Annotated in this window: 57 protein-coding genes (1 of these 57 running past the window's edge); 18 read left to right on the forward strand and 39 right to left on the reverse strand. The window is 42.7% G+C overall.

The annotated features are described in order from the left end of the window. The first annotated feature begins 8 nt into the window (after positions 1-8). Entirely contained in the window at positions 9-554 is a 546-nt protein-coding gene (locus AX677_RS00100) for a biotin transporter BioY (protein ID WP_049547906.1), read from the forward strand. A gap of 24 nt (positions 555-578) precedes the next feature. Here AX677_RS00100 and AX677_RS00105 read toward each other — a convergent pair whose 3' ends face one another. Next, complete coding sequence (locus AX677_RS00105) at positions 579-791, reverse strand: YdbC family protein (protein ID WP_002897227.1); 213 nt, start codon at positions 789-791, stop codon at positions 579-581. Positions 792-881: 90 nt separating this feature from the next. On the opposite strand from AX677_RS00105, the gene AX677_RS00110 reads away from it, so the two are divergent. Next, positions 882-1,238: a hypothetical protein gene (locus AX677_RS00110; protein ID WP_002897226.1), complete on the forward strand. Its 357-nt coding sequence runs from the start codon at positions 882-884 to the stop codon at positions 1,236-1,238. 26 nt (positions 1,239-1,264) lie between these two features. On the opposite strand, the gene AX677_RS00115 is transcribed toward AX677_RS00110, so the two are convergent. From AX677_RS00115 to AX677_RS00125, 3 genes are all read right to left on the reverse strand, one after another. Continuing rightward, the gene (locus tag AX677_RS00115; protein WP_060975740.1) at positions 1,265-1,588 is read right to left on the reverse strand and encodes a CHY zinc finger protein; all 324 of its coding nucleotides are present in this window, start codon (positions 1,586-1,588) and stop codon (positions 1,265-1,267) included. Between the two features lie 74 nt (positions 1,589-1,662). Next, on the reverse strand, positions 1,663-2,949 hold the full coding sequence (locus AX677_RS00120; protein ID WP_060975741.1) for a U32 family peptidase: 1,287 nt from the start codon (positions 2,947-2,949) through the stop codon (positions 1,663-1,665). 228 nt (positions 2,950-3,177) lie between these two features. Then, positions 3,178-4,107 (reverse strand): peptidase U32 family protein, encoded by a 930-nt coding sequence (locus tag AX677_RS00125; RefSeq protein ID WP_060975742.1) that lies wholly within the window; start codon positions 4,105-4,107, stop codon positions 3,178-3,180. 130 nt (positions 4,108-4,237) lie between these two features. Between AX677_RS00125 and AX677_RS00130 the strand changes: the two genes are divergently transcribed. Continuing rightward, positions 4,238-4,540, forward strand: coding sequence for a DUF3270 domain-containing protein (locus AX677_RS00130; RefSeq protein ID WP_004192830.1), 303 nt, complete (start codon positions 4,238-4,240; stop codon positions 4,538-4,540). 113 nt (positions 4,541-4,653) lie between these two features. On the opposite strand, the gene AX677_RS00135 is transcribed toward AX677_RS00130, so the two are convergent. From AX677_RS00135 to AX677_RS00180, 10 genes are all read right to left on the reverse strand, one after another. Continuing rightward, a complete protein-coding gene (locus AX677_RS00135; RefSeq protein WP_004192831.1) occupies positions 4,654-5,136 on the reverse strand; it encodes a YtxH domain-containing protein in 483 nt (160 codons plus the stop codon). A gap of 15 nt (positions 5,137-5,151) precedes the next feature. Next, a complete protein-coding gene (locus AX677_RS00140; protein WP_049553294.1) occupies positions 5,152-5,550 on the reverse strand; it encodes a DUF948 domain-containing protein in 399 nt (132 codons plus the stop codon). Between the two features lie 58 nt (positions 5,551-5,608). Then, positions 5,609-6,394, reverse strand: a complete 786-nt coding sequence (gene lgt, locus AX677_RS00145; RefSeq protein WP_002909314.1) for a prolipoprotein diacylglyceryl transferase — start codon at positions 6,392-6,394, stop codon at positions 5,609-5,611. Beyond that, complete coding sequence (hprK, locus tag AX677_RS00150; RefSeq protein ID WP_060975743.1) at positions 6,387-7,322, reverse strand: HPr(Ser) kinase/phosphatase; 936 nt, start codon at positions 7,320-7,322, stop codon at positions 6,387-6,389. Before hprK ends, lgt begins: the two co-directional genes overlap by 8 nt. A gap of 137 nt (positions 7,323-7,459) precedes the next feature. Beyond that, positions 7,460-7,951 (reverse strand): NUDIX domain-containing protein, encoded by a 492-nt coding sequence (locus AX677_RS00155; protein WP_060975744.1) that lies wholly within the window; start codon positions 7,949-7,951, stop codon positions 7,460-7,462. A gap of 47 nt (positions 7,952-7,998) precedes the next feature. Beyond that, the gene (locus AX677_RS00160; protein WP_060975745.1) at positions 7,999-8,433 is read right to left on the reverse strand and encodes a hypothetical protein; all 435 of its coding nucleotides are present in this window, start codon (positions 8,431-8,433) and stop codon (positions 7,999-8,001) included. Between the two features lie 12 nt (positions 8,434-8,445). Then, on the reverse strand, positions 8,446-8,934 hold the full coding sequence (locus AX677_RS00165) for a hypothetical protein (protein WP_060975746.1): 489 nt from the start codon (positions 8,932-8,934) through the stop codon (positions 8,446-8,448). A gap of 71 nt (positions 8,935-9,005) precedes the next feature. Next, a complete protein-coding gene (locus tag AX677_RS00170; RefSeq protein WP_032907817.1) occupies positions 9,006-9,281 on the reverse strand; it encodes a PspC domain-containing protein in 276 nt (91 codons plus the stop codon). 139 nt (positions 9,282-9,420) lie between these two features. Beyond that, the gene (locus AX677_RS00175; protein WP_004192856.1) at positions 9,421-9,858 is read right to left on the reverse strand and encodes a SprT family protein; all 438 of its coding nucleotides are present in this window, start codon (positions 9,856-9,858) and stop codon (positions 9,421-9,423) included. Continuing rightward, the gene (locus AX677_RS00180; protein WP_060975747.1) at positions 9,845-11,977 is read right to left on the reverse strand and encodes a Tex family protein; all 2,133 of its coding nucleotides are present in this window, start codon (positions 11,975-11,977) and stop codon (positions 9,845-9,847) included. Before AX677_RS00180 ends, AX677_RS00175 begins: the two co-directional genes overlap by 14 nt. A gap of 178 nt (positions 11,978-12,155) precedes the next feature. Here AX677_RS00180 and AX677_RS08860 point away from each other — a divergent pair, with 178 nt between their 5' ends. From AX677_RS08860 to zwf, 4 genes are all read left to right on the forward strand, one after another. Continuing rightward, positions 12,156-12,293 (forward strand): SPJ_0845 family protein, encoded by a 138-nt coding sequence (locus tag AX677_RS08860; RefSeq protein ID WP_002897213.1) that lies wholly within the window; start codon positions 12,156-12,158, stop codon positions 12,291-12,293. Next, positions 12,290-13,195, forward strand: coding sequence for a permease (locus tag AX677_RS00185; protein WP_002903147.1), 906 nt, complete (start codon positions 12,290-12,292; stop codon positions 13,193-13,195). The genes AX677_RS08860 and AX677_RS00185 overlap by 4 nt, the downstream gene beginning before the upstream one ends. Beyond that, positions 13,192-14,010 carry a TIGR03943 family protein gene (locus tag AX677_RS00190; protein WP_060975748.1) on the forward strand — a complete coding sequence of 273 codons (819 nt, stop codon included), beginning with the start codon at positions 13,192-13,194 and terminating at the stop codon, positions 14,008-14,010. Before AX677_RS00185 ends, AX677_RS00190 begins: the two co-directional genes overlap by 4 nt. Before the next feature lie 174 nt (positions 14,011-14,184). Continuing rightward, entirely contained in the window at positions 14,185-15,645 is a 1,461-nt protein-coding gene (zwf, locus tag AX677_RS00195; protein ID WP_060975749.1) for a glucose-6-phosphate dehydrogenase, read from the forward strand. A 49-nt stretch (positions 15,646-15,694) separates the two neighbouring features. Here zwf and ftsY read toward each other — a convergent pair whose 3' ends face one another. From ftsY to yycF, 9 genes are all read right to left on the reverse strand, one after another. Continuing rightward, positions 15,695-17,215 (reverse strand): signal recognition particle-docking protein FtsY, encoded by a 1,521-nt coding sequence (gene ftsY / locus AX677_RS00200; protein ID WP_060975750.1) that lies wholly within the window; start codon positions 17,213-17,215, stop codon positions 15,695-15,697. Positions 17,216-17,218: 3 nt separating this feature from the next. Further along, on the reverse strand, positions 17,219-18,037 hold the full coding sequence (locus AX677_RS00205) for a Cof-type HAD-IIB family hydrolase (protein ID WP_060975751.1): 819 nt from the start codon (positions 18,035-18,037) through the stop codon (positions 17,219-17,221). After that, entirely contained in the window at positions 18,037-18,831 is a 795-nt protein-coding gene (locus tag AX677_RS00210) for a Cof-type HAD-IIB family hydrolase (protein WP_060975752.1), read from the reverse strand. Before AX677_RS00210 ends, AX677_RS00205 begins: the two co-directional genes overlap by 1 nt. A 1-nt stretch (position 18,832) precedes the next feature. Beyond that, entirely contained in the window at positions 18,833-22,369 is a 3,537-nt protein-coding gene (gene smc / locus AX677_RS00215; RefSeq protein WP_060975753.1) for a chromosome segregation protein SMC, read from the reverse strand. Continuing rightward, entirely contained in the window at positions 22,360-23,058 is a 699-nt protein-coding gene (gene rnc / locus AX677_RS00220; protein ID WP_002913383.1) for a ribonuclease III, read from the reverse strand. The genes smc and rnc overlap by 10 nt, the downstream gene beginning before the upstream one ends. Positions 23,059-23,179: 121 nt before the next feature. Then, positions 23,180-23,539 (reverse strand): DUF454 family protein, encoded by a 360-nt coding sequence (locus AX677_RS00225; RefSeq protein WP_004192874.1) that lies wholly within the window; start codon positions 23,537-23,539, stop codon positions 23,180-23,182. A gap of 91 nt (positions 23,540-23,630) precedes the next feature. Beyond that, a complete protein-coding gene (locus AX677_RS00230) occupies positions 23,631-24,431 on the reverse strand; it encodes an MBL fold metallo-hydrolase (protein ID WP_060975754.1) in 801 nt (266 codons plus the stop codon). Positions 24,432-24,440: 9 nt separating this feature from the next. Further along, positions 24,441-25,790: a cell wall metabolism sensor histidine kinase VicK gene (gene vicK / locus AX677_RS00235; protein WP_002899938.1), complete on the reverse strand. Its 1,350-nt coding sequence runs from the start codon at positions 25,788-25,790 to the stop codon at positions 24,441-24,443. After that, the gene (gene yycF, locus AX677_RS00240; RefSeq protein WP_002894937.1) at positions 25,783-26,484 is read right to left on the reverse strand and encodes a response regulator YycF; all 702 of its coding nucleotides are present in this window, start codon (positions 26,482-26,484) and stop codon (positions 25,783-25,785) included. The genes vicK and yycF overlap by 8 nt, the downstream gene beginning before the upstream one ends. Positions 26,485-26,823: 339 nt before the next feature. On the opposite strand from yycF, the gene AX677_RS00245 reads away from it, so the two are divergent. The 5 genes from AX677_RS00245 to AX677_RS00265 all read left to right on the forward strand — a co-directional run bounded on the left by AX677_RS00245 (position 26,824) and on the right by AX677_RS00265 (position 30,282). Next, positions 26,824-27,585, forward strand: a complete 762-nt coding sequence (locus AX677_RS00245) for an amino acid ABC transporter ATP-binding protein (RefSeq protein WP_002920730.1) — start codon at positions 26,824-26,826, stop codon at positions 27,583-27,585. A gap of 14 nt (positions 27,586-27,599) precedes the next feature. Further along, positions 27,600-28,412 carry a transporter substrate-binding domain-containing protein gene (locus AX677_RS00250; protein WP_060975755.1) on the forward strand — a complete coding sequence of 271 codons (813 nt, stop codon included), beginning with the start codon at positions 27,600-27,602 and terminating at the stop codon, positions 28,410-28,412. Between the two features lie 12 nt (positions 28,413-28,424). Continuing rightward, complete coding sequence (locus AX677_RS00255) at positions 28,425-29,105, forward strand: amino acid ABC transporter permease (RefSeq protein ID WP_060975756.1); 681 nt, start codon at positions 28,425-28,427, stop codon at positions 29,103-29,105. Positions 29,106-29,115: 10 nt separating this feature from the next. Further along, complete coding sequence (locus AX677_RS00260; protein WP_002912899.1) at positions 29,116-29,775, forward strand: amino acid ABC transporter permease; 660 nt, start codon at positions 29,116-29,118, stop codon at positions 29,773-29,775. 108 nt (positions 29,776-29,883) lie between these two features. Further along, a complete protein-coding gene (locus AX677_RS00265; RefSeq protein ID WP_002918684.1) occupies positions 29,884-30,282 on the forward strand; it encodes a hypothetical protein in 399 nt (132 codons plus the stop codon). Between the two features lie 57 nt (positions 30,283-30,339). Here AX677_RS00265 and AX677_RS00270 read toward each other — a convergent pair whose 3' ends face one another. From AX677_RS00270 to ccpA, 7 genes are all read right to left on the reverse strand, one after another. Next, positions 30,340-32,346 carry a retron Ec67 family RNA-directed DNA polymerase/endonuclease gene (locus AX677_RS00270; RefSeq protein WP_060975757.1) on the reverse strand — a complete coding sequence of 669 codons (2,007 nt, stop codon included), beginning with the start codon at positions 32,344-32,346 and terminating at the stop codon, positions 30,340-30,342. 234 nt (positions 32,347-32,580) lie between these two features. Next, entirely contained in the window at positions 32,581-34,518 is a 1,938-nt protein-coding gene (thrS, locus tag AX677_RS00275) for a threonine--tRNA ligase (protein ID WP_060975758.1), read from the reverse strand. 31 nt (positions 34,519-34,549) lie between these two features. Further along, positions 34,550-34,948 carry a hypothetical protein gene (locus tag AX677_RS00280; RefSeq protein ID WP_060975759.1) on the reverse strand — a complete coding sequence of 133 codons (399 nt, stop codon included), beginning with the start codon at positions 34,946-34,948 and terminating at the stop codon, positions 34,550-34,552. A 336-nt stretch (positions 34,949-35,284) separates the two neighbouring features. Continuing rightward, entirely contained in the window at positions 35,285-35,767 is a 483-nt protein-coding gene (locus AX677_RS00285) for a hypothetical protein (RefSeq protein ID WP_060975760.1), read from the reverse strand. A gap of 70 nt (positions 35,768-35,837) precedes the next feature. Next, on the reverse strand, positions 35,838-37,160 hold the full coding sequence (locus AX677_RS00290; protein ID WP_060975761.1) for a glycosyltransferase family 4 protein: 1,323 nt from the start codon (positions 37,158-37,160) through the stop codon (positions 35,838-35,840). Between the two features lies 1 nt (position 37,161). Then, positions 37,162-38,160, reverse strand: coding sequence for a glycosyltransferase family 4 protein (locus AX677_RS00295; RefSeq protein ID WP_060975762.1), 999 nt, complete (start codon positions 38,158-38,160; stop codon positions 37,162-37,164). Between the two features lie 245 nt (positions 38,161-38,405). Then, on the reverse strand, positions 38,406-39,410 hold the full coding sequence (gene ccpA, locus AX677_RS00300; protein WP_002894913.1) for a catabolite control protein A: 1,005 nt from the start codon (positions 39,408-39,410) through the stop codon (positions 38,406-38,408). Between the two features lie 162 nt (positions 39,411-39,572). On the opposite strand from ccpA, the gene AX677_RS00305 reads away from it, so the two are divergent. From AX677_RS00305 to AX677_RS00325, 5 genes are all read left to right on the forward strand, one after another. Further along, positions 39,573-40,655, forward strand: coding sequence for a Xaa-Pro peptidase family protein (locus AX677_RS00305; RefSeq protein ID WP_060975763.1), 1,083 nt, complete (start codon positions 39,573-39,575; stop codon positions 40,653-40,655). Positions 40,656-41,083: 428 nt separating this feature from the next. Next, positions 41,084-42,130, forward strand: coding sequence for an iron ABC transporter permease (locus AX677_RS00310; protein WP_060975764.1), 1,047 nt, complete (start codon positions 41,084-41,086; stop codon positions 42,128-42,130). A gap of 1 nt (position 42,131) precedes the next feature. Further along, positions 42,132-42,887, forward strand: coding sequence for an ABC transporter ATP-binding protein (locus tag AX677_RS00315; protein ID WP_060975765.1), 756 nt, complete (start codon positions 42,132-42,134; stop codon positions 42,885-42,887). 55 nt (positions 42,888-42,942) lie between these two features. Then, positions 42,943-43,971 carry an ABC transporter substrate-binding protein gene (locus tag AX677_RS00320; RefSeq protein ID WP_060975766.1) on the forward strand — a complete coding sequence of 343 codons (1,029 nt, stop codon included), beginning with the start codon at positions 42,943-42,945 and terminating at the stop codon, positions 43,969-43,971. After that, entirely contained in the window at positions 43,952-44,644 is a 693-nt protein-coding gene (locus tag AX677_RS00325; protein WP_004192906.1) for an alpha/beta hydrolase-fold protein, read from the forward strand. Before AX677_RS00320 ends, AX677_RS00325 begins: the two co-directional genes overlap by 20 nt. A gap of 111 nt (positions 44,645-44,755) precedes the next feature. Here AX677_RS00325 and AX677_RS00330 read toward each other — a convergent pair whose 3' ends face one another. The 6 genes from AX677_RS00330 to AX677_RS00355 all read right to left on the reverse strand — a co-directional run bounded on the left by AX677_RS00330 (position 44,756) and on the right by AX677_RS00355 (position 51,267). Then, complete coding sequence (locus AX677_RS00330; protein WP_004192907.1) at positions 44,756-45,259, reverse strand: methylated-DNA--[protein]-cysteine S-methyltransferase; 504 nt, start codon at positions 45,257-45,259, stop codon at positions 44,756-44,758. 36 nt (positions 45,260-45,295) lie between these two features. Further along, complete coding sequence (locus tag AX677_RS00335; RefSeq protein WP_060975767.1) at positions 45,296-46,153, reverse strand: VOC family protein; 858 nt, start codon at positions 46,151-46,153, stop codon at positions 45,296-45,298. A gap of 236 nt (positions 46,154-46,389) precedes the next feature. Continuing rightward, entirely contained in the window at positions 46,390-46,839 is a 450-nt protein-coding gene (locus AX677_RS00340; protein WP_048778474.1) for an Rrf2 family transcriptional regulator, read from the reverse strand. Positions 46,840-46,898: 59 nt separating this feature from the next. Continuing rightward, the gene (locus AX677_RS00345; protein ID WP_060975768.1) at positions 46,899-47,747 is read right to left on the reverse strand and encodes a metallophosphoesterase; all 849 of its coding nucleotides are present in this window, start codon (positions 47,745-47,747) and stop codon (positions 46,899-46,901) included. Positions 47,748-47,840: 93 nt separating this feature from the next. Continuing rightward, positions 47,841-50,564 carry an ABC transporter permease gene (locus AX677_RS00350; protein WP_060975769.1) on the reverse strand — a complete coding sequence of 908 codons (2,724 nt, stop codon included), beginning with the start codon at positions 50,562-50,564 and terminating at the stop codon, positions 47,841-47,843. A 1-nt stretch (position 50,565) separates the two neighbouring features. Further along, the gene (locus AX677_RS00355) at positions 50,566-51,267 is read right to left on the reverse strand and encodes an ABC transporter ATP-binding protein (RefSeq protein WP_060975770.1); all 702 of its coding nucleotides are present in this window, start codon (positions 51,265-51,267) and stop codon (positions 50,566-50,568) included. A gap of 140 nt (positions 51,268-51,407) precedes the next feature. On the opposite strand from AX677_RS00355, the gene AX677_RS00360 reads away from it, so the two are divergent. Beyond that, complete coding sequence (locus tag AX677_RS00360) at positions 51,408-51,968, forward strand: TetR/AcrR family transcriptional regulator (protein WP_060975771.1); 561 nt, start codon at positions 51,408-51,410, stop codon at positions 51,966-51,968. 89 nt (positions 51,969-52,057) lie between these two features. Here the strand turns inward: AX677_RS00360 and AX677_RS00365 are convergent, their stop codons facing one another. The 3 genes from AX677_RS00365 to tehB form a co-directional block, all read right to left on the reverse strand. Further along, the gene (locus AX677_RS00365; RefSeq protein ID WP_060975772.1) at positions 52,058-54,109 is read right to left on the reverse strand and encodes a C69 family dipeptidase; all 2,052 of its coding nucleotides are present in this window, start codon (positions 54,107-54,109) and stop codon (positions 52,058-52,060) included. Between the two features lie 319 nt (positions 54,110-54,428). Further along, complete coding sequence (locus AX677_RS00370; protein ID WP_060975773.1) at positions 54,429-56,444, reverse strand: M13-type metalloendopeptidase; 2,016 nt, start codon at positions 56,442-56,444, stop codon at positions 54,429-54,431. A gap of 481 nt (positions 56,445-56,925) precedes the next feature. Then, positions 56,926-57,671 carry the 3' portion of an SAM-dependent methyltransferase TehB gene (tehB, locus tag AX677_RS00375; RefSeq protein ID WP_060975774.1) on the reverse strand. Its footprint extends 115 nt past the window's final position, so 746 of the gene's 861 nt are visible here — the last part of the coding sequence; the start codon falls outside the window, past its right edge — the gene reads right to left on this strand; its stop codon occupies positions 56,926-56,928.

Here is a 57,671-nt window from a genome sequence, read left to right on the forward strand (position 1 = left end):
TACTATTTATGAACAAGAACAAAGCATTTCTTCTTGCCCTCCCAGCTATCGGAGCTGCCTTCCTAGCTGTCCTATCCCAATTAACTATTTCCATTGGCCCCGTTCCCATCACGCTGCAGACTTTTGCTGTCGGTTTGATTGCAACGATTTTCAAACCTCGCGAAGCAGTTTTGTCAGTCTTTATTTATCTGCTGCTGGGAGCTATCGGCCTACCGGTCTTTGCTGGAGGAAGTGGTGGTTTCCAGGCTCTCTTTGGCCCTAGCGCCGGCTATCTCTGGTTCTACTTACTCTTTGCCTTTGTGACATCCAGTCTGACCCATAAGGACAGTCCTTTCTATATGGTTTTTATAGCCAATGTATTGGGTGATGCTCTCGTCTTTGTCGGTGGTATCTTAGGACTGCATTTCTTGGGAGGATTTGATTTCTCTAAGTCGGTCGCGGTTGGACTAACTCCTTTTATCCTGCCTGATTTGCTAAAAATGGTTGTCATCACCATCATCAGCATTCCTATTTTTAAGAGTCTGAAATTTCATCCCTACTTTTCAGAGAAATAGAAAAAACTGATAGAGCTTTCTCTATCAGTTTTTAAATGCATCCACGAGAACTTGGAATTCTTCATTAGAAAGTGTAATTCCCTTGCCCATTTTGCTGTGGTCTGGACTCCAAGTCCGAATATCATACTTAGCTGGTGCTCCATTAAAGCTAACGCGATTAAGCTCCTTAGTCCAGCCCTTGTCATTTTCAGATAGGACCAGAAGTTTTTCTTCGATTTCGAATGTAAATTCAGCCATATTTCACCTCTTGTTTTATTTTCCAACTAATAATTCGTAAAAGAATTTTCAATTTAGGGAATTTTGTTATATAATATATTGTAACAAGTTATGGAGATTTTAGCTATGAAAAAATATCTCGAAATGATTTTACAAAGAGCCAACGAATTTATCAGTGGCAAAAAGAATGAACAAGGACCAGAGGACAGCGGCCGCATTCTGCGTACCATCGAGCTAGCTCTGCGAAAACAATCTGGTGTCCACGTTATCTTTCTGGATAAAAGCTTCACTGGCGATATTGTTAAATACGATCGCGAGCGCCAGCAGCTGATTATCAAAAATTTCAAGAAAAGTATGACCACTATTATCCGCGTGCAGGACATCAAGCGAATCAGCCTCGTCCCCAATAATATCCGTGAAGCCCAAAAGAAAGACATTCGCATCACTAACCGTCGTTTCAAAAGATAACTCTTCTATCCAGCTGGATGGAAGAGTTATTTGTTTATCTGAAAATAAATTGAACGATGCTTCTTGCATTCTGGATTAAAAGGATGAGCACAGAAAGGGCAGGCATCCTCACAGCCAAGGTACTGAGAAATAGTCAGCTCCGTCCTGCAATGACCACAGAGAACTACTCGATCTTTTGACCGACTCATAGGATAGGCCAGAAAAGCATGGTCTTCGTAGCGGTCATGACAGAGAAAACAAGGATAGTATTTCTGACAAGCAAAGCACTTAAGAGCTATGACATCTCTCTCACTGTGATAATGCTGGCAGCGAGTCTCCTCATCAAGAATATCTCCGTAAACCTGAATCATGCTATTTCCTCTCTGATAACCTCTATTCATAAAAATGGCTTTTAGATTTTAAAAAGCCACCTATGAATATAAGATTAAGCTCGGACGGTCACGCTAGTGCCATCTTCCTTGTATAGATTAATCAAGCCTTCCTTTCGAGCCCGCACCATATCGCCAGCCTCTACAGGCTGCTCCAAGTGAATGGTCAGAAGCTCCATCGGATTAGGAGCTCGATCAATTTTGTTACCATCAGCATCACGAAGATCTGTTACAAAGGTTTCAAAATGACGAAAGCCCGGTCCATAAAACTCAACCTGATCTCCTTCATGGATAACATTTCGCTGACGGATAGTCGCTGTCTGACTATCTGCGTCATAAGCTACTACTTCTGCTACAAATTTGTATTCCGGAATCTTGCGTCGCGCTCCGAAAAGCTGCTCATTCTCAGTTGGAGTATGATAGTAGAATCCCGTTGCCAATTCGCGTTGAGCAACCTTCCACATCTCATCAACCAAGTCCTGCTTGATAGCTTCAAACTTTTCAGGACTTTCTAGATAAGCGTTCACTGCTGCTTTATAGCAGTTAGTCACAGTGGAAACATAATGAATGGACTTCATCCGTCCCTCAATCTTCAAGCTATCCACTCCATTTTCAATCATGTCTGGTATGCGGTCAATCATGGACATATCAACTGCGGACATAGAAAATTCTTCTGGAACTTCACCCTTCAAGCTCTTACGTTCTTGACCAAAAGGCATGTCGTAGAGGTCGTATTTCCAACGGCAGGATTGCGAGCAGCCTCCACGATTGGCATCGCGCATACTCATATGGTTGGATAATGTACAGCGTCCAGAGTAGGAAATACACATCGCTCCATGAACAAAGGCTTCTATTTCAACGTCAGTCCGTCGGCGAATTTCAGCCAGCTCAGCCATAGAAACTTCGCGAGCTAGGACAACACGAGTCAGTCCTAGATTTTTCCAGAACTCCAGCGTTTCATAGTTGGTCGCACTAGCCTGAGTTGACAGGTGGATTTCCAGACCAGATGCTTCTGATGCTGCAATAGCAATCAAAGCCGGATCTGAAACAATGACAGCCGCAATCCCAATGTCCCGCAAACGGCGGAACCACTCACCAGCTCCCTCTTCATTCCCCTCGTGCATGACCATATTGGCCGCGACATAGACCTTGGCACCATAACTAGCCGCAAACTGAACCCCTTCTTCCATCTGTTCAAAGGTAAAGTTCCCAGCCCGGCTGCGCAGACCATAGGCTTGTCCGCCAATAAAAACAGCATCTGCTCCATATCGAACAGCTACTTTTAGCTTTTCCAAAGTACCAGCAGGTGACAACACCTCTGGTCGTTTTAACTTTCTTGCCATCATTTTCTCCTATTTGCAATATAAAAGTGTTGATGTCTAATCCTTATTATTTTATAGTAATTTACCCCTAAAAGCAAGGTTCTTTGAATTATTTTCACAATTCTAATTTTTAGATTATTCGAATTAATTCAAAAAAATAGTTTGAAGCATTTATTTTTTACTCATGTTTTATAAATCTCATTTTTGTTCACAAAAAAGAACTCCTAAAAAGAGTTCTCGTTTCTAAATTTATTTTACCATATCAGGGTCATAGTCATAAAATCCTGTATCAAGAAAACGATTTTTCGGATGCAGTTTATGAATCGCCTCATCCAGCACAAAGGCATGGTCTGAGCTAAACTTGCCTGCTTCAATCAAATCTCTCGCCTCTACAAAAATCTTTGCAATCTCGACAAAGTTGTGACCAGGTGTGTAGAGACCTTCCAACTTCCAGTTGCAGAAGCCATGGTCAACCAATTCTATCAGCTTGGTCATCAAATCCAAGTCATTATTGGCAAAAATATGAGTACCATGATTGTCCTCAAAAATCGAGTAATGGCTCTGCGGATCGCTTGGTTCTGCCAGAAAAAGATCTCGTTCCCGTGTCTTTTCATCATCGATATGAGTGAAATTATAGTAATTCTGCAAAAGAGGACGCTTGGAGTGATGGATGACACTAGCTCCGTAAACCAAGACTTCAGCAGGAATTTCCAGAATTTCTGGCATCTTAAAAAGCTCAGCAGAAGGAATCTCACGCGCTAGGACAGCTTCTGAAACTCCAGCGTTCTTAGCCCAAAAGTTAATCTGACGGCTGCTTGTAACCATGGTCGAGGCATCGTAAATAGTCTTTAATTTATAGCTATCTCGCTGCAGCACATAAAAAACACCAGCATCCCCAACGGTAATATAATCTGCCCCAATCTCCTGCAAAAAATCAAGGTAGGGCTTAATATTATCCATCATTTCCTGATGCATGAGCGCGTTTACTGCAACGGTCAACTCTTTTCCTGCTTGGTGAACTAAGTCAGAAATTCGATTTAATTCGTCTAAACTAAAATTATGAGGCAAACGAAGGCCATAATTTTTCTCACCGACATAAATTCGATCGACATTTGCTTCTAAAAGTTCCTCAACTTGTTCTATACTTTCAGCTGTTGCTGTAATAATTATCTTTTTCATACAACCATTATAGCAAAAAAATATAAAGGAGAAGTTCTTAATTCGAATTTATTCGTTTTGTAACACTTTTGTAACATTTTGAATAAGCAAAAAATGGTAGAATTAAGGGGTACTGTAAGGAGAGAGAATTATGCCCGTAAGAAAATATCAACAATATGACGATCCAACTGACTACTACTATCAAGAAATTGAATCTGAACAAACTCCACTTTATCAGGATTACCTCCCTGAAGCGGATTACTCACCAAAATTAAGTGAACTCTTTTTCTTCGTGAATATTGCTGTTTTTTGTGTCTTGACAGTTTTGTTTAGCTTCTTATTCTTGAGTTTAAAAATGAATACATTTATGTCCTTCACTTTAGCCATTGCTTCTAGCCTGATTAGCATTCAATCTTATCGCCTATTCGCAAAAAAACGCCAAACTAGCAAATAAACCAACCTTGTGATTCTACGATTTTAAAATATTAAAATGAAACCGAAGAAGTTTTACCTCTTCGGTTTAGTTTTCATTCTAACAAAGAAGACTAGCAAAATTGCTAGTCTTCTTTATTTTTCTTCTTGACTATCTTTTTCAACAGCCTTTTCTTCTTGTCCTTCTGTCACTTCTGCTCCGAAGTCAATGATGATTTCTTCTGAAGGTTCCTCTTCTTCCTCTTCGAAGATCACAGGTTCTTCCTCAGCAAAGCTGCTTTCTTCTTTATCAAATTTTTCTTTGATTTCGTTAAACCTATCTTGCGAATAGTCCACGACTGACTTGGTCGTTTCTTTGACAGATTCGATGACTGTTTCAGCTGTAATCTCGCCTTTCTCAACTTTTTCTTTGGTTTGTTGAATTGCGCTGACAGCTTGATTTGAAAAATCTTTAGCGGACTGAACAACAGCTTCGTGGATATCATCAGGATTTTCTTGGTATTCCTTAACAAAATCCCGAACCTTATCTGTAGTTTCCTTTCCTTTCTTACTGGTTAGAAAATAGGCAGCTGCTGCACCTGTAATGGCACCCAATAATAGTGATGAAAATTTTCCCATGGTAGACCTTCTTTCTTATTTTTTAAACAATTTTGAAGCAAAACGCAAAGCAGACAAACCAGCTGTAGTTTTGACGGTTCCTTTACCAGCTGACACCGCTTTTTTACTCAGCGTACGCGCCTGAACGTTTAAATCTGAAACAGACTCAGACAGGTCCGCCACAGCTGTAAACAAAGGATCAATAGTTGCAACTTTTTGATTGATGTCGTCAGTCAAGACATTGACCTTGGCCAGCAGATCATTGGTTTGGTGAAGTGTCACGTTGACATCAGAAGTCAAGACCTTGATGGTGTTTTCTGTTTCATCTAGCATCTTACCAGCTTTTTCGCCCAGATTTTTGACTGTTATCGTCAAGTAAATCACGAAGATAATAAGGGCAACCGCCAGTAAAGAATAAGCAATTTCAATTATCATATTTCTCTCCTTTCATCGCTGACATCTCTTATGAATGAGTCAACGGATCTATTATTTCTTATTCTTGGTAATAAGGGGCTTGCTTTTTTCTTTGGTAAATGATGATGCCTATTCCAACAAAAATAAGAATCAGCGACAGCCATTGGGAAACACGCAGACCAGCAAACATGAGACTGTCCGTCCGCATCCCCTCAATAATCATCCGACCAAATCCATACCAAATTAGATAGAAGGCAGCGATTTCTCCCTGTCTCAGCAACTTAGGTCGACGGCGAAGAACAATAATCAAGATAAAGCCAATTAGGTTCCATACAGATTCATAGAGGAAAGTTGGCTGTCTGTAGCTACCCTCTATATACATATTTTCCCGAATAAAGCTAGGCAGATAGTCCAAACTCTTAACTGCCGCACCATAGGCCTCATGGTTGGCAAAATTTCCCCAGCGCCCAATACTTTGAGCAATCATCACACTTGGTGCTGCGATATCTAGAAAATCAACTGGGTGAATCAGCCTTCTCCGACAGAAGAAATAGAGAACGATAGCACCAGCTATCAGCCCACCGTAAATCGCAATACCTGCTATTCCACCATTCCAAAAATCAATGATTTTTATCAGATTCTTACCGTAATAATCCCATTCAAAGGCCACGTAATAAAGCCGGGCCCCCACGATGGCTACGGGAAAAGCTACTAGGATAAAATCCAAAATATCATCAGGAATAATCTTCCGACGTGGAGCTTCTTTCATGGCAAGATAAACGGCTAAAACTAAGCCTGTGACAATACAAATAGCATACCAGCGAATACTGATAGGTCCTAGTTGGATAGCTACTGGATCAATCATGTTTCACCTCATTCCGGCTAATTAAATCGGTGAGGCGCTCTTCAAATATCTTTGTAGCATCATAGCCCATTTGCTTAGCTCGATAGTTCATCGCTGCAGCCTCAATCACGACAGAGATATTGCGACCAGTCTTTACAGGAATCCGAATACGTGGAATTCTGACACCGGCAACCTCCAGCTCTTCAGCATTATTTCCCAGCCGATCAAATGTTTTGAGAGTATCGTAATTCTCCAAATAAACAGCTATCTGAACTTGAGAAGAATCTTTAACTGCACTGGCTCCGTATAAGCTCATAACATCTATGATACCAACACCACGAATTTCCAATAGATGTCGCAGGATTTCAGCTGGCTCTCCCCAAAGTGTCATTTCATCCTTAGCATAGATATCCACTCGGTCGTCCGCAACCAAACGATGGCCACGCTTAACCAATTCAAGCCCTGTTTCACTTTTACCAATTCCGCTGTCCCCTTGGATGAGAACCCCCATGCCATAGATATCCATCAAGACACCATGAACACTGGTTCTCTCAGCCAGTCGGGAATCAAGGTAGCTGGAAATTTCTCCAGACAAGCGACTAGTAGAGGTTTTACTTCTGAGAATTGCAATCTGCTTCTCATCAGCTGCCTTAACCATTTCTTCAGGAATCTCTAAGTTTCGAGCAATGATAACCACCGGTGTTTCAGGTTGAAACATTTTCAATAACACTTGATGGCGGTTATGCGAGGTCATTTTCATTAGGTAAGACCATTCCTTCATTCCAATCAGCTGTATTCTCTCGGGTGTATAAAAATCAAAATATCCAGTCATTTCAAGTCCTGGGCGGGAAATATCAGAGGTTGCTATTTCTTTTTCTAGTAAACTTTCGTCTCCACATACCTGAGACAGACGGGATATTTTTAAGAGGTCTTTAACCTTTACCGACATTGTCTTCTCCCTTCAAATTTTTCTGCTTCTATTATAGCAAATTTTCATCCCAAAAGAATCCTTAAGATTGATTTTAGAACGAAAAAATATTTTGATTTAAATCAACTTTTATTGAAAATAGAAAAACAACCGCGATATCAATCGATTAGGCTGCTGAGAATTTTCTTTTGGTTATTAAAACATGGATGGTTTTCTACAAAATCTGGGACCTCTTTCAGAGGCAACCAGACATGAGCATCTGTTTCGCCTTCCTGATAGCGGACTTGACTCTTATCGCCAGACACAACCACTTCAAAATAGTCGAAATGGCACTGGTCTTTGATAGAGCACACCTGCTCCAAAAGTCTGATGCTGTCAGGAACCAGGCCTGTTTCCTCTTTTAATTCACGTAGTGCAGCAGTCTGACTATCCTCTCCAGCCAGCACACTCCCTCCTGCTCCGAACTCATAGTAGCCAGGATAGAGACTTTTATTTGCTGTCCGCCGCATAAATAAAATATCACCATCCTGATGGCGAACCAAGACATTAACACATAGATGAAACTGTCCTTCAGGAATTTTTTCTCCTCGAACTAAGAGATGAGGGAGTTGATTTCGATTTAAGTCATAGGCATTCCAAATTTCTGTCATATTTCCTCCTTGAATAAATGCTTAGGATTTCGTTGAATTTGCAAGGTTCAGTCTATTTCAATTTGAGATATAGATCGCTTTTTATAGTTAGAAAGGTTGATTGAATGAGCTATAGAGTACACGATTGTATTTGAAACTAGCATACCAAAAATATAAAATAGGCTGTTAGGAAGGGAGCTTATAATTATTTGGAAACCTCCAACAAAACCATAAATTACGAGACATAGAACTGGCAGAAATAAGATAGATATAAGTCCTACTAAACGCTCTGAACTTTGCTCCGGGGATAATACTTTCAAGAAAAAGAATAAATTCCACAAACCAAATGGAAATGCTAGAATACCTATAAAGAAAACAAAGAAGCTAGCATATCCTCCTGCTACCATGCCCGCTGCAAAAATAAGAACTATATGTAGAATTAAACTAATAATCAAATAGAGGAAAAATTTCCATAAATACACCGATAAAGAAAATTGTTTCATAATACTGCCTTTCTAATCTTCAAAATGATCTGATAAATCAAGGGACTCAGCCTTTTCCATTTGTTTAGCCATATGTAGCTGCTCACGTGCCTTTTTGATAGAAAAGGCTAAAAAATAAAAGAAAGTATTGACTAAAAGACAAACGAATAATATTGGAATCATGCTTTTAAAGCTATTGATCCCATTACTTAGACCATCTTCATAAGAACTATCCAAAAAGAAAACAGAAACTGCAATAAAAAGCGGATGCATGAAAATAGATAGTAGCAAAACACTTTTTTTCAAAGATTGACTAATTGGCGGTGTAAACAGAAAGAAGAAAAAATTCAAAAAGCCATAGCCAAAAATCATCATCCCTAGAAAAGACACTAACAGACTAGTACCATAGTTAAACTTAAAGAGAAAAGCTAGAAGACCAAGTCCTCCAAAACTCACAATATATGACAGAATAATATAAAGCAAGAACTTGAATGCATACCGTATGATTGAAAACTTTTTCATAAAATCATTCTCTCCTCTTCATCTAGTAAAAAATCGGGAGTGCATCCCGAAATTTTCTATTTTATTAAGAATTACCAAAACCAGCCGTCTTTATCGTCTTCGATAGCTTCTGCTTCTTTTCGTTTGCGTGGACCAGTTCCGTACATTTCTTCTTCTATGTCTTCTTTATAAGGCATAACCATAGCTAGCAGGATATAGATGAGAATTCCCAAGCCGAAATTGACCACAGTAAAGATAATAAAGAGGAAGCGCACTAGGCTCAGATCAAAATCAAATTTATCACACAGACCGGACAAGACACCGGAAATCAGTCGATTCTTTTTCAACTTATAGAATTTCACGTTCATGATAGAGACCTCAATGATCATATTTACTTTATTCTACCACATTTCACAGAAAAACAATCGGGCCAAAGGCTGATTATACCTTAGAAAATTCATTCTTTTGAAAAAAGAGAGTTCTTCAAGGAACTCTCTTGCTAATCTATCAAGCTTTCTCTGATAAACAGAGCTTGCCCATACAGCGTCCGCAACGGTATTTTTGAAGATTGACTCTGCGTCTGCGACGGATAAGTGCTCCGCAGCTCAGACATTCATAGATGAGAAGGGATTGCGAATCTGACAATGAGGGGGCGTAGCGCAGACCATCAACTAGCTTGAGCAGGTCTTTAAAATCTCTATCCCCATGGCGGTATCCTTTACCCTGATAATATAGGTGATAGTGAGCCAGCTCATGGCGAACAATTTTTCGGAAGGTCTCCAACCCAAAAGTTTCATAGATTTTTGGATTGAAATCCAGATGACCATCTTTAGGAAAGAAGCGTCCCCCTGTAGTGCGGAGACGCTTGTTCCAATAAGCTTGGTGGCGGAATTCCCAGCCAAAATCCTCAGCTGAAACCCGCTTGACATAGTTAGTTAGATTCATTTGGTGCTATCAGAGAGAGGTTGACCTTCTCCCGCTCCACATCCAGTTTATCCACCCAGACGGTCACCAAGTCACCAACAGATAGGACCTGACTAGGATGCTTGATATAGTCAGTGCTCAGCTTGGAAATATGGATAAGACCGTCTTCGTGGATACCAATATCCACAAAGGCTCCGAAATCGACGACATTGCGGACGACCCCTTCCAGCTTTTGACCGATGCGCAGGTCCTTGATATCCAAGACATCCTGCCGCAGAACTGGCGCGTCAAAGGAATCACGCAAATCTCGGCCAGGCTTGAGCAAATCAGCAATAATATCTTTGAGGGTTTCTTCTCCCAAGCCTAGCTCTGCAGCCAAACTAGCAGTCTGAACAGCTTTTAACTTAGCTTGGGCAGCTTCATCCAAACTGCTGATTTCCAGACGCTTAAAGAGCTCCTCCACAGCCTTATAAGACTCTGGGTGAACGCCTGTATTGTCTAGTAGGTTATCACTTTCAGGAATACGCAGGAAGCCGGCTGCTTGTTCAAAAGCCTTTGCGGCCAGACGCGGCACTTTCTTGATGGCTTCACGAGACCGAATCAAACCTTCTGTTTCCCGATATTTGACAATATTTTCTGAAATAGTCTTATTGAGACCAGCTACATGGGCCAGCAGGGCAGGACTGGCGGTGTTGATATTGACTCCGACCTGGTTGACCACGGTATCCACGACAAAGTCCAGACTTTCAGACAGCTTTTTCTGGCTGACATCATGCTGGTACTGACCAACCCCGATAGACTTAGGATCTATCTTAACCAACTCTGCTAAAGGATCCTGCAGACGGCGGGCAATGGAAATAGCTGAGCGCTTTTCAACAGTCAAATCTGGAAATTCATGACGAGCTAGTTCACTAGCAGAGTAGACAGATGCTCCGCTTTCATTGACGATGACATAGCTGACAGTTGGATGGGATTTCAAAACTTCTGCTACAAAAGCTTCACTTTCTCGGCTGGCAGTTCCGTTTCCGATGGCAATGATTTCCACGCCAAACTGCTCAATCAGCTCCGATAACTCTTTCTTAGATGCTTCAATCTGAGCTGGCTTTGCTGGCGCTACTGGATAAATAACATAAGTCGTCAGCATCTTGCCTGTCGCATCAACAACAGCCAGCTTAGCCCCTGTTCGAAAGGCTGGGTCAAAGCCCAGTACTACGCGACCTTTGAGAGGAGCGATTAGGAGAAGATGGCGGAGATTATCTGAGAAGAGCTGAATCGCTCCATCCTCAGCCACCTCAGTCAGCTCGGTCCGAATACGGCGCTCCATGGCTGGAATGATTTTCTTTTTGACTGCTTGCTGGACAGCTTCGATAATATAGGCATTTTTCACCTTGAAACGTACTTCAAAGAAGCGCAGGATCTTCTCGAGATTGTGCTCAAAACCAACCTTGAGAATACCTAGCTTCTCACCACGATTAAGAGCCAGAGTCCTGTAGCCTTGCATAGTCTCTACTTTTTCAGAAAAATCATAATAAATCTGGAAGACCTGCTTTTCATCCAAATCACCATCTTTGAGACTGGACACGATAAGAGAATTGGTCTGCATCTCATGGTAGGTCCAAGCCCGTAACTTGGTGTCTTCAGAAATTGCTTCAGTCAGAATATCCACTGCTCCAGCTAGAGCAGCTTCTGCTGTTGGAAAGACTTCACTAGTAAGTTTCTCAGCTTCTTCCTGCAAGTTAGCCGCATCCTGTAGAATGAAGCGGGCCAAAGGAAAGAGACCTGCTTCACGCGCAATCGTAGCCTTGGTACGGCGTTTCTTCTTATAAGGAAGATAAAGTTCTTCCACATCAGCCAGCTTTTCAGCAGACTCAATCTCAGAGCGAAGAGCATCCGTTAATTTTCCCTGCTCCTCAATCTTAGCTAAGACCGTCGCTTTACGTTCTGCCAAGGCAGTCATGCTTTTATCTAGGTCAATGATTGCCTTAATCTCGACCTCATCCAGATTTCCTGTCATTTCCTTACGGTAACGAGCAATAAAAGGAATCGTATTTCCTTCAGCGGTCAGATCTAGGACTTGTGATACTTGGCTTTCTTTAAGACCCAATTTCTGGGCAATTTTTTCAATATTTATATTTTCCATAACAATCCTATTATATCACAAGTGCTTTGAAAGATAGGCCTTTTTAGAACTATTTAGTACTATTTGTACAAAAAAATTTAGGGTAGATTAACGACAAAGAACCTCTTATGTTTCAAAATTTCATTTTTTGATAATTGGTAGTATAATAGAATTATTATTTTAGAAATGAGGTGCCTTTATGGCTGTTAAATTTACTAGATCAGACGATTTGGACAAGATGTTCGAGGAGTTTGCGACCCTGCCCAAGATGGAAAAGGTAGAGTTCCCTGAGGAAGACAAGAAAAAATCTAAAAACGAGAAGGATAAGAAAGAATGAGCTTCTTCTCTCAGCTACCGGCCAGTGTCCTGCAAGCTGGTGCCATCTTTCTCTCTATTATCATTGAAGCCCTGCCTTTTGTCTTGATTGGAAGTATCATTTCTGGCTTTATCGAGGTGTATGTCACGCCAGACAAGGTTTATCGTTTCCTACCCAAGAACAAATGGGCTCGGATTTTCTTTGGAAGCTTGGTTGGTTTTGTCTTCCCCTCTTGCGAGTGCGGAATTGTTCCCATTATAAATCGGTTTCTTGAAAAGAAAGTTCCCAGTTACACGGCTGTGCCTTTTCTGGTAACGGCTCCAGTCATCAACCCCATCGTGCTCTTTGCGACCTACTCAGCCTTTGGTAATTCCTTCCGAATGGCTCTGCTTCGTGCTTTAGGTTCTATGGTCGTGGCTGTTCTTTTAGGGATTTTTCTGGGCTTCTTTGCAGACAGCAATATTCAAAAAGAAAATCGCAAGGCTCTTCATGAGCATGACTTTTCACATCTCAGTAAGGGACAAAAGCTTTTTCAAGTCTTCGTTCAAGCTATTGATGAATTTTTCGATACAGGCCGCTATCTAGTCTTTGGCTGTCTCTTCGCCAGCCTGGTCCAAGTCTATGTGCCAACCAGAATCCTGACCTCCATCAGCTCGACACCAGCTGTTGCTATTCTCCTACTCATGCTACTGTCCTTCCTGCTCTCACTTTGCAGCGAAGCTGATGCTTTCATCGGGAGCTCCTTGATTGCTAGCTTCGGCTTATCGCCAGTCTTAGCTTTCTTGGTCATTGGGCCTATGCTAGATGTCAAGAATCTGCTGATGATGAAAAACTACTTTAAGACACGCTTTATCTGGCAATTTATCAGCCTGGTTACCGTCGTCGTCTTTCTTTACTCTTGGCTTGTGGGGGTGGTGCTATGATTCGATTTCTAATCTTAGTCGGCTACTTTGAGATTACCATGTATCTACAGCTGACGGGCAAGCTTAATCAATATATCAATCTCCACTATTCCTATCTGGCCTATCTATCCATGATTCTATCTTTTATCTTGGCAGTTGTGCAGCTCATCATCTGGATGAAGAAGATGGAGGTCCACAGTCATTTAAATACTCGCTGGGCCAAGTTAGGCAGCGTGCTACTCCTAGTCATTCCGCTTTTTGTGGGAATTTTCTTTCCAACTGTAACCTTGGATTCGACAACCGTTTCGGCCAAAGGATTTCATTTCCCGCTGGCTGAGGGAACTTCATCTGCTATTCAGCAGGACGAAGGCACAACCAGCCAATACCTGAAGCCGGACACTAGCACCTACTTTACCAAAGGGGCTTACGAAAAAGAAATGCGGGCAGCCGCTAAGAAATATGTCAAGCAAGATACCATTCAGGTCACGACTGAGAACTACATGGAAATCATGGAGGTCATCTATGATTATCCCGACGAGTTTGTAGGGAAGACGCTGGAGTTCACCGGATTTGTCTACAATGATCCCAGCGACCAGAAGAGCCAATTTCTCTTTCGCTTCGGTATTATCCATTGTATCGCCGACTCAGGTGTCTATGGCCTCTTGACGACTGGAAATACCCAGCATTTCGAGAATAATACCTGGATTCATGCCAAGGGGAAAATTGCCATGCATTACCATAAAAGTCTGGGACAAAGCCTGCCAACTCTAGAAGTTGAAAGCTTTGATAAGGTAGAAAAACCGGAAAATCCTTACGTTTATCGGGTATTTGAATAAAGAAAACGAGGCTGGCACAATCGTGTCTTAGCCTCATTTTTTATCTTTGAATATGTTTCAAGCAGCGGTCAATTTCTTTCTATTTGTCTCCCTTTTCAGAAACCGAATTTCTGAATACAATCTTTAGAAAAATTGTGATAAAATAGAGACATCATTTAGAAAATAGGTATCAGGATGTCTTCAAAAGTTATTGTAACAATTTTCGGAGCCAGCGGTGACTTGGCCAAAAGAAAACTCTATCCATCCCTCTTCAGGCTCTATAAGTCTGGCAATCTTTCCAAGCATTTTGCAGTCATTGGAACAGCCCGCCGGCCTTGGAGCAAGGAGTATTTTGAGTCTGTCGTTGTCGAAGCAATCGCTGATTTAGCTGACAGTCCAGAGCAAGCCCAAGAGTTTGCCAGTCACTTCTACTATCAAAGTCATGATGTGCAGGATACCGAGCACTACATTGAACTGCGCAAGCTTCAAAACCGACTCAATGAGCAATACCAAGCTGAGCACAATAAACTCTTCTTCCTGTCCATGGCACCCCAATTTTTCGGTACCATTGCCAAACACCTCAAGTCTGAAAACATCGTAGATGGCAAAGGATTTGAACGTCTGATTGTCGAAAAACCTTTCGGAACAGACTTGGCAACTGCCAGCCAACTTAACGAAGAACTCTTAGCAGCCTTTGATGAAGAGCAGATTTTCCGTATTGACCATTATCTAGGCAAGGAAATGATTCAGAGCATCTTTGCTATCCGCTTTGCCAATCTTCTCTTTGAAAATATCTGGAATCGTGACTACATTGACAATGTCCAGATTACCTTTGCAGAAAAGCTAGGTGTCGAAGAACGTGGTGGCTACTATGACCAGTCCGGTGCTCTACGCGATATGGTTCAGAATCATACCTTGCAGCTCCTGTCACTCTTAGCTATGGACAAGCCGAAAAGCTTCAGCAAAGAGGACATTCGGGCAGAGAAAGTCAAAGTTTTTGAACGCTTGGTACAGCCCGACAAAGATGACTTAAAACGCTTCTTTATCCGCGGTCAATATAAGTCTGGCACGGTCAAAGGTAAGAAATACATCTCCTACCGGAGTGAGCCTAATGTCAATCCTGACTCCATGACTGAAACCTTTGCTTCAGGAGCTTTCTTCGTAAATAGCGAGCGTTTCCGTGATGTTCCATTTTTCTTCCGAACTGGTAAACGCCTCACTGCAAAAGGCACTCTTGTTAATATTGTCTTTAAGCAGATGGAGTCTATCTTTGGTGAGGAGTTAGCACCAAATGTTCTGACCATTCATATCCAGCCGACTGAGGGCTTCTCTCTCAGCATGAATGGCAAAGAGGTCGGCGAGCGCTTCAGCTTGGCTCCTCTCTCTCTGGACTATCGAACGGACGCAACAGCTAGTGGTGCTTCCCCTGATCCTTACGAAAAATTAATCTTTGACGTCCTTAACAATGACTCAACCAACTTCAGCCACTGGGATGAAGTCCGCTCCAGCTGGGAGCTGATTGATCAGATTGAAGAGCTATGGCGTAGCAACGAAGTGCCTCTTCATGAGTATCCTGTCGGTTCTATGGGACCAGATGCTTCCTTTGAACTCCTTAGAGAATTTGGAGCTGACTGGCAATGGTCTCCAAACAAATAAAATTTAAAAATTGTTCATAAAAAACCAGTACTCGTACTGGTTTTTTGTTTTATACCAAGCCTTCAAGCAGGCCTTTCATAAAGTTCTCTGAGTTAAACTCACCGATATCATCAATCTTTTCTCCAAAGCCAATCAGCTTCACTGGAATATCCAATTCCTGACGAATGGCTAGTACAACCCCACCTCGAGCTGTTCCATCAATCTTCGTCAGTACAATTCCTGTGACTGGAGTGATTTTAGAAAATTCTTTAGCCTGAACCAGAGCATTCTGACCAGTTGAAGCATCGAGAGCTAGGAAAGTTTCATGTGGTGCTTCTGGATCCACCCGCTTAATAATGCGGCCAATTTTCTCCAGCTCTGCCATGAGATTGTCCTTATTTTGCAGGCGGCCAGCCGTGTCAATCATAAGAACATCAACCTGCTCTGCCTGAGCACGCTCCATACCGTCATAGACTACGCTGGCAGGATCACTCTTCTCTGGACCAGTCACTACAGGAACATCTACACGACGACCCCATTCAGCCAGTTGAGCTACTGCTCCCGCTCGGAATGTATCTGCTGCTACCAACATGACTTTCTTGCCTTGTTGTTTGTACTTATAGGCTAGTTTACCGATAGAGGTCGTCTTACCGACTCCGTTGACCCCAACAAAGAGCATGACAGTCAAACCGTTTTGGAAATTGATTTTTTCATTAAAGCGGCCATCTTTCTCATAAATGTCCACCAATTTTTCAATAATCAGCTGGCGCAGAGCAGCTGGTTTTTTAGCATTTTCCAGACGTGCTTCATAGCGTAGTTCCTCAGTCAGACTGGAAGCCACCTGCACCCCTACATCACTAGTGATGAGCAGCTCTTCCAAGTCTTCGAAGAACTCTTCATCTACTGAGCGGAAATTGGCAAAGAAGGCATTGAGCCGTGCTCCAAACCCTGTCCGAGTCTTCTTTAGGCTGCGGTCATATTTTTCCTGAGTGGATTCCTCTTGAGGAAGTTCTGCAGGCTCTTCTGTAGCTGCTGCTTCTGATTCTTCAGCAACATCATCTGCTTGATCGACCTGTTCTGATTCTGCTAGTGGTTCAGTTTCTATTTCTAGCTCGACCTCATTATTTGAATCAGTTACCACCTCGTCATGAGAAACAGCTTCATGCTCAATATGAGATGATGCTTCATCCGACAGCTTTGCTTGTTCAACAACTTCTTCTACCGTTTCGTCACTGCTTTCAGGCTGGTGCTCTTCTAAAGTTTCTTCAGTCTGAGTTGCTCCTTGAGCCACTTCTTGATTTTCTGCAATAATTTCTCTTTCATGCTCTGGCTCCTTGCTTTCTTCTTGGATAGCTTGAGATGCTGGCTCTTCAACATCAGCCAAACTATCTTTTGTATCCGAAATTTGGTCATCAAGTTGCTGCTCGTCCTGATAGGACTGAACAGCTTCCGCTTCAAGATTCTCTCCTGCTTCTGGAACAGGCGCTGTTTCTTCTTCAAGCTCGCCAATGTTTTCCAATGCTTCCTTTACAACTTCTTCGATAGGCGGTTCTTGCTTTTTTCGGCCGAAAAGGCGGTCAAATAATCCCATCGGCTAATCCTCCTTTAGTACATATTCTTCAATAGCCCAAGCCACTGCATCCTCATCATTAGTCATAGGTGTTACCACATTGGCTGTTTCTTTGACGATGGCTACTGCATTCTGCATGGCCACTCCCAGACCAGCCCACTCAATCATAGACAGATCGTTGGCTTCATCACCACAGGCCATGACCTGACTTCTCTCAATGCCTAAATGGGCAATCAGTTTCTCCAAGCCATTAGCCTTATGAACATTTTTAGGGGACCACTCCAGCAGCATTTCTCTAGATTTGAAAATTTCATAGCGCTCAAATAATTCTGGAGAGATTTGCTCAATAGCCGCATCCAGTGGTTCTTGAGCATAAGCAGTGACACATTTATTGTAAGTCTGCTGGCTGGATAAGTCGCTGAAATCAACAGGCTCAAAGGTCAGAGCAGGATTGAACTGAGCATAAAGCGAATCTTGATCGGATTGAATCTGATAGACAAGTCCTTCACAGATAGCATCAAGCGGTATGTGGAGCTTGTCTGTTTCCTCATAAATCCGAGCTACATCATCATAAGAAAAGACCGTTTTATCAAGGATTTCTCCAGTGTTACGCTGAACAAGACCACCATTAAAAGTAATGGTGTACTCATCCTCTCGACCGTCTGTCCCCAGCTCATGCAGGAAAAAGTCCATGGCCTTAAGGGGACGACCAGTAGTCAAAACTACCTTAACACCCTTATCCTGAGCTGCTTTTAGAGTTGCTAAATTCCGCTCAGAAATCTTCTTGTCTGAATTCAGAAGAGTCCCATCCAAGTCCAGAGCAATCAGTTTTATATCTGCCATTATAATCCCTCCATGTAAGTGATAACCGACTGAGCATCATGGTGGCCGATGACTTCCTTGGCGACTTCTAAAATCTCAGGGCGAGCATTTTCAGTCGCAATCGGATAGCCAGCCACCTGCATCATGTGCAAATCATTGAGATTATCACCAAAGACCATAACCTGAGAGAGATCTATGTCTAGCTTCTTGGCCAGCTCGACAATGGCAACCCCCTTATCGACATGGTCCAAAACGATGTCAATGGACTTGAAGCCAGTCGTCATAGCCTTAACTCCATCGATATTTTCATTGACCCAAGCCTCACCTGCTGCGACTTGGTTCTCAGCAAAATTGGTCGTAAACTTGAAAATTTCATCGTCAATATCAGCCAAGCTAGCTACTTTTTGAATATTTTCATTATAATGAGCACTGAAAGAAAGATAGGTCGGATCCACAGTCTCCAAGACATAGCAGGCACGTTTGCCCGTTAGAAGCAGCTCATTGACATTGACATAGGGAGATTCCTGCAGCTTGTCAAAAACATTGAGATAAAAATCCTGAGGCATGGTCGCTTCATAGAGATCCTCGCCGTGAAATTCCACTAAACTGCCGTTTTCAGCAATAAAAATAATCTCATTGCGCACTTCCTCAAACAGCTTTTCCAGCGACAAGAGGCCGCGTCCGCTAGCCACGGCAAAATACATACCTTTTTCCTTGAAGCGAGTCAAAACTTGCTTGAGACGATCCATTTCAAACTGACCTTTACTGTCCAAAAAGGTGCCGTCCATATCCGTTGCTACTAATTTTATACTCATTTTACATACTTTCTAAATCTTTTAACTTGACCGAGACAATCTTGGAAACCCCAGATTCCTGCATGGTAACTCCATAAATAGAGTCTGCAGCTGACATAGTTCCCTTACGGTGAGTGACCACGATGAACTGACTGTCCTTGTCAAATCGATTGAGATAATCCCCAAAGCGTTTAACATTCGCCTCGTCCAGCGCTGCTTCCACCTCATCCAAGATGACAAAAGGAATGGTCTTAACGCGGATGATAGAGAAGAGCAGAGCTAAAGCCGACAAGGCCTTCTCGCCACCGCTCATCAGATTGAGCGACTGGATCTTCTTGCCCGGTGGCTGTACGGAGATTTCTACACCAGCAGTCAGCAAGTCTCCCTCCGTCAATATCAGGTCTGCCGAACCACCGCCAAACATCTGACGGAAAGTCACCTTGAAGCTTTCACGAATGGCTTCAAAGGTTGATTTAAAGCGTTCCTTGACTTCGTCATTCATCTCTTCAATCGTCTCTAAGAGCAGATTTTTGGCTGATAGGACATCGTCTCGTTGCTCGTTGAGGAAGCTCAAACGGTTGCTGACTTCTTCAAACTGCTCAACTGCTTCCAGATTGACTGGACCTAAAGCTCGAATGGCTTTTTCCAGATCCTTAACCTGACTTTCAGCAGCTGGTAAACTTTCTAACGGACGAGCCTGGCTGCTTGCTTCATCAAAGCTCATTTGATAGTCATCTGTCAGATTGCTTGCCAGACGGCGCATGACATCCATGAGCTTATCCTTTTCTGCCTCTGCCTTGGCCTGCCGGCGAATCAATTCTTCATTTTGATGGCGGGCTTGCTCCAAACGACTGGCAATATCGTCAGACTGACCTTCTAAATCTTCAAGCTCAAATTTCAGACGAATCAGTCTTTGATCTAGCTCAGTCTTTTCTTGCTTGGCTGTCTCTAATTGCTCTTCCAGGATTGTAATATCCACTTTCTGCAAGCTGGACTGCTCCTTTTGCTCCATCAAGAGTTCCAAGGTCGCCTGCTCTTTTGCAAGGCTGGCTTTTTCCTCGGACAGACGCTCCAAGTCATTCTTTTCAAAACGTTGGTTGGAGGTCAACTCTGTTCGCTGGAGCTTGAGTTCAGCTAGACGAGAGGAAAGCTTGTCAAAACGAGCCTGAACTGCATCTTTGTTCGACTTAACCTGCTCTATTTCTGCAGTGATGTCTGCTTTTTCTTGCTCAATCTCAGTCAAGCGGGTCTGCAGTCGGTCTTTCTCTTCTGAAATATCCAAAGCAGATTGACCAGCCAACTCCTGTTCCTGTAGATTTTTCAGACTTGTGAGCTCTTCTACACGCTTGGCTAACTGTTCATAGGCCAGATTAGCCTTTTGCTCAGCCAAGCGAGCCTGCTCACCGTCTGTCTTGATTTGTTCCAATACCTGCTTGGCCTGACTTAGCTGGTTTTGCAGAATTTGCACCGCTTCTTCCTGCTCTTTCAAGCTGGCATTTTTCTGCTTAATCTCCTCAAGCAAAGCATCTAGCTCCGGCTTGATAAAGATGGTATTGTTATTGCGGTTGGCACCACCAGCATAAGAACCGCCAGTCCTAAGCTCTGTTCCATCCAGAGTCACCATGCGAACCTGATAGCGCACTTGGCGAGCTGCTGCTCGGGCATGCTCCACTGTATCAAAAATAGCGGTCGTTCCCAGCAGATTTTGAAAAATGCTGTCTAATGAAGATTCATAGCTGACCAAGGAAGAAGCCAGTCCCAGAAAACCAGCACTTTTTTCAATCGTAGCACGGTTATGGTCAGGCAGCTGACGCGGCTTGATGGTTGTTAAAGGCAGGAAGGTTGCCCGGCCAGCCCGATTTTTCTTCAGAAATTCGATAGCCCGAGTGGCAGCCGCCTCATTTTCTACGATGATATTCTGACTGCTGGCTCCCAACGCAATTTCCAGCGCTGTCTGATAGTGGGGATCGAAGCTAAGCTTTTCGCTAACTGCTCCAACAATGCCACCTAGACGGCCAGCTTCCTGCAGCACACTCTTGACCCCAGCATAGAAATTGCTGTGATTTTTGAGAATGGCTTCCAAACTATTAGAACGTGCCTGCTTGTTTTTGAGGTCGTCCAAAAGCTCAAACATCTTAGTCTGCTGATGCTTATAGTCAGCCTCTAGCTTCTCTACCAACTGGATCTGACTCTGGTAATCTGCTAGTAGATTCTTGAGGGCTTGGCGAGCAATTTCTAACTCCTCCAAACCAGCTTGCTCCTGAGTCTGGCTAGCCTCCAAATCAGCCTGCAGCTTAGCATAGTCTGCTTTCTTACTCTCAGCCAATTTAAGCTCGCTAGCCAGCTGGCTCTCCAGAGAAGTCAAGTCATTAGAAAGATTTGCATCTTCCTGCATGAGCTTGACATACTGCTCACGCAGATGCTCAATCAGCTGATCTGGATCATCTGAAAAGTCTGCTAATTCTGCTTCCAAAGCAGCGATAGACTGCTCATTGTCACTCAGTTTGGCAGCTATTTGGCTCAATTCAGCCTGCTTGTCTTCTATGTTGCTTTCTATCTGAGCCAGTTTTTCTGACAGAGCAGCCAAGCGTTCTTCATTTTCCCGACGGCTCGTCGCTGCCTGGCTGGACTCCAACTTAGAAAGGTCAATCTGACGCTCCAAATCACTGATTAAGCGGGTCAATTCCAGCAAACTAGCTTGATCATCAGACAAAGTTTGATTGAGCTCATGGCGCTTGGCCTTCAAGGTTTGGTTTTCAACTTCCAGCTTATCGCGCTTGCTATAGTAGGCTGCCAGCTCCTGCTGGATATTCGTTAAATCTTCTTCAGCCTTGGTCAACTTTTCCTTATTAGCTGTCAGCTGAGCGACCAAAACATCCAAGTAAAGCTCTCGGCGCTGGCCATCCAGACTCAAGAAACGCTTAGCAGTTTCAGCCTGTTTCTCCAATGGCTTGACCTGGCTCTCCAGCTCGTAGATAATGTCTTCCAGACGGTCCAAATTATCCTGAGTTTGACTAAGCTTGCTTTCCGTTTCCTTACGACGTGTCTTATACTTAAGCACTCCAGCAGCTTCTTCAAAAATTGCCCGGCGTTCCTCTGGCTTGCTGTTAAAGATTTCCTCAACCTTCCCTTGGGAAATGATGGAGAAGGAATCTCGTCCCAGCCCAGTATCCATGAAGAGATCGTGGACATCGCGCAGACGGACTTTTTTGCCGTCAATCTTATACTCACTATCACCGCTGCGGTAAATGTGACGCTCCACCCGAATCTCATTGGCAGCATCCTTGATAAATTGGTCGCTGTTGTCCAGAACCACTACCACTGATGCGTAATTAAGGGGCTTGCGGGTTTCTGTTCCCGCAAAAATCACATCGGGCATCTTGCCGCCCCGCAGACTTTTCACACTGGACTCTCCCAAGGCCCAGCGCAGGCTCTCCGTAATATTGGACTTGCCGGAACCGTTTGGCCCAACAACCGCAGTCACTCCCTGATCAAAGACAACTTTAGTCTTGTCAGCAAATGACTTGAAGCCCTGAATTTCAATTTCCTTTAAAAACATGAAGAACTTTCCTTTTCAAATGCGTTTTTAGCAGCTTCCTGCTCGGCCAGCTTTTTAGAACGCCCCTGGCCTTGACCGGACTTGCGGCCATTGATAAGAACAGCCACCTCGAAATTTTTGGCATGAGCCGGCCCTGTCTCAGAGACGACCTGATAGGCAATTTCCACATCACCATTAATCTGCAGCAACTCTTGCAGCTTGGTCTTATAGTCCGTCACCCGCTCAAAATCTCCCGCTTCCACCTTGGGAATCATGACTTGGTAGAGAAAGCTTTTGACTGCTTCCACACCCTTATCTAAGAGCAAGGCGCCTAAAAAGGCCTCGAACAAATCTCCTAAAATCGTATCACGATTCCGGCCGCCAGACTTCTCCTCACCGCGTCCCAGCTTGATAAAATGATCAAACTGACAATCACGGGCAAAGCCTGCCAGGCTCTCCTCCCGAACAATCATGGAACGCAGCTTGGACAAGTCGCCCTCTGGTCTCTTAGGATACTTGGTATAAAGATACTCCGAAATAATCAGTTGCAGAACAGCGTCTCCTAAAAATTCCAAGCGCTCATTGTGTGAAATTTTTAAGAGGCGGTGCTCATTGGCATAGCTCGTATGAGTAAAAGCCGTTTCCAACAAGGTCTCATCAGAGAAAACCAAGTCAAACTGCTCCAGCAATGCTTTTTTCAAATTTTCCATTACTATTTTACATCATGCTGACTTCAGTCAGATAAGCAGCATGATACCTTTTCCTTTCCAAAGATATACAGTCTCTATTATAACAAAAAACAGGCGCAAACGCACCTGCTGACAGTGATTTCTATTCCTTGTCCGGAATTACTTTAAACAAATAATAGGTGATAAAAATGGTCAGACCCAACAGTCCAATCTTAACCCAAATAATAGGCGCTAGAAAAATGGAAATCCCCATCAAGATATAGATGGAAACGATAATCTTTTTCTTACGCTCCTTGGCAATCGTTCCCGTCTCTCGAAAATCTGCCACATAGATTTGGTACATCTTTGTATGATAGAGCCAATTCTCAAAGCGCTTGGAACTGCGCGAAAAGCAGGCGATGGACAAGAGAAGAAATGGTGTCGTTGGTAGGAGAGGTAGAAAAATCCCCAAAACTCCTAACCCTAAAGATAAGAGACCTACCACAAAGTAAATTGGTCGCATACAAGCTCCTTTGCAAAATAAAACCGTTACTTTTTAAATATATAATGGATACCGCACTAGAGCAATAAAACCAAACCTTTCGGTCTGGTGTTTAAATACTCGTCAAAGGTGTCGCGGTATCCGGTGAGGTATCATAGATCTGGAAGTCGTGGCCGACTGCCATATCGGCTTGAGCCAGTTGATTGACCATGGTCATGTGAGCTAATTCCTTGATATTATTTTCCTTACTGAGATGTCCCAGATAGATTCGCTTGGTGCGATTGCCTAGAGTCCGAATCATGGTCTCCGCACCGTCTTCATTGGACAAGTGACCCATATCCGACAGAATCCGCTGCTTAAGGCTCCAAGGATAAGCGCCGCTGCGAAGAATTTCAATATCATGGTTGCTCTCAATCAGGTACCCGTCGGCATTTTCGATAATCCCAGCCATCCGGTCACTGACATAGCCCGTATCCGTCAGCATGACAAAGCTTTTGTCATCCTTCATGAAGCGGTAAAATTGCGGACAGGCTGCGTCATGACTGACACCAAAGCTCTCCACATCCAAGTCTCCAAAGGTCTTGGTCTTGCCCAATTCAAAGATATGCTTTTGACTAGCATCCAGCTTGCCCAAATCCTTTTCCATAGCCTTCCAAGTGGACTCATTAGCATAAATATCTAAATGATACTTGCGAGCCAATACACCAACACCATGAATGTGATCCTTGTGCTCATGAGTCACTAAAATAGCATCCAAATCCTCAGGCTTGCGGTCAATTTCGCCCAGCAAGCTCGTAATTTTCTTGCCTGATAAGCCAGCGTCAACCAGAATCCGCTTTTGATCTGTTTCCAGATAGAAACAGTTACCGCTTGATCCTGACGCCAGAATACTGTATTGAAATCCTTTAGTCATGTTTACTTTCTATATATCATCTTCATTATCCCAGTCGTCATCCCGAACGCCATCATTCTCATAAGGCAAGACAATGGTAAAGGTCGAGCCCACACCATACTCACTCTTAGCCCAGATAAAGCCCTGATGCTGCTTGATAATTTCCTTGGCAATAGCCAGCCCTAGACCCGTTCCACCCTGTGCACGGCTGCGTGCCTTGTCCACTCGATAAAAGCGGTCAAAAATCTTAGGCAAGTCTTGTTTGGGAATCCCCAGTCCCTCATCTGCAATCGAGAGAATCAACTGCTCATCAGTTGTCTTGATGGAAACAGTAATGGTTCCACCATCTGGTGAATACTTGATGGCATTGTTCATGATATTATCAATCACCTGGGTCAGCTTATCTGTATCAATCTCCACCCAAATCGGTGTTATAGGATAATCACGGATAATCTCATATTTCTTAGTTTCGTCTTGATTTTTTATCTTGTCAAAGCGATTGAGGATAAAGGTGATAAAGGCCGTGAAATTCGTCAGCTCCACTTCCAGATGGCTGGTCTCGTTGTCAATGCGTGACAGACTAAGCAAGTCCGTCACCATCCTCATCATGCGGTTGGTTTCATTGAGCGATACCTTGACAAAGTCTGGCGCTACTGGCTCAGACAAGGCTCCCTCATCCAGGGCTTCCAGATAGGACTTAACACTGGTCAGCGGAGTCCGCAACTCATGGCTGACGTTAGAGACAAAGAGGCGACGCTCCCGCTCTTCCTTGTCCTGCTCGGTCGTATCATGCAAGACAGCTACCAAACCAGAAATGAAGCCCGACTCCCGCCTTACCAAGGCAAAGCGAACCCGTAAGCTCAAGTACTCACCATTTTCATCCTGAGAATCAATCGTCAGCTCAGGAACATTGGTAATCAGATCCCGCAAATCATACTCGTCTGAAATCGAAAGCAGATCCAAAATACTCATATTTTGGACCTCATCTCTCTTAACTCCCAACTGCTTGGTTGCCATATCGTTGATAGTGATAATCTGCCCCCGGCGGTTGGTCGCAAGCACGCCATCTGTCATATAGGACAGGATACTGGAAAGGCGTTTTGTTTCTTGCTCAAGGTTTTCATGTGTCAGTCGAATGACCTCTGAAAGATCATTGATACTGTTGGTCATATCTGTGATTTCCGGACTTCCCTGCATGTCCAGCACTTCAGAATAGTCCCCTGCAATCAAATCTTTAACCTTCTGATTAAGCTGTACAAGCTTTTGGTTATCGCGGCGATTTTCCAATAAAAGCAAGGCAACAACTACAATGAAGCCGATAATAATGATTGCAAAGACAAAATCCGCAGAAATCACAAATTGTTTAATTGCTTCAATCATTATTTCTCATATAGTAGCCAACTCCGCGGCGAGTCAAGATATACTCAGGTCGGCTTGGCGTATCTTCAATCTTTTCACGCAGGCGGCGAATGGTCACATCCACTGTACGGACATCGCCAAAATAGTCATAGCCCCATACTGTTTCCAGCAAGTGCTCACGTGTCATCACCTGACCGATATGTGTCGCCAAATGATGAAGAAGTTCAAACTCGCGGTGGGTCAGCTCCAGCTCCTTGCCATGCTTCTTAGCAACAAAAGCATCTGGCAAAATCTGCAGTTCTCCAATGGTCAACTCGTTCGGGCCACTTTCTTCTACTTGATTTTCCACAACAAGGTCAGCCCGACGAAGAAGTGCCTTGACCCGCGCCTGCAGCTCACGATTTGAGAAAGGCTTGGTCACATAGTCATCTGCACCAATTTCAAGACCGATAACCTTGTCAAACTCACTGTCCTTAGCAGACAATACAATAATCGGCACATTGCTGGTCTTGCGAATAGTCCGAGCAACTTCCAGTCCGTCCACTTCTGGCAGCATCAAGTCCAGAATCAAGATGTCTGGCTGTTCTGCTTCAAACATTTCCAAAGCTTCCTTGCCATCAAAGGCAGTCAAAACCTCATAGCCTTCCTTGGCCATATTAAACTTAATAATATCTGAGATTGGTTTCTCATCATCTACAACTAATATTTTCTTCATATGTTCACCTTAACATAAGATTGGGATTCAATCAACTCCATGATAGAAAAGTTGTGACATAGTCAGCTAAGTCGTCCTGCATCAAAACGTGCAAAAGGCAATCTAGTTTGCATAGCTAGACTCCCAATCCAATTTTATTTATTTATATAGTCTTATTATACCAAAGTTTTCTTAAAAAACACTAATTCAAGCCATTTTTATTCCACATTTGTAGAAAATGGATGATTCTCATCAAAAAAAAATCTCTCTGAATAAAAATAGTCATTTTTATTCAATTTGACAGTTTATTTATTCTATGGTAAAATCTATGTCATATTATCTAACACAAAGGAGAAAGATATGGCTTTAGTTGAATTTAAAAATGTCGAAAAGTATTACGGAGACTACCATGCTCTGCGCAATATCAATCTCAGTTTTGAAAAAGGGCAAGTAGTTGTACTGCTGGGACCATCCGGCTCAGGAAAATCTACTCTTATCCGTACAATCAACGCTTTAGAAGGCATTGACCAGGGAAGCTTGATCGTCAATGGCCACGAGGTCACGAACACTGCTGCCAAAGATCTGGTTAACTTACGCAAAGAAGTCGGAATGGTCTTTCAACATTTTAATCTTTACCCCCACAAAACGGTGTTAGAAAATGTTACCTTGGCGCCTATTAAAGTTCTAGGAATGGATAAACAAGAAGCTAAAAAAATCGCTCAAAAATATCTAGAATTTGTCAACATGTGGGACAAGAAAGACTCTTACCCAGGCATGCTGTCCGGTGGACAAAAGCAAAGGATTGCCATTGCCCGCGGTTTAGCTATGCACCCTGAGCTCCTGCTCTTTGATGAACCAACTTCTGCCCTAGACCCTGAAACAATCGGGGATGTTCTGGCTGTTATGCAAAAATTAGCCAAAGACGGCATGAACATGATTGTGGTCACACACGAGATGGGCTTCGCCCGTGAGGTAGCTGACCGCATTATCTTCATGGCAGACGGTGAGGTGCTGGTGGATACTACTGATGTTGATGCTTTCTTTGACAATCCTACCGAACCTCGCGCTAAGCAGTTTCTCAGTAAAATTATCAACCACGAGAGTGATAACGTGCTTTCTTAGAAAGGAGAAGAACTATGAAATTACAAAAAATACTCATCAGCCTACTCTTACTCCTTCTGACTCTAGGCTTAATCCATGCCGCTCCCGCACAAGCCGATTCCAGTACCAGCCAACAGGTCAAGGCTATCCAGAAACGCGGTGTTCTCAATGTCGGTGTCAAGCAGGATGTACCTAACTTTGGTTACCTCAATCCAGATAGCAATACTTACAGCGGTCTAGAAATCGATATTGCAAAGAAGATTGCTAAGGAACTAGGCGTCAAAATCAACTACGTTCCAGTTACCGCACAAACTCGCGGACCACTTCTGGACAACGGACAAGTTGACATGGTCATTGCGACCTTTACCATCACAGATGAGCGTAAGGAAATCTATAATTTTACAACCCCTTACTACACAGATGCTTCTGGTTTTCTAGTTAATAAATCCAGCAAAATTACAGACGTCAAGGACTTGAATAACAAGACTATCGGCGTCGTCCAAGGCTCTATTACTCAGACCTTGCTGGAAGAAATCGCTCAAGAGAAAAAGCTCAACTTCAAATATGTGGAGTTAGGCTCCTACCCGGAACTTGCTGTTTCCTTGCGGGCTCACCGTATTGATGCCATTTCTGTTGATAAGTCCATCCTGACCGGCTATGTAAGTTCCAAGTCAAACATTCTGGATTACAGCTTCAAAAAAGCCGATTATGGTGTGGTAACAAAAAAATCCAATACTCAATTGAATGACTATGTAGATGGCCTAATCTCTAAATGGAAGGAAGACGGCAGTCTACAGAAAATTTATGACAAATATGATTTAAAACCATCTGCTTCAACAGATGATTAGAAAGGAGACCCCATGAGTTTTAGTATTTCTTCTTGGCAGGCCTACTTTGCGGACTTTGGCAAGTTTTTCCAAGGATTCCTCTTTACCTTAGCTATTTCTATCGGTGCCCTGACCTTGGCTCTTCTACTAGGGATTTTCTTTGGAGCTATCAGCACAGGTAAGCGCAAAGTTCTACGTGGTCTAGCTCGTGTTTTTGTTGAGTTTTATCAGAATACACCACTCTTAGTGCAATTTGTAATTGTCTTTTACGGTCTTCCGCTAGTCAGCAATTACACCATCATGCCCTCAATCTATTGGACTGCTGTCCTTTGTGTAGGACTGTATCACGGTGCTTATATCGCCGAAGTCATCCGCTCAGGTATCCAGTCCATTCCTCGCGGGCAGACCGAAGCTGCACTATCTCAGGGCTTTACCTATGTAGAAACTATGCGATATATCATCCTGCCCCAAGCTTTTCGGATTATCCTGCCACCGTTAATCAATCAGGTCGTCAATCTGATAAAAAACACTTCTACCGTCGCTATTATCTCTGGTATGGATCTGATGTTCGTGACCAAGTCTTGGTCTGCTCTGAACTCCAACTACATCCCAGCATTTGCTGGAGCAGCTCTGCTCTACTTCCTCCTTTGCTTCCCAATCGCTAGCTGGGGACGAAAGGTAGAGGAAGCCAATAAACAAGCTTACAGCATCTAAGGAGGTCTCTATGGAAAATATTTTAAAAGTCTTAACCGCAAACAACCTCCTCTTTATCCTTAAGGGGCTCTGGCTGACACTGCAAATTTCTTTCATTTCCATTGTCCTATCCACGATTTTTGGAACTATTCTAGCAGTCATGCGAAATGGAAAAAATAAACTGCTCAAGCTGATTGCCAGCATTTACATCGAATTTGTCCGTAATGTACCCAACTTGCTCTGGATTTTCACTATCTTTTTAGTCTTTCAGATTAAGTCAACGCCAGCTGGTATCATCAGCTTCACTGTCTTTACTTCTGCTGCTTTGGCAGAAATTATCCGAGGCGGTCTCAATGCCATTGACCCAGGTCAGACTGAAGCTGGCTTATCTCAAGGATTTACTCAGTTTCAGATACTGCGTTATATCATCCTACCTCAGGCTATTCGGAAAATGCTGCCAGCCATCATTTCTCAGTTTGTCACAGTGATTAAGGATACCAGCCTGCTCTATTCTGTTATTGCGCTCCAAGAACTTTTTGGTTCTGCTCAAATTCTGATGGGACGCTATTTTGAAGCTGAACAAGTCTTCGCTCTCTACCTACTAGTAGCAGCCATCTATTTCCTGATTAACTTCGCCATTTCCAGCTTCTCGCGCAAGCTATCCCAACGCTGGGCTCAAGCTGCAGAATAAGTAGCTCAGATACAGACCTACTGTGCAAAAGTTGAGTTTACCAACTCAACTTTTTTATTTTTAACATTTGTGGTAGAATAATATCAAAGGATAGACAAGGAGAACGATATGAAAAAACTGACATTGCTTTTCACCACTTTCTTAACACTAATCTTTCTCAGCGCCTGCGGTCAGCACACTAGCTTCCAGGGAAAATGGAAGGCTCAGAAAGCAAACGGCGAGGACATTGACATTGTCTTCAATGACAAGACCGGCAAGCTAGGTGATAAAGAATTTCACTATAAGATAGATAAGTCAGGCTATCAAGATAACACCAAATATTACAGTATCACTGTCAGCGATACCTATCACTACACCATCCTTTTCCCAGATGATGATATGAAAATAGCTACTCTTCTAGAACCTGATGACCCGTCTAGTGACCCTCTCTATGGGGAAATGCTCTATGCCATGAACCGAAATGAGTATCCTGATTTTGATGATTATGTGGATAAATACTTGAATTAACAAAGACTTGACATCTATTTTTAAACTCTACAAAGCCCTGTGACTGCAATCACAGGGCTATTTGATTCTATGGAATTTGTAAAGTTTATTTTTATTTACTCTGTTTTTATTATCTTGAATAATAGATTTTATATTTTCGAATAAGTTTTCAAAATTTTGAAAAGAAAAATTTTGATAATTATACATTATATGCTTTGAGAGATGATTCTTACCGTAATTTCTTTTCTCAACAAAATCCTTGTCAGAAGAATTAAATTCTTTTTCTAGTATTCTATCTACTTTCTTTATATCATCTGATAATAACAACGATTCTATATCAGAATTATTAGTACCCGACTCAATATCAGGGATTAACATCAAATACAAATTATCTTTTATATGAATCCATTCTCTTTCTCTGAGTTCTTCTTTAAATTTTTCTTTTTTCTCATCACAAAATTTTGTTTCAAAATTTTTTATTTCTTTTTTTATTTCTTCAGATGTCTTACCATCTAGTTTCAAGTTCTGAATTTTTTTACGTTTGCTTTCTTCATATTCTTTTTCAAATATTTTTTTAGCCATTCTTTTGTATTTATCAAGAAATTGCTTAATTGGCCGGTCTGGTTCATCTAATTCATTATCAAAAAGCATAATAACAGGAGATTTATATGGAGAACCTATCCTTTTAAAATAATTATAAATATCACCAAAATTTTTATTATTGAAAAGGTTATTATTCAAATATAAATTCCAAATCTTTTCAAAAATCGACCCACCATGTTTATTTAATCCCAAATATTTTTCAAGTACAGTAGATTTTTTAAAAAAAGTAATGCTGTATTTGGCTTTTCCATCATTTTCAAGATTTATAAGTTCTGGAAATTTTTTATTCAATTTTTTTAGGGAAGCTCTGATATAACGTATATCTGTTTTCCCTTCAGTAACAAGCATTGGTCTATCAATACCATAAAAATATTTGTAGAATAGAAAACGTTGAAATGTTTTTTCTCTTGTAGAAAAAATATTTCTTTCCAGTCCTAGTATATTATCACTATACTGATCCACTTGATTAATAAAAGCAAAGCGTCCACTTAAAATTTTTATCGGATTATCAACTTTTTCTTTATTTACATAAACTTCCCTACCTATATATAATTGATGTGCCATTCCTCTTGTTGCTTTATAATATTTTTTTGAAACACTGATCCTTTTATTTACTATCAGGCCTGTCACCGTCTGTCTAGAGTACCAGTAACATATTCTCGATTTTTTATCATTAACAGTAAATCCTGCATCTTCCACAATAATATTTAGCTCATGCAAAAAGTCTTTTACTCTAGCAAAACAATCATCATCATTTGTCGAAAAAGTCATATCATCCGCATATCTGGTATATTTTAATCGAAATTTTTTACAAAGTTTTCTAATACGAGAATCTAGAATTCTACCAATCATATTTGTTAATATTGGTGAACTAGGCGCACCTTGAGGTAATTTTGATTTATAACAAACCAAATTAGCTAACGTCATTGCGATTTCTCTGGACAATAAAAAATCTTTATGGTGTTCAAAATATCCTCGAACTCTGTAGAATGTAAAACTATCAAAAAAATCTTTTAAATCAATATTAATGATATATTTTTTCTTTCTATGTAAAGCCGCATTCGTAAGAATACTTTTTCCTTTCTCAAAACCCTGAATAGTATTATTTTGAAATCTATAATTCTTTTTTAATTCTAATGTTAATCTATAACCACTATTATAATCTTCAATGGTTTCTGTGAATGAAATATATCTTTGTTTTTCCTCTCTAATCATTTTATTTTTTTTGATATATTGTTCTTCTTTTTCATGATTTATCCATAGTTGCTCACGCCACAAAAGTTCTGATATTCTTTTTTGAATACTCTTTAAAGGCTCTTGCGGTGCACATATTTGTCTTTCAGAACCGTCTTTCTTAGGAATTGAATAGACCTTATAAAGTTTTTCACGATATTCACTATTTAACAAACTATTCAAAGTATTCCTATCAATTTCTAACAATTTAGATAGTTGGTTTAAATTTTTAATTTCTTTCAATCTCATGATGTGCTCCTGAGAGTATAATAAAAACATATAACTACTCACTATGCGAGACTCGTCGAGCATTTTCTGAACAAGCTTCTCAACAGGCGAAATCTTAAACTAGTTACCCAGTTGACTTCATCACAATTTGCGGATACACAAACAATAAATTCTAGTTATATGTCACAAAAATTATATCATATAATTTAATAAAAGAGAAGTCCTTGTTGAACTTCTCTAACCTAATTTATATCTCTAAACGCGGGATTTGTTGGCAATGTCTGCTAGGATTTGCTCTACAAATTCGTCTACTAGTATTGTATGTGTTTCTTTTTGACCGTAGCGGCGGACATTAACAGTACCGTCTTCAACTTCCTTGTCACCAACGATGAGCTGATAAGGAATCTTGCTAGTTTGTGAGGCACGAATCTTATACTGCATTTTTTCATTTCGCTCATCCACATCAGCACGGACACCCTTGTCACGCAGCTTCTTAGCCACTTGCCAAGCATAGTCGATATGGGCTTCGTTAGAAACTGGAATCAAAGTCACTTGATGCGGAGCCAGCCAGGTCGGGAAGGCACCCTTGTAATTTTCAATCAAGATGGCCGTGAAGCGCTCCATGGTTGAGATAACCCCACGGTGAATCATAACTGGGCGATGCTCTTCACCGTCAGCTCCGACATACTTGAGGTCAAAACGCTCTGGCAAGAGGAAGTCCAGCTGGATAGTTGACAGGGTTTCTTCATTTCCTAGGGCTGTTTTAACCTGGATATCAAGTTTAGGGCCGTAGAAGGCTGCTTCTCCTTCTGCCTCAAAGTAGGCCACACCCATTTCGTCCAAGGCTGCTCGCAGCATGGTTTGGGCATTTTCCCACATCTCATCGTTATCAAAATACTTATGCGTATCCTGAGGGTCACGAAGAGACAGGCGGAAACGATATTCTGTCAAGTTAAAATCAGCGTAAACGTCGATAATCAACTGCAGCGCACGCTGGAATTCTTCTTGGATTTGTTCAGGAGTAACAAAGAGGTGACCGTCATTCAAGGACATTTCGCGTACACGTTGAAGACCAGTCAGGGCACCAGATTTTTCGTAACGGTGCATCATACCAATCTCAGCGATACGGATTGGCAGCTCACGGTAAGAGTGAACATGGTGTTTATAGACTTGGATGTGGTGAGGGCAGTTCATCGGACGCAAAACAAACTCTTCCCCATCACCCATATCCATGGTTGGGAACATATCCTCTTGGTAGTGCTCCCAGTGGCCAGAAGTCTTATAGAGTTCCACCGAAGCCAAAGGCGGAGTGTAGACGTGTTGGTAGCCTGAAGCCAACTCTTTATCAACGATGTAGCGCTCCAACTCGCGACGGATCGTCGCACCATTTGGCAGCCAGAATGGCAAGCCTTGACCCACTTCTTGTGAAATCATGAAGAGATCCAGCTCTTTACCTAACTTACGGTGGTCGCGTTCTTTAGCCTCTTCCCGCATTTGCAGATATTTCTTCAGGTCTTTCTTGTCAAACCAAGCAGTACCATAGACCCGCTGCATCATAGCATTGTCGCTGTTCCCGCGCCAGTATGCACCAGCCACGTTCAAGAGATGGAAGATTTGGATTCGACCTGTAGATGGAACGTGAGGCCCACGGCAGAGATCCACATATTCACCCTGACGGTAGATGGTCAAACCACCCTCATCTTCTGAGTGCTCTTCAATCAACTCCAACTTGTACGGATCGTTTTTGAAAATTTCACGCGCCTCATCCTTGGTCACTTCCTCACGGATGGACGGGAAGTTTTCTTTGACGATTTTCTTCATTTCTTCTTCGATACGAGGCAGATCTTCATTTGAAATTTGCCCTGCTTCATTGTCCGTATCGTAGTAGAAACCATCCTGAATGGCAGGACCAACTCCCAAGTGAATATCTGGGAAAAGACGGCGAGCTGCTTGCGCAAACAAGTGGGCCGCAGAGTGACGCAAGATGTCTAAAGCATCTTCGTGGTCAGGTGTCACGATTTCAATAGCACCATCTTCAGTGATGGCACGAGTCGTATCAATCAATTTGCCGTTGAATTTACCAGCCAAAGCTTTTTTAGCTAGGGAATTGCTGATAGATTGAGCAATTTCAAAAGTTGTAACGCCAGATTCGAATTCACGAACAGCGCCATCTGGGAAAGTAATCTTAATCATGAGTTTTCTCCTTATCTATCATCCAAATATTTTAAGAATCTATTCTTTTATTGTAATAGTTGATTTCTAGGATTTCTTGTAGCTCAGTTTTATGCCAGCCTACACCAATCATTACCTTATTAACATTAAATTCAAAACTCTGTTTATCATTCATCGAAAACTTAAGTTTATATCCCATGAACAAGCGCTTCTTAAATTGATATGCTTGGATATCTTCTGCTGAAAATTCTCCTACAATATCTCCTAATTTCCCCATAGGGGTAATAGAAATGATGTAGATTCCTGTCTCAGTAAAAACAATTAAAAAGTAGGCATTTGCAGTGCCTCCCAAACGCTGAGTTCCATAGACTGCATGCAGCGACTCAGCTATGCTAGAATCTAAGCCATGTTTCATTAAATAAGCTTTAATTTCTTCGAATTTGAATCCCATACAGATCTCCTTTATTCATTTTATTTTTTATAATATTGTAGCAAAGGAAAAGCCATCTCTCGCCACTCAAAAAGCAAGAAAAGAAAAATGAAAACAAAAAACGACATCCTAAAAGGACGTCGCAACGTGGTTCCACCTTCATTTATGCAAGTCAAAAGACTCACACCTCGAATCGGCTCTAACGTAGCCACCGTTTTATGTTTGCATAAAAGCTGATAGAGTAGTCCCAACTGCATCCTCTACGCGATTTTCAGCTCCACGCGCTCTCTAAAAGATTTCCTGCAGGTGATATGTCTCTAGAAAACATTATAGCACGATTGGAGAAATTTGCAAGAGCTATTGTCCATCAAAACCAGAAAAATGATTTAGAGCCTCTTGACTCAAAGTGGCAGCTTGACGTTTTTTACGGTATTGCTCTGCCAACAGCATTCCTCCCAAAGAAAGGAATAACAAGACATGAATATCCCTAGCATTATAAAGCGTGGAAGTGATTGGATTATAAATCTTGTCTCCTGAGTAAAAAAGTCCGTCAAAAAAGTTTTTGAATAGATAATAATACTGAACCCCTGGAATCAAAAGAAGAAAGGGCAGTGAAAAACCTTGCATCCGAGTATTTATATAAACAATCACTGCACCAATCAAAGGAAGCAGCACAGCATAATAAAATAAATTAAGATTAGAAAGCCAGTTCAAATCGCTTCCCATACTTTCTGTATTATTTATAAAATATTGCCAAATTTGTTCCCAAATCAAGCCCGAACCAACGACAATGCCATAGAACAAAAGCAACAAAGGCAGCTGTTTGAGATATTTTTTCATAAGATTTCTCCTCTATTCTAAACAAAACCTTGCATAAATAGCTATTGCCGCAATGATGCAAGGCATGTTTCTATTCTAATAACTTAGTAATATTCCTGATTTTTTTCACTTGCTTACTCGAAGCCTTGAGGATACGAACGGAGCCATTGATTGGTAGAGAAATGACTTTTCCAGGCAGATAGGCCACTGTCTTGGCCAGACGCTTGGCAGCACTTTCCTCTGGGCTAAGCTCGTTGTGGAAGTCCTTGGAAATGGTTAAATCCAGATAAAACTCATAGACTCTGCGACCAAAATTCTCCGCTGAAATTTCGTAGAGCTTGTCTGCTAACTTCTGCTCATCCATATCAGGTGTCGCAATAATTGCCTCTAAAATAGCGCCTGATAAATCACGCTCTTGGTAATAAAGGGTCCCAAAAATCTTATCACTGATAACGTTATCCAGATAAGGATTACCATGGGCAACAATCGGCGTGCCGCTGGCTAAGCTTTCCAGATAAGTCAGACCTTGAGTCTCACTGGTTGACGCAGAGATAAAGAAATCCGCCGCTTTATAGTAAAGGGCTGTATCACTAGGAGCAATCATCCCCGTAAAGATGACAGCTTCTTCAATCTGAAGCTTGGCAACCAATTCTTTCAAGTCTTCCGCATAGGGGCCATCGCCGACAATGACTAGCTTGACTTTGTCATTTTCTTCAAGGACGGCAGGCATCGCCTCAACGATAGCCTGGATATTCTTTTCATAAGAAATACGGGACAGACTGAGCAGCATTATCTCATCTTCAGCTAGTCCTAGCTTGAAACGCAGCTTCTTGATATCCTCAAGCGAAATTTCCGGTCGCTCAAACTTCGCCAGCTCAATTCCTGTCGGAATCACCCGTTTTTCTGCTTCGATTTTATAATCAACCAAAAGGTCATAAACAATCTCGCTAGGGCAGATAACCCCATCCAAGTCACTCATGAAGCCACGGACGATGTACTTGACCATACTAGGACGGATGACCATCCCCTTGGCAATATAGTGCACATAATCTTCATACTGGGTATGGTAGGTATGTACTACCGGAATCCGCAGCTCTTTGGCAATCCAAATCCCCAGCAGCCCTAGTGAAAACTCAGTCTGGGTATGGATAATGTCCAGCTGGTACTGACGGGCAATTTCTAAGGCATGAGAAAATCCTCGATAAGCCACTCTTCGATCCTTAAAGGCAAAGAAAGGTACGCTGGGAATCCGAATAATTTGCCAATCCTCATAACGATTGACATCCTTGTCCGTCGTCGTAAAAATAAATACCGTGTGACCTAATTTTTCCAGCTCCGTCTTCAAAGTCCGAATACTGGTAGCAACCCCAGAGACCTGAGGAAAATAGGTATCTGTAAAAAGTCCAATACGCATCTTACATCTCCAAAACTGTTTGATAAGCCTTAACTAACTGATCTGCAACATCGTCAATAGACCGGCTTTTAGCTACCTGATAGCCTGCTTCGCGCTTGTCAACCTTTTTATCTAAGATATTTCTCAGAGACTGGACAAACTCGTCTACGTTATGACAGAGCTCAGCTGAACGCTCATCCACCCAGCCATGATAAACTGGAATATCGCGCAGTACAACATTCTGCTCACTGGCCAAGGCTTCCAGGACAACAATTCCTTCTGTTTCCTCATAGGACGGGAAAAAGAAAGCATCTGCTCCAGACATGGCTCCCTGGAAAACCGCTCCCTTAAAATAACCAGGGAATTCGACATTATCAGGGTGGTCAAAGAGAACCAAACGGCGAATCTTGCGCGGAATCAGCCAGAGATTGATGGAGCCCAGCCAAATAAAGCGCACGTCAGGCATCCTGCGGGCAACTTCTACAAAGTCCTCAATCCCCTTGCGGCGGAAATAAAGTCCAGCACAGACGACCACCTTCTGCCCCTCTTCAATCTTGAAATGTTTTTTAAATACTTCTTCCTTATGAGCATCTTTCTTATACTTAGGCAGGTCAATACCGTTTGATACAGCCACTATAGGAGTAGTGACCCCATAAGACTGGATAAGCTGCTTGGAATACTCCGATGGCGTGATAATGAAATCTGCCTTTTTATACATGTGCGTCAGGTATTTACCAAAGAGTGGAGCAAAGAGATTGGATCCAATAAAGGAATTTTCAAAGTCCTCCTTGGTCGAATGCCCATGCATAATCACTTTTTTATTGCCCCTCTTGGCAGCATGCAGGAGAAGCAAGCTACGGGGACCATAGGTATTGATGTGGACCACATCATAATCTCCTAAAACGTCCGTCGTATAAGGAATCCCAGCCAAATCCAAGGCATGCATCTGATGCTGGAGGGCTCGGCCGATTCCTGATTTCTCCAAAACGGACTTTCCTTCAAGGTACAGTAATACTTTCATACTTCCTATTATACCGAAAATCAAATAAAAAGGAAAACCACAAGGGCAAATGAGATAAAAAATCCATCCAAAGCCTGATAGCATATAGAAAACGCTCTAGCAGAACGGAAACACAAAAAAGCTGAGGTACTATACCTCAGCCTCGCTTCATAATCATGAAACTCTATTAAAGCAGTCATTGACTTAGTCTCTTCACTCGCTTTTCAAGTTCAGAGAAGTTCCTAATCAGACTTGCAGAACACCGCTTATTTCCGAGTTGATTTACGCTCGCTAATGCTGTGAGCTAGGAGAACTTCGCGTTCTTCCAATTCTTCCTTATGCATAATCTTAGTCAGCATGCGCATACTGATAGCGCCGATGTCATAGAGGGGCTGACCGATTGTGGAGAGGTTAGGACGAGTGAAACGAGCGACTTGCGAATCATCACTGGTAATGATTTCAAAATCTTCTGGAACTTTGATACCTTGATCAGACAGACCATTTAAGAGGCCTGCCGCCAGTTCATCTCCTGTGACAAAAGCTGCAGTTGCTTTGGAAGCAATGACACGCTCCGCGAGGTGGTAGCCATCATCATAAGAATATTTTGATTCAAAAACCAAGCCTTCGCTGTATGAAAGTTTCTTGTTCTTCAAGCCATCTTTATAGCCTGATAGACGGATTTTCCCGTTGATATCATCTACAAGCGGTCCGCTGACAAAGGCAATTTTCTTATTGCGCTTAGCCAGTAATTCTACAGCATCAACCGTTGCTTGCTTGTAGTCAATATTGACGCTCGGAAGTTGATGCTCCACATCGACAGTACCCGCCAAAACGACCGGTGTGCGCGAACGTGAAAACTCTGAGCGAATTTTCTCTGTCAAATGATAGCCCATGAAAATAATGCCATCCACCTGCTTAGAAAAGAGAGTATTGACAACGGATACTTCCTTATCATCATCCTCATCACTGTTAGCCAAGACAATGTTATATTTATACATTTCAGCAATATCATCAATCCCTTTTGCCAAGGTTGAGAAATAGCTATTGGTAATATTTGGAATGACAACGCCAACGGTTGTAGTCTTCTTGCTGGCTAGTCCACGTGCTACTGCATTTGGGCGATAGTCAAGACGATCAATGACCTCTAAAACTTTTTTACGTGTGTTTTCTTTGACGTTCTTGTTTCCATTCACTACCCGACTGACTGTCGCCATCGAAACTCCCGCTTCACGGGCGACATCATAAATGGTTACTGTGTCGTCTGTGTTCATATAGTTTCCTTTCTTCTATTGAAAATATCGTTTTCACTTTCCTACATTCACCATTTTATCACTTCTTGTAAACACTTTCAAGTATTTTGATAAGTTTTTGAAAAGTCTTGCTTTTTTTGACATTTTTTGCCAAAATAGAGGCATAGAAAGAAGGTTGTGACCATGACAAAAATCCAACAAATCACCCACTATCTCGAGAATGAGAAGCTAGATGCTGCTGTTCTGTCTGATCCAGTCACTATCAATTATCTGACTGGTTTTTACAGTGACCCGCATGAGCGGCAGATGTTTTTGTTTGTCTATCCTGACCATGAACCCCTGCTCTTCGTGCCTGCTCTAGAGGTTGAGCGTGCTTCAGGTTCTGTTCCCTTTTCAGTCCTTGGCTATATGGACTCTGAAAATCCTTGGCAGAAGATTAAAGCAGCCCTTCCGGCTCACTCCTTCAAGACTGTCGCTCTTGAGTTTGATAACTTGATTTTGACCAAATATCATGGATTGAAAACTGTCTTTGAATCTGCAGAATTTGCCAACCTGACTCCTTACGTCAACCGCTTGCGCTTGATCAAATCAGCCGATGAAATCCAGAAAATGCTGGTAGCTGGACAATATGCTGACAAGGCTGTCAATATTGGTTTTGACAATATTTCACTGGAAAATACCGAAACGGATATCATCGCTCAGATTGACTTTGCTATCAAGCGCGAAGGCTATGAGATGAGCTTTGAAACCATGGTACTGACGGGAAATAATGCAGCTAATCCGCATGGCATTCCCGGAGCAAATAAAGTCGAAAATAACGCTCTCCTGCTCTTTGACCTTGGCTGCATGGTCAATGGCTATGCCAGCGATATGACAAGGACCGTTGCTGTCGGCCAGCCGGATCAGTTTAAAAAAGATATCTACCATCTGACATTGGAAGCCCAGCAAGCTGCTCTTGACTTTATCAAGCCAGGCGTCACAGCTCATGAAGTAGACCGCGCCTCTCGGCAAGTCATCGAAAAAGCGGGCTATGGTGAGTATTTCAATCACCGCCTCGGCCATGGTATCGGTATGGATGTTCACGAATTTCCATCAATTATGGAAGGCAACGACATGGTCATCGAAGAAGGCATGTGCTTCTCTGTTGAGCCTGGTATTTACATCCCTGGCAAGGTCGGTGTCCGCATTGAGGACTGCGGCTATGTCACTAAGAATGGTTTTGAACTCTTCACCGAAACTAGCAAGGACCTACTGTATTTTGAATAGAATTTTATGAGTCTATATTATATTTTGAATGATTATTGGACTTGTCAAAGGACTTCTGGTTATTTGAGCTATCATTGTTAAACATCGTTATAGCTGTCTTAGTCCTTAAGCATTTATAATTTCAAAAAACGATAGAAAACTTTCTGTCGTTTTTTCTTGTTTCCTAATAATTATACCAAGTCATTTAGGTTCATCTGCTTTTCCTCCAATGAAGTCGTCTGTCAGAAACTTTCCGAAAAACTCAATGGCTCCTCACTAAACAGTTTTTACACTAGCAAGATGATTTCATCATTGAGAAGAGAAAGAATCACAAATCCTTATCATATCAGAGGTTTTTATCCCTTCTTGCCCTTCTGATTTAAAAATGTTATAATTTTTTATGAAAAAATTGTCTAAAAATTCTAATCTTTGCTGTTAAGGAGGTCTGGATGCTCTTCAAAAAGTCAGAAAATCATAGATTTTCTCGCTATATCTGCCTGCTCTTGCTTCTCATCATTTTTCTGGTTTTCTCCCTCTTTTTAGCTGTATCCCTGGGATCGGTCACTATTGACATACAAGATACTTACCAGATTATTTTCAGCAAGCTCGGATTTCCCCTTGGCACAGGCAAACTATCTCCGTCTACAATCGCTATTGTTTGGAACATGCGGGTTCCAAGAGTGCTTTTGGGAATCCTAGCTGGTGCTGGCCTGTCTGTCTGTGGCAGCGTCATGCAATCTACTGTCAATAATCCCATCGCAGAGCCTTATATCCTAGGAATTTCAGCGGGCGCAACCTTCGGAGCTACACTAAGCATTATCTTAGGGCTCAAATCCATTACTGGCACAGGCGCCTTTATAGGAGCCATTCTGGCATCAGCTGTGGTCCTTTTTATCGCATCCATGCAGGGAAAGATGACGACAAGCAGTCTGATATTATCAGGAACAGTTGTAAATGCCCTTTTTATCGCCTTTTCCAACTTTATCATTTCCGTCGGTGCCAATGCTGACAGTGTTATGACCATCAAATTCTGGACTATGGGCTCACTGGCTGGAACTTCTTGGTCAGATCTAGCCTTGCCGGCTCTTGTTGTCGGTCTCTCCTTTTTGTTTTTCTGTTCCCAGTATCGTATTTTCAATACTATGATGATGGGGGACGAAGCAGCTTTGACACTGGGAGTCCATCTGCGTTTTTACTGGTTCCTCTATATAACAGTTGTCGCAGTCATGACTGCGGTGCTAGTTGCCTGCTGCGGTATTATCGGCTTCGTCGGACTAATCACTCCGCACATTGCTCGAAGATTAGTCGGTACCAACTACAAAAGGCTCTTTCCTATCGCTACCCTGCTCGGCTCTCTCTTTCTTGTCTGGGCAGATGTTTTAGCTCGAATTTTGGTCAAAAATGCCGAGCTACCGATTGGGATCTTCACCGCTTTGGTCGGCGCCCCCTTCTTTATCTACATTGTAGCCAAAAGCCGAAAGGAGGTCAGCAGCTGATATGGATCTAACTTGCCAAAATATCCACTATTCTATTGGCCAAAAAGAGATTTTAAAAGGGATTTCACTCAAGGTCGATGGAAATCAGTTTCACACTATTTTAGGACCCAACGGAAGCGGCAAAACTAGTCTGCTCAAAACAATCTACCGCCAAATCAAACCCGACAGTGGGGACATTTATCTAAACGGAAGGCCACTTGAACAGGTCAGCATAAAAAAAGCAGCCCAGAAAATAGCCGTTGTAACTCAGTTTAACCATCTTCAGTTTGACTGCACCGTCCAAGAAATCGTCATGCTGGGCAGGACTCCGCATCTGTCCCTTTTTCAAAAAGAGAGCGAAAAAGACTATGCCCTCGTCCGTCATGCCTTGAAGCAGGTGGATATGCTAGATAAGGGGAACCGAACCTATCTATCCCTGTCTGGCGGTGAGAAGCAAAGAGTCCTGTTGGCACGCGCTTTGGCCCAGCAGCCAAGCCTACTGCTCCTAGACGAGCCGACCAATCATCTGGATATCAAATACCAGCTGGATATGCTGCGTATCGTGAAAGACCTGAACATCAATGTTTTAGCAGTTTTACACGATATCCAACTGGCTTGTCAGTATTCAGATTATTTGTACCTCATGCAGGGAGGTGAGATTGCATACCAAGGCGCTCCAAAGGAGGCCATCACCCATGATTCACTGCAAGCCGTTTACGGCATTCAGAGCAAAGTGATCTGGACCAAGGATCGACAGGCCATGATTCAGTATCTATAAGAGTCTGTTTTCAGCTTTATCTATACAAGCTCCATGCCCAAGAAAGGAAGGCAATATGAAAAAAACACTCAGTATCTTACTCGTCGCAACTGCTGCACTGACAATGGCAGCCTGCAATTCTTCATCTAAAGAAAATACGAAAGAAAGCTCAACTTCGCAATCTTCCTCCAAAACTGAAAGCGCGAAAAAGAGCACAGCAGAGACAAAATATCCAGTGACAATCAAAACTTACGATGGCGAAGGCAAGGAGATTGATCAGGTCTTTGAAAAGGCACCGGAAAAGGTCATCACCAACAACCTTTCGACGACCGAAATCTTGATTGAACTAGGATTGAAGGACAAGATCGCTGGTATGCTCAATCCAGACAACGATGTCACAGATAAATACAAGGCTGATATTGCTTCTATTCCGCAAGTCGGCGACAAGAAAACCGTATCACAGGAAACTGTCCTATCCTATGAGCCAGACGCTCTTCTTGGCCGAAACATGATGTTTTCTGAGAAGTCTCTGGGGACAGTCAGTGCCTGGAATGAAAACAAAATCCCTGTCTACACACAGAAGGCTTCCCTGTCCAATACCAAGCAAGACCTAGGCAATATCGTTGAAGATGTCAAGAATATAGGAACCATCTTTAACGTTCAAGACAAGGCCAATCAGTATGCTGACCAGCTGCAGGCAAGAATTGACACTGTCAAGAAAGCTAATAAGGCTAGCCAAGGCGAAAAGAAAAAAGCGCTCATCATGTGTGCCTACAACGATGAGACTTTCGGTGCTTATAAATCTGCCCTGCAGGAGAGCCTGCTTAACCAGCTCGGCTATACCAATGTAGCGACCGGAACCTCTGACTTGACCTTGGAAAATCTGGTCTCTATGGATCCTGAAGTCATCATCTACGTAACCAGCGACCGCAACAAGGCCATGGATGAGCAAGCAGTTGATCTAATGAAAGCCAATTCCGTTCTGGAAGATGTCCCAGCGGTCAAAAATCAGAATATCATGACCATCTCCTATGATGAGTTCATGGATTATGGTCCCGCTGTAATCGACTCACTCGAGAAAATCAATGACTTTGTCAATAAATAAGACTTTTGTCTGGGAGGGTATCACTGTCAACATTGCCCTGCCCCAAGATTATGACAAATCACGACCTTATCCTGCTGTCTTGCTAAACGATGGACAGATAAACTACCTAAGCAAGCTTTCTCCATCGGTAATCTTAATCGGACTGATATCAAACAACAGGCTGGACGATTATACACCCTGGAAAGCCAATGCTCTAAAGCCTGGCAATCCTGATTTTGGCGGCAGAGCAGATAGCTACCACCAAAAGCTCTTCAGTGATATATTAACAGAAATCAGACAGCACTACAGACTGGATGACAAGAGAATTGCCTATGGTGGCTACTCTCTCGGTGGACTAGCGGCTGTTTACAGTCTCTATAGCGACTGCAAGATCCCCTGCGTCTTTTCTATCTGCGGTTCCTTTTGGTACCCTGGTTTTACCGACTATTGCCGGACCCAGAACTTGAAAAACAAGGGCTGTCTGGTTTATTTGCAGAATGGAAAGGCTGAAGGCGCGAATCACTCGAACCGACTTTCCAAGGCTCCTTTCTATGCTGAAGAAATTCATCGCTTGATTCAGAAAGAAATCCTTACCACCTGCTCCATCTTTGACCCTTATGGGCATCATGAAGTCCTCAAAGAGCGCTATGTTGCCTTTGCCGACTGGCTGGCCACACAATGGCATATTGACTAATGAAAATCCCCTTTGTCACTTACAACAGCTGACAAAGGGGATTTTTAGTTTATTGCTGTACGTAAAAAAGACTCTTACCAGTAAAATGGTAAAAGTCTTGAGTAGAAAGATTTATTCAGTTTTCTCCCCTGCCTCTAGTTTCAACAAAAAGGCTTTTTTATCAAGACCGCCGGCATAGCCGGTCAATTTGCCGTCGCTTCCGACAATCCGGTGACAGGGAATCAGAAGGGAAATCGGATTATGACCGATAGCGCCACCGACTGCTCTAGCCGAGCCAATTTTTCCATACTCAGCCTGCAATTCTCGCAAAATATCTGAATAGGTAGCCGTTTGCCCATAGGGAATCTTCTGCAGCACTGTCAGAACCTTGCTTCTAAACTCAGTTACTTGAGGTGCCAATGGAATTTCATTTATTGCGGGATTTTCTCCCTTAAAATAAGCGTCCAACCAAGCAAAGACGCGTCGGCTGACTTCTGTCTCTTCCTCCTCTGCTTGCTCCAAATCATAGCCTGCCCCAAAATATTTCTGTCCCTCAAGCCAAAGTCCCAACAAGGCATTTGAGTCCGTCAAGATGAGAATCCGGCCAATCGGCGATGTATAATAAGTCTTGTACATATTTTTTCTTTCTTCGATCTTCTTGATATGCCTTTATTATACCACTCTTGTCTTAATTTTTGCCACAATCCCATCTGGGTCTGTGACTTCTAGCTCTTGGGAGCTAATCCACCGAACTGGTGCCTGTAAGTCCAGAGCATTTTCATAAATTGCTACTAGGTCTTCTTTTCCTTCTACTTGCGCCTCAAAATATGCTAGTCCTAGTTGCTTCGGTTGGCGATGACTCAAGTCAGAACCTCCCCATTCATTAACAGCTAAATGATGATGGTAGTTTCCTGATGCCAGCCAGCTAGCAGAAGGTACAGAAAATTTATCCTCCAAGCCTAGAAGCTTTTGGTAAAAATGACTAGCAGCTCTGCTATTTTTCACAGACAGGTGGACATGGCCCATACGAGTGCCTAAAGCAATACTAAACGGTTGGACTTCCTGACCGAGTTCATAGATTTCTTGAGCCGCTAGCGCTTCCGTCACTCCGATAATGCGGCCATCTTCTCGAATATCCCAATCAGCCTGAGGCTTGTCCCGATAAAGTTCAATGCCATTGCCTTCTGGATCCTCCAGATAAATGGCTTCACTATAACCGTGGTCTGCTCCTCCAACCATAGGAACTTTATTTTCTGATAAATGCTTAAGGATATCTGCTAAGGCTTGACGGCTTGGAAGCAAAAGTGCCAGATGATAAAGACCGTAAGCCGACTTGACTGACTGCCGATCACTAGTCGCTAAGAGCCTCACCAGCACTTGTCCATCCCGACCCAAAGCTACCTGTCCGTCCTGCTCTTCCAAAAGTTCCAGCCCTAAAACACGCTTATAAAAATCCTTTTGTCTTGCTAGGTCAGCCACATAAAGCGCCACCTCTCCTAGATAAATCTTGCTTTCATATTCAAAAGTCATTTTCTTCTCCTCTCTTTAACTTTAAATGTCACTAGTTCAACTGCTCAATCTTTTTTAAAAACTATTTCTTCAAAACAGGGATATGTTCCTTGATATGGCTTTTCACATTGCCATTTGTTCCTAAGGATTATTTCTGAATTGTAATTGTTTTTGTTACATCTATTAGTATAGCACATCTTAATGTAATGTCAATAATTACATCTTAGAAAAATATTCAATAAAAAACAACCTGCTTTCTAGGAAACAGATTGTTCTTTAATTTCTTTTTCGGTTGCTGCGACAACTTCGTCAAGGCTGGTCTGAGCCAATTCAGCTTCCATGGCTGCCTGAATAGCTGCCAAGCGGTCGTCTAAGACATTGTGAATGTTCTTGCCGATAGGACAGTCTGGATTGGGCTTGTCATGAAAGCTAAAGAGCTGGCCACTCTTTCCTAGACACTCAACAGCACAATAAACATCTAAAAGGCTAATATCTTTCAAATCTTTAGCAATCTCTGCTCCTCCAGTCCCACGAGCAACGGTAATCATCCCGGCATTCTTGAGCTGGGACAAGGTCTTGCGAATAATAACTGGATTGACACCGACACTGCCAGCAAGAATATCACTTGTCAGTTTTCGTTTTTTTCCTTCCAAAGCCAGAACAATCAGCATATGGGTGGCAATGGTAAAACGGCTAGAAATCTGCATCTCTTCTTCTCCCTTATCATTTTCCTTTATTTTTATTATAGCTCAAAAATGGTGTAACTTCAAGAGTTACGACTAGACTTTAAGAAAGCTGCAATCTCATCTGAATAGCCTTCCCGCTCACTGATTTCCCGCAGCAGATCGTGATTGTGGGTATGGTGGATACCATTGACCAAACTCTCCCGATAAATCTCATAATAAGGCAAGTTGAGCTCCCGAGCCAATCTCAGCTCCTGCTCTACATCGTAGGCCACGCGCCGAAGGTCGACATCAGCCAGACCCGTATCATCAATCTCTAAAATGGCATACTGGGCTCGTAAGTCCTGACGCAAAGCCGAATCTAGAAAGAATGGCTGACCAATAGAGCCGGGATTGATAATCAGCTGGCCCTTAGTCCCGTAGCGGAGAAACTGTTGGTGAATATGACCATAAACAGCGATAGCGCAGTCGTTTCCTTCAAAAAGGCGGTCGAAATCACTCTGCTCGCCAATATGAATCAACTCCCGTCCCCAATTCTTATCTGGCAGATGGTGACTGACCGCAATCTTCAATCCCTCTACTTCTGTCAAGATTTGCAGAGGAAGTTCCTGCATACGGTTGATCTCTTCTGGATGGATCTCTTCTAGGACAAAATGGCAGAGCCGGGTCAAATAGAGATGGCTGGGGCGACTCAAATCCAGCTTTTGGTGCAGAGCGTGCCAGAGACTGTCTTCCCAATTCCCTCTGACTTGGAGGCTGATGGGCAGCTGATCCATCCTATCTAAGATATTTCTGCGACCGGTTCCTGGCAGGAGCAAATCCCCCAAAAACCAATAGTCTGTCACTTGCTGGCTTTCCGCATCTGCCAGCACTGCTTCCAAGGCTGTGCTATTTCCATGTACATCGGATAATAAGGCAATTTTTCGTGTCATCGTGTGTCTTTCTCTTTCTTTACAAGGAATATTATATCAAAGTTCAAAAAAACTTCCACCCATCAAGTAAGTGAAAGTTTTAAAGTTTTTTTATCAATCAACAGACTTGAGCGCTTCCAGCATATCCACCCGTCTGAGGCGATAGTTGACAAAGAAGCCAAGCAAGGTCAGGATAAGAGTCACTGCTGTTAGAGGAAACAGATAGACTGAGGAACTTACTTGAGGGTTTAAGCTGATAATGCTAGGCGCAACCTTCTCAATCAAAAAACGATGCAGGAAGAAACCACCTAGAAGCCCAACTGCCATCCCAATCACTGACAGAATAATGGTCTCTCGATAGATATAGAGGGTCACTTCCTTATTATGGAAGCCCAGAACCTTGATAGTGGACAGCTCGCGAATCCGCTCAGCTACATTGATATTGGTCAGATTGTAGAGAATGACAACTGCTAGAAGAACAGAGATCACCACCAAAATAAGCATCGTATTATTAAGAGAATCAGCTAGAACGTTGAACTGCTTCACCATGCTAGCGTTTTGTGAGACACTCTTGACAGACTTGAGGCTCATAAATTCATTGGCCTTGTCCACAATATTCTTACTAGAAGGGTTTTTGAGTCGCACTAGATAAGCGTTTTTCTCGGGCTTTTTGCCGTAAATCTTCTGGTAGTCAGTCGCCTTCATAAAGGCAAAATGGCCAAAATGATTCTCATTGACTGCTGCGAGCTTGACAGACTTGCCACCCAGCTCTATACGGCCACCGGGGCTAACCCCAGCTATACGGGCCAGTTTATCCGAAACAACTACACCATCCTTGAGAGTCAGCTTTTTCTGGTTGTCAGGACTTTCCATAGAAATAAAAGGTTCAAAATTTTCCTTGTCCGTAACCATTAAAGTGATTGACTCTGTTTCTTTTTTTCCTTTGTATTTCTCCGTCAAGGTTTCACTGTAAATCTCCTGATAATCAGTAATCGAGCCATCTGCCAACATCTTTTTCAGCTTGTCTTGCTCTGCTTGATTCTCCCCAGGATTGACAGCAACAATCAAGTCGTATCGCAGAATCTCCTCAAATTGACGTTTTGGAATACCACCAATAGAAGATTGGAGTCCTAGGCCGGCAAATAGCAGGGCAACAGAACCCGCCACACCAAAGATGGTCATGAACATCCGTTGCTTATAGCGAAAGATATTGCGAGCTGTGACTTTCTGAGTAAAGCTAAGGCGCCGCCAGATAAAGGACAGTCTTTCCAAAAAGATCTTGGATCCCTTGACTGGTGGCTTGGGCAAAAGCAAGTGAGCTGCTTCTTCTCTCAGCTCCCGTCTTGCCACCAAATAGGCAGGGAGAACGCTGGAAAGAAGGGAAAGCCCAAGGGCCAGTAAACTATAGGAAATATAAAAATATGCATGAGGGGCAGAGAGCACCATCCCTCTGGTAATAATAGAAGAAATCACTCCAGATAAGAAATAATGTCCCAGCAGAATCCCTATGAGGGTACCTAGACTGCCTGCCACCAAACCGTAAAGAGCAAACTTGCGAATGATATCGCGGCTATGATAGCCTAGAGCCTTAAAAACACCTGCATTCGTTCGCTCCTCGTCGACAAAGCGCGTCATGGTGGTAAAGGTCACCATAGCTGCCACCAGATAGAGCACCACCGGGAAGATATTGCCAATCGACGCAATACTATTCATGGAGTTTGTATACATATGATAGCCATTACCACCTGGCAGAGACTTGCGGTCATAGCTATGATAGGTTGGCTCTTTCAAACGATTCAAGTTTGCTTTAGCGTCAGCTAGCTTGTCCTTGCTAGCTAATAAGTCTTTTTCCGCCTGAGCTAGGTCTGCTTTTTTCTGATTGAGCTGGGACTCAGCTTCCCGAATCTGCTGCTGGCTCTGGCTGAGCTGTGCAGGAGGGAGGATAGAAGCGGCTTGGGCTGCTGCTAGCTGGCTTTTTTGCTGATCTAGCTGACTCTGAGCTTGCTCTAATTGTTTTTTACCTTGGGCCAGTTCTCTCTCAGCCTGAGCAATCTTATCTTGGCCCTTCTGAATGGTGCTTTTGGCATCTACCTCTAATCGCTTAAAGCGAGCCGCTCCGTTATCTTCCAGACTCTTGTCCAAAGCAGTCTGGTGCTGCTCCAAACGCTCCTGATAGCTTGCAGAGAAAGGATCCAGCTTTTCTAAATCATGATAGCGCAGACGGGCAATAGTGTAAACATCTGTTTTAAAGGCCTTGGGGCTGACTACAGCATAGGCTGATAAAGCCCCGCTGCCACTAGTCGCATTGCCCAGATTTCTATCAGACCAGAGATCAGCCGAGTTGACAAATCCCACGACCTTATAGGTCTTGTTTTTCAGAACTGACCGACCGCCTGCTTTTTCGGTCAGATGAATCTCCTGACCAAGTTTATATTTTTTTGACCAAAAGCTAGCCAGGGCAATTTCTTGTTCTTTCTTAGGAAGACGGCCAGAAGTCACTTGAAAGTTTGAAATATCCTTGGTATCTGAGAATACTCGGAGAGCCTCCTCGTCCACGGTGACATCTGTCAAATAGCCAAACTCGACATCGGCTCCCTTGATAGCTTCCAGCTCTTTCTGATCAGCCGAATCCAAACCATAATCCGCCATAACAGCCAAGTCCATGGTTCGCTGTTCTTTCAAGTAATCTGTTGCTGTTCTGCGCATATTGGGAGGAGCGACCTTGAGCCCCACGAGAGCTAGAGAACCCAGCATCATGAGGATTAAAATAGATAGGAAACGTCCTTTAGAGCTAGTGAAGGAGCGCAGAATATCTTTCCAATAAATCTTTCTCTTCATATCAATACTCCAATGTACTTATATCCTGTGATTGATCATTGACTGTGATACTCTTGACTCTCGCGTCGTGCATGCGGATGACCCGGTCAGCAATGGGAGCCAAGGCAGCATTGTGGGTCACGATAATCACCGTCGCTCCTTGATTGCGAGACATGTCCTGTAAGATTTGCAGCACTTGCTTGCCAGTATTGTAGTCCAGAGCCCCTGTCGGCTCATCGCAGAGCAAAATCTTGGGATTTTTTGCCACAGCCCGAGCAATGGACACTCGCTGCTGCTCCCCGCCTGATAACTGCGCAGGAAAATTATTGAGGCGATTTTCCATACCAACCGCAGTTAGAACGGCAACAGGATCTTGAGCATCCTTGACAATCTCAGAAGCCAATTCAACATTTTCCTTGGCTGTCAGATTGGGCACCAAATTGTAAAACTGAAAGACGAAGCCCACATCATTACGACGATAGTCCGTCAGCTGGTGGGAATTGTAGTCAGCAATATTCTGGCCGTCTATCAGGATGTCTCCCTCATCATTGGTATCCATACCTCCGAGAATATTGAGCACTGTTGACTTACCGGCACCAGAAGCCCCCAGGATAATGACCAGTTCCCCCTTTTCAATCTCAAAAGAAACATCGTTATTAGCAACAATCTCTGAGTCACCTACCTGATAACGTTTAAAGCTATGTTTCATTTCAATATAAGCCATGTCATCATCTCTCCTTTTCAAAGCTCGTTTCCTTAAATCAACAAGATGTTGATTCTAAATCACAGATATTATATAATGAGCTTAGATAAAAAGCAATAAGCAAAAATCAACAAAGTGTTGATTTAAGAAAAAGGAAGAAAATGGTCCAGAAACGAAAAACCAGCACCAAGGAAGATATCAAAGAAGCCTTGATTCAGCTACTATCAGAAGAAAGGTTTGATACTATCTCCATCAGCAAACTCTGCAAACGGGCAGGGATTAATCGCGGCACCTTCTACCTCCACTACCAAGATAAGTATCAGATGGTTGATAGTCTCAAAAACGACATTATCTCCCAACTTTCTAGTTATAGCATGTTTGAAGCGGAGAACGAATATCCCAAAAAGTTAATGATAGCAAAATTTCATATACTGCGCGCTAATGAACGTCTTATCAATGCCCTGACCAGAAGCCATTATATTGACTTTCGCGGGGCTATTCGGGAGTACATAACCAGTATCATTCTGAGTGACATGCAAAAGGCTGCTACCCAGCGTTTTTTAGAGGAGAACTTTCACATCCCTCAGAAATACGCCTTGGAAATCTTCCTATCCAGTGTTGAGGGGATTATTTCTCTTTGGATAGCCGGCGGAGCTCAAGAAGAACCTGAAGAACTCACTGACATAATTTTGACTACTTATAACTATGATTATTTAAGATAAAGGCTCTAGCTTGAAGGATAGCCTGAACAAAAATCGTTTTTTCACCAAGAAAGGCCGAACATTTTGCTCGGCCTTCTTTTTATTTTAGATTAGTTTTTCTTTGCTTTCTTCAAAAGGAAGAAGACTCCTGCTAGGATAATCAAACCTGCAATCCCCATGATAGTGACTTGCTCACCTGTTGAGGGCAGGTCTTTTTTCTTGGCCTTGACGGACTGCTCATTTCGATACTGCACTTGGTAAACAGAGAAATGATTGGTCGTGAAGCTGATAGTCTGGTTTTGATTAACCGTTACATCAAATTTCTCAACTTGTTTGCCATTTTCATCCAGAGCATAGACGGCATCTACTGGCAAGTCTTTGCGAACTGGAATCGTCACAAGTGTTGGACTGACCTGATGCACCGGCTGACCATTCGGATCGGTCAAGCTAATGTCATAGGTATCTGTCGGCTGAATCTTGCTTTCCAGTTTTTTCACTGACAGCTGAAGACCGGACTTGACTAAGTCAGCATTTTTCAATCGAATGCCAGTTACGACATCCACCAAGCTGTCATTTTCTACATTGACTTCCGTCCGTGTATCAGAACTGCTAGAAGTTGCTGAAGAGGAAGAACTTGACGAGCTTTGAGATGACGAAGAGCTGCTAGAATCTTTGCTGGAGCTGGAAGGAGTAGTTTTTGTTGCTTCCTTGATCTTAGCTTCCATTTCAGCTTCCAGCTCTTTCATTTCCTTAAAGACTTGCGCTGCTCGAGCCTGTGTTTCTTCTGTAACTTTTGCTGAAGAGTCTGGCAGAGCTGCATTGGCTACATCTAGAGCATTTTGCTCCTCAATAAAGCGGGCTTCCAAATCCTTCCACTTGTCTTGGACAGAAGTACCAAAGAGGTCCTGATGCTTGGCTGCCATATCGTAGATATGAGATGCTACCCAGTACCAAGAGTCTGGACTGTAGCTCGTTGTATTGACCTTATAAGCATCGTAAGTATCTGTGATATTACCATTATAAGGCAGGTAAGGTGAGAAGCGCGGGCTTCCTACAGCTAGCCACATAGTGCCTCCGCCCATATTGGCTGGAACGCCGTCTTTGAGCTGGAAGATATGAGCTTCCATGACATTTGGATTGCCCAGCGGATATTTGTAAACAGGATCTGTCGTACCGCGTTGTGGCAGCCCCTTACCATCTAGCTCCATTTGGTCCAGCGGTTTGAACTGAGTGCCCTCAAAGCGATTGCGCTGCATAGCCATGACATCTGCTACACTGATCTTTTTGTCTGTGGAGTGCATGAGATCAAAGTAAGAGTCGTTATAAGACACGGCCGCATTTGGATCTAGACTGGTGATACCTGCCCAGGCACGTGAACGATCTGCCTCTGCCATCGGTGGATTGTAGGACTGAGAAATATGGAATTTGCCGTCAATTTCTTTATAAGAATTAGCTTGCTTGGCTACATCCTGAACACCTTTTGAAGCAATGACATTTTCTGTATCGTCAAAGTCAACACTGCCCAAGAAGAAAGTATTAGGAAATACAGCATACTTGTCATCTGGGAATTTAATAGCAACATATTGGTGGCCAGATAGGATTTCCATATACCAGACACCAGTCTTATCAGCAATGGTGATAATATTCCCCTCTGCTGCTCCCTGCTCTCTGACAATCTGCGCCATCAGCTCCACACCCTGGCGGGCTGTCTGAACGTGGGGAAGAACGACAGTTGTCAGGATAGACTCTGCCAAGCCATTTTCTACATAAGGGTCCACCTTTTGAATGGCATCATTAGCCTTGGCAGAAACAGTCGCTGAAATGGAAACACCGTACTCATTGAAGCCAACCTCGTCAAAAATACCTTGGGATGGGGTCACATCTGATACCGAGGTATACTTGTAGCTTTCTGCCGGCAGGGTCCATTCAAAGCCGTTGGTTTCATCGACCAGCTTGGCACCACTCGCATTAGTCTTTCTCGGATGAACCAGAAAGACCTTATTGTGATTGGGCTCCAAGTCCTCTGTCCGACCGTAAAGCGTTGTGCCGTCTGCCGTCAGGTCTTTCCCGACAATAAATCCTGTGCAGGCTTCGACCACTTGGAAAGGAAAGAGAAAAATGGTCGAAAGAGCTAACAAGGAACGAAACAATATTTTTTTCATAAAAATATCTCCTTTGTTTTTTTGTGAAAAATTACAAAATTAAATACTATATTCAGTATAGCCTTTTACTCCAGGTTTTGCAAGCGATTTCATTTTTTGACGTATAAGACTTACTAGATAAATAATTCATTTCAAAATAGAAAAAAGCCAGATAAAATCTGACTTTAAAGACACGTGGCTGCGGAGGCACAACCCGCAGCCGCACAGGTGTCGCAGGAAAGAATGGATAAGAGAAAGAGAACGAACTTCTCTCCTATTACCAAACTGGTTGTGCTTCATAGCTTAGATTATTTTCTCATCTTTTCCTAGACAAGCAATTTTACCATACGCTGACCCGCTTATCTGGAGCCAGATACATGGCATCACCTTCTTTGATTTCTGGATAGGTTTCATAGAAGGCCTCTACATTTTTGAGTTGCTGGTTGACCCGCAGCTCGGAAGGAGCATGAACATCTACCTTCAGGAGAAGTTGGTTAAATTGCAGACTAGCCTTGCTTCTCCAGATATTGGCATAGTTTTCAAAGTAATTCTTCAAGTCTGCATCTGGATATTTCTTTTTAACAACTTCGAGAGTAGCTGAAAGTCCACCCGCATCGGCTACATTTTCTGTTACCGTAAGCTTGCCATTGACCTTGCCACCGTAGATTTCAATACCATCCCACTGCTTGGTAACAGCTTCAATTTTCTTGTCAAAAGCTTTCTTATCTGCTTCTGTCCACCAATTATTCAAATTTCCTTCTTCATCAAAGTTTGCACCGTTTGAGTCGAAGGCGTGAGTAATCTCGTGACCGATAACCATACCGATACCGCCATAGTTCTTTTCCATCTCTTGCTTAACATCAAAGAATGGATTCTGCAGGATTGCGGCTGGGAAGTTGATACTGTTATTTTCCTGTGAGTAGTAAGCGTTGATATCATAGGAAGGCATCACCCACTCGTCCTTGTCTACTGGCTCAGAGAAGTGCTCAACATCATATTGATGTTTTGCTTGACTCAAAGCAATTGCATTCTCAAAGAAGGATTTTTTATCGTCTACCTTCAAGGCCTTAGTCACTTCGCGAACTTTTTCAGGATAGCCGATATAGAGTTTCATAGTATCCAGCTTCTTGACTGCCTTCTGCTTGGTTTCTTCTGATAGCCATTCGTTTTTCAGCATACGTTCCCGATAGACTTCCTTGATATCCTTGACCATTTGGGTCACTTCTTGCTTGGCTTCTTCACCGAAATATTTGCGACCATAGTAAAGACTAAAGACATCTGAAAAAGTTCCTGTTGTCAGATTGTATGCTGCATCTTCTTTTGAAGTTGCTTCCTTAGTACCTTGCAAGGATTTTTGGTACTCTGCAAAAATCAGCCGATAGTCATCAGTTAGAAAACTAGATGCTGATGCTGCCTGCTTCACAAGCATCCAAGATTTGAGCTTGCCAAAGTTCTTGTCATTAACTACCTTGGCAAAATTTTCATAATACTTAGGGTTAGGTACATTGACATCACCAGATTCCTGGCCTAGATAGTCATTGATAATATCGTGAAACTTAAAGGTATCAGAGTAGGCATTGATGTCTTCTGCCGTCTTAGGATGGTGAAGATTTTTAATTTCCGAAGTTTCTTCATTGCTTTGGGCATATTTGGCCAGTTCTCCATCAAATTCTAAGGCTTCTTTGACAATCTTTTCGCTGTTTTTTTCACTATAGCCTAGCTTTTGCAAGGCTTCTTTGAATGCTTTTTCCAGCGGATCCATCATCCTTTTCTTGGCAGCTTCATCTTCATAGTAGCTCTTATCCGGCAGCATAAGACTTGGACTGGACAGATTCACTTGTTTCTGATTGGTATTTTCTAGGTTAGAACTAATTTCAAAGGTAAACGGCAGAGCCAAACCGCGTTTTTCCCAGTCAACAGCCTTGCCAGCTAGGTCCTTCAGGTCGGACAAGTCTTCAATTTCCTTGAGATAGGACTTGAGAGGGGCTAAGCCATCCTTTTCCCGCTGCTTGAAGTCCGTAGCTTGCTGGTAGTATTTGATAAACTCAGGCATGCCTTCAATCGTTGACTTTTCTTTACCAGAGACTAGATTTTTGACATCCGCCTTCATCTTATCCTTGACCTGCTCGTTCAGTTCATAAAACACACCGTTAGACGGCTGGTCGCTAGGAATCTCTGCCTTTTCCAGCCATTTTTTATTGATGGCTTGATAGTAATTGGTCCTCACTGTGGCATTCTTATCGATCGGTGTCTCCTGAGGGACAAAGGTCTTATAAGCCCAATAGCCACCGGCAGCCAAGATTAGGCCGGTCACAGTCAACGTAGAAGTTAGAATGATTTTCGTTCTTTTCTTCATGAGTTCCTCCTTTTATATTAAGTAAAATATAATTGACTTTTTTATTTTACTCATTTACTTTAACATATTCTTTTTTCCTCGTCAACAGAAAACTGAAGGTCTGGAAAAATTTGCCGCAAGAAGAGAAAATAAGATTCTTCAGTCTGCTTTTAAAAGTGATCTGCTCTAGACTCACACTTAAATAAAACTAAAGTTTTCTACCAGCTGTCCTGTTGCTTCCAGCTCTTTTCTCTCCTCCTTGCACTTTCTAGTATAACCTCTAAACTTCAGATATTTCTCAAGAAATTCTAAAATATTTCTAAAGTTTTTTACTAAAATAAAAAAGACTAAGACAAAAATGCCTCAGTCTAGCTTTATTATGTTCAAAAAATATTGAATCTGAGACAATTTAAATTGTCTATCAGACCTTTTAAGCCTGAACCTCAAAATAAGTGAGCAAAACTAAATTTTAAAAAATCAACTTCTGTCCCACTGTCTTCTACTAAACCTTTTTAGCCAGCATAGTCGCAAAACGCAGCTGAATTCGATTGCCGTTTTCATCACGTCGATGGAGGTGACCAGGATTTTCATTGTACTTAACCAGCTCCCAGTCTTTATAATACTCGGCAAGCTCGCCTTCCTTAAACGTAAAAGGAAAGGGAACAGAGCATGGGAAGTCTTCTGTATCCATGGCACAGACGATGAGATTGTAGCCGCCAAGCGCTGTATGCTCTTGCATATTTCGGATAATATCCGGAATCCGCTCCGCCTGCAGGAACATAAGGACAACGGTGGAAACGATCAAATCATAAGTCTGGGTCAGACTAGCTGAATTGATGTCGTAGCTACCCACTGGCAGATCTAAATCCTCCTGCTCCACAATGCTCCGTAAGATCTCCAGTGCCAGCTCATTCTGATCTACAGCCGTCACTTCAAAGCCCTGCTTGGCCAGAAAGAGAGCATTGCGGCCTTGACCACAGCCTAGATCTAAAGCCCGCCCTGGCTGGACTGTCTGCATAGCTTCCAAAACCTCTGAGTGAACTGGATTGCTGCCGTATTTCTTAGGGAAATAATCCTCAGGCCGACAGTAAAACTCCAAATACCATTCCAAATCATCTGTCAATGCTTCGACCCGATGCCAAGCTTGGGGCTGGGCAAAAGGATTGTCCTGACCAGCCTCAAAGATGTGCTCAGCCAGCTCCTCACCTTCCTCTGACATCTCGACAAACTTAAGGCGTCCCTTGAGAA

The sequence above is a fragment of the Streptococcus sp. CCH8-C6 genome (genome assembly GCF_001557225.1).
Taxonomy (GTDB): domain Bacteria; phylum Bacillota; class Bacilli; order Lactobacillales; family Streptococcaceae; genus Streptococcus; species Streptococcus sanguinis_C.

Bases quoted from the DNA above. Each gene is read 5' to 3' on its own strand.
- AX677_RS00100 (WP_049547906.1), top strand. From the start codon at position 9: ATGAACAAGAACAAAGCATTTCTTCTTGCCCTCCCAGCTATCGGAGCT.
- AX677_RS00290 (WP_060975761.1), bottom strand. From the start codon at position 37,160: ATGCGTATTGGACTTTTTACAGATACCTATTTTCCTCAGGTCTCTGGG.
- AX677_RS00340 (WP_048778474.1), bottom strand. From the start codon at position 46,839: ATGCAGATTTCTAGCCGTTTTACCATTGCCACCCATATGCTGATTGTT.
- ftsY (WP_060975750.1), bottom strand. From the start codon at position 17,215: ATGGGATTATTTGACCGCCTTTTCGGCCGAAAAAAGCAAGAACCGCCT.
- AX677_RS00350 (WP_060975769.1), bottom strand. From the start codon at position 50,564: ATGAAGAGAAAGATTTATTGGAAAGATATTCTGCGCTCCTTCACTAGC.
- AX677_RS00160 (WP_060975745.1), bottom strand. From the start codon at position 8,433: ATGAAACAATTTTCTTTATCGGTGTATTTATGGAAATTTTTCCTCTAT.
- AX677_RS00305 (WP_060975763.1), top strand. From the start codon at position 39,573: ATGACAAAAATCCAACAAATCACCCACTATCTCGAGAATGAGAAGCTA.
- thrS (WP_060975758.1), bottom strand. From the start codon at position 34,518: ATGATTAAGATTACTTTCCCAGATGGCGCTGTTCGTGAATTCGAATCT.
- AX677_RS00180 (WP_060975747.1), bottom strand. From the start codon at position 11,977: ATGGAAAATATAAATATTGAAAAAATTGCCCAGAAATTGGGTCTTAAA.
- AX677_RS00155 (WP_060975744.1), bottom strand. From the start codon at position 7,951: ATGACAGAAATTTGGAATGCCTATGACTTAAATCGAAATCAACTCCCT.
- AX677_RS00370 (WP_060975773.1), bottom strand. From the start codon at position 56,444: ATGAAGAAAAGAACGAAAATCATTCTAACTTCTACGTTGACTGTGACC.
- AX677_RS00365 (WP_060975772.1), bottom strand. From the start codon at position 54,109: ATGAAAAAAATATTGTTTCGTTCCTTGTTAGCTCTTTCGACCATTTTT.
- AX677_RS08860 (WP_002897213.1), top strand. From the start codon at position 12,156: ATGGCTGTTAAATTTACTAGATCAGACGATTTGGACAAGATGTTCGAG.
- AX677_RS00140 (WP_049553294.1), bottom strand. From the start codon at position 5,550: ATGATAATTGAAATTGCTTATTCTTTACTGGCGGTTGCCCTTATTATC.
- AX677_RS00130 (WP_004192830.1), top strand. From the start codon at position 4,238: ATGCCCGTAAGAAAATATCAACAATATGACGATCCAACTGACTACTAC.
- AX677_RS00265 (WP_002918684.1), top strand. From the start codon at position 29,884: ATGAAAAAACTGACATTGCTTTTCACCACTTTCTTAACACTAATCTTT.
- AX677_RS00260 (WP_002912899.1), top strand. From the start codon at position 29,116: ATGGAAAATATTTTAAAAGTCTTAACCGCAAACAACCTCCTCTTTATC.
- ccpA (WP_002894913.1), bottom strand. From the start codon at position 39,410: ATGAACACAGACGACACAGTAACCATTTATGATGTCGCCCGTGAAGCG.
- AX677_RS00205 (WP_060975751.1), bottom strand. From the start codon at position 18,037: ATGGCAGATATAAAACTGATTGCTCTGGACTTGGATGGGACTCTTCTG.
- smc (WP_060975753.1), bottom strand. From the start codon at position 22,369: ATGTTTTTAAAGGAAATTGAAATTCAGGGCTTCAAGTCATTTGCTGAC.
- AX677_RS00295 (WP_060975762.1), bottom strand. From the start codon at position 38,160: ATGAAAGTATTACTGTACCTTGAAGGAAAGTCCGTTTTGGAGAAATCA.
- AX677_RS00270 (WP_060975757.1), bottom strand. From the start codon at position 32,346: ATGAGATTGAAAGAAATTAAAAATTTAAACCAACTATCTAAATTGTTA.
- AX677_RS00335 (WP_060975767.1), bottom strand. From the start codon at position 46,153: ATGACTTTTGAATATGAAAGCAAGATTTATCTAGGAGAGGTGGCGCTT.
- AX677_RS00285 (WP_060975760.1), bottom strand. From the start codon at position 35,767: ATGAAAAAATATCTCAAACAGCTGCCTTTGTTGCTTTTGTTCTATGGC.
- AX677_RS00255 (WP_060975756.1), top strand. From the start codon at position 28,425: ATGAGTTTTAGTATTTCTTCTTGGCAGGCCTACTTTGCGGACTTTGGC.
- AX677_RS00230 (WP_060975754.1), bottom strand. From the start codon at position 24,431: ATGACTAAAGGATTTCAATACAGTATTCTGGCGTCAGGATCAAGCGGT.
- lgt (WP_002909314.1), bottom strand. From the start codon at position 6,394: ATGATTGATCCAGTAGCTATCCAACTAGGACCTATCAGTATTCGCTGG.
- vicK (WP_002899938.1), bottom strand. From the start codon at position 25,790: ATGATTGAAGCAATTAAACAATTTGTGATTTCTGCGGATTTTGTCTTT.
- AX677_RS00280 (WP_060975759.1), bottom strand. From the start codon at position 34,948: ATGGGATTCAAATTCGAAGAAATTAAAGCTTATTTAATGAAACATGGC.
- hprK (WP_060975743.1), bottom strand. From the start codon at position 7,322: ATGTCGGTAAAGGTTAAAGACCTCTTAAAAATATCCCGTCTGTCTCAG.
- AX677_RS00175 (WP_004192856.1), bottom strand. From the start codon at position 9,858: ATGAATCTAACTAACTATGTCAAGCGGGTTTCAGCTGAGGATTTTGGC.
- AX677_RS00185 (WP_002903147.1), top strand. From the start codon at position 12,290: ATGAGCTTCTTCTCTCAGCTACCGGCCAGTGTCCTGCAAGCTGGTGCC.
- AX677_RS00330 (WP_004192907.1), bottom strand. From the start codon at position 45,259: ATGTACAAGACTTATTATACATCGCCGATTGGCCGGATTCTCATCTTG.
- AX677_RS00120 (WP_060975741.1), bottom strand. From the start codon at position 2,949: ATGGCAAGAAAGTTAAAACGACCAGAGGTGTTGTCACCTGCTGGTACT.
- AX677_RS00325 (WP_004192906.1), top strand. From the start codon at position 43,952: ATGACTTTGTCAATAAATAAGACTTTTGTCTGGGAGGGTATCACTGTC.
- AX677_RS00245 (WP_002920730.1), top strand. From the start codon at position 26,824: ATGGCTTTAGTTGAATTTAAAAATGTCGAAAAGTATTACGGAGACTAC.
- AX677_RS00345 (WP_060975768.1), bottom strand. From the start codon at position 47,747: ATGACACGAAAAATTGCCTTATTATCCGATGTACATGGAAATAGCACA.
- AX677_RS00135 (WP_004192831.1), bottom strand. From the start codon at position 5,136: ATGGGAAAATTTTCATCACTATTATTGGGTGCCATTACAGGTGCAGCA.
- AX677_RS00165 (WP_060975746.1), bottom strand. From the start codon at position 8,934: ATGAAAAAGTTTTCAATCATACGGTATGCATTCAAGTTCTTGCTTTAT.
- AX677_RS00170 (WP_032907817.1), bottom strand. From the start codon at position 9,281: ATGAACGTGAAATTCTATAAGTTGAAAAAGAATCGACTGATTTCCGGT.
- AX677_RS00225 (WP_004192874.1), bottom strand. From the start codon at position 23,539: ATGCGACCAATTTACTTTGTGGTAGGTCTCTTATCTTTAGGGTTAGGA.
- AX677_RS00320 (WP_060975766.1), top strand. From the start codon at position 42,943: ATGAAAAAAACACTCAGTATCTTACTCGTCGCAACTGCTGCACTGACA.
- AX677_RS00355 (WP_060975770.1), bottom strand. From the start codon at position 51,267: ATGGCTTATATTGAAATGAAACATAGCTTTAAACGTTATCAGGTAGGT.
- AX677_RS00310 (WP_060975764.1), top strand. From the start codon at position 41,084: ATGCTCTTCAAAAAGTCAGAAAATCATAGATTTTCTCGCTATATCTGC.
- AX677_RS00315 (WP_060975765.1), top strand. From the start codon at position 42,132: ATGGATCTAACTTGCCAAAATATCCACTATTCTATTGGCCAAAAAGAG.
- zwf (WP_060975749.1), top strand. From the start codon at position 14,185: ATGTCTTCAAAAGTTATTGTAACAATTTTCGGAGCCAGCGGTGACTTG.
- AX677_RS00125 (WP_060975742.1), bottom strand. From the start codon at position 4,107: ATGAAAAAGATAATTATTACAGCAACAGCTGAAAGTATAGAACAAGTT.
- AX677_RS00190 (WP_060975748.1), top strand. From the start codon at position 13,192: ATGATTCGATTTCTAATCTTAGTCGGCTACTTTGAGATTACCATGTAT.
- AX677_RS00210 (WP_060975752.1), bottom strand. From the start codon at position 18,831: ATGAGTATAAAATTAGTAGCAACGGATATGGACGGCACCTTTTTGGAC.
- AX677_RS00360 (WP_060975771.1), top strand. From the start codon at position 51,408: ATGGTCCAGAAACGAAAAACCAGCACCAAGGAAGATATCAAAGAAGCC.
- AX677_RS00105 (WP_002897227.1), bottom strand. From the start codon at position 791: ATGGCTGAATTTACATTCGAAATCGAAGAAAAACTTCTGGTCCTATCT.
- yycF (WP_002894937.1), bottom strand. From the start codon at position 26,484: ATGAAGAAAATATTAGTTGTAGATGATGAGAAACCAATCTCAGATATT.
- AX677_RS00110 (WP_002897226.1), top strand. From the start codon at position 882: ATGGAGATTTTAGCTATGAAAAAATATCTCGAAATGATTTTACAAAGA.
- AX677_RS00250 (WP_060975755.1), top strand. From the start codon at position 27,600: ATGAAATTACAAAAAATACTCATCAGCCTACTCTTACTCCTTCTGACT.
- rnc (WP_002913383.1), bottom strand. From the start codon at position 23,058: ATGGAAAATTTGAAAAAAGCATTGCTGGAGCAGTTTGACTTGGTTTTC.
- AX677_RS00115 (WP_060975740.1), bottom strand. From the start codon at position 1,588: ATGATTCAGGTTTACGGAGATATTCTTGATGAGGAGACTCGCTGCCAG.